The sequence below is a fragment of the Oenococcus oeni DSM 20252 = AWRIB129 genome (genome assembly GCF_000372485.1).
GTDB classification, from domain to species: Bacteria; Bacillota; Bacilli; order Lactobacillales; family Lactobacillaceae; genus Oenococcus; species Oenococcus oeni.
The window spans coordinates 1-43547 of the sequence record NZ_AQVA01000013.1; the positions used below are offsets into that span (position 1 = coordinate 1).

General features: G+C 37.7%; 44 protein-coding genes and 3 pseudogenes. 12 read left to right on the plus strand and 35 right to left on the minus strand.

Features of this window, described 5'->3' with window-relative positions; translation table 11 throughout:
* Positions 1 to 267, minus strand: a 267-nt coding sequence (locus tag A3G9_RS0108275) for a DUF4422 domain-containing protein (protein ID WP_002821178.1), incomplete at its 3' end; no start/stop codon positions are given.
* Complete coding sequence (locus tag A3G9_RS0108280; protein WP_002821177.1) at positions 267 to 896, minus strand: sugar transferase; 630 nt, start codon at positions 894 to 896, stop codon at positions 267 to 269. The genes A3G9_RS0108280 and A3G9_RS0108275, both read right to left, overlap by 1 nt.
* Before the next feature lie 106 nt (positions 897 to 1002).
* On the opposite strand from A3G9_RS0108280, the gene A3G9_RS0108285 reads away from it, so the two are divergent.
* Complete coding sequence (locus tag A3G9_RS0108285) at positions 1003 to 1503, plus strand: GtrA family protein (protein WP_002821442.1); 501 nt, start codon at positions 1003 to 1005, stop codon at positions 1501 to 1503.
* Here the strand turns inward: A3G9_RS0108285 and metG are convergent, their stop codons facing one another.
* A complete protein-coding gene (gene metG, locus A3G9_RS0108290) occupies positions 1504 to 3531 on the minus strand; it encodes a methionine--tRNA ligase (RefSeq protein ID WP_002821441.1) in 2028 nt (675 codons plus the stop codon).
* Between the two features lie 73 nt (positions 3532 to 3604).
* Between metG and A3G9_RS0108295 the strand changes: the two genes are divergently transcribed.
* Complete coding sequence (locus tag A3G9_RS0108295; protein WP_002821439.1) at positions 3605 to 4975, plus strand: amino acid permease; 1371 nt, start codon at positions 3605 to 3607, stop codon at positions 4973 to 4975.
* 97 nt (positions 4976 to 5072) lie between these two features.
* Positions 5073 to 5732, plus strand: a complete 660-nt coding sequence (locus tag A3G9_RS0108300) for an HD domain-containing protein (RefSeq protein ID WP_002819608.1) — start codon at positions 5073 to 5075, stop codon at positions 5730 to 5732.
* 92 nt (positions 5733 to 5824) lie between these two features.
* Here A3G9_RS0108300 and A3G9_RS0108305 read toward each other — a convergent pair whose 3' ends face one another.
* The 4 genes from A3G9_RS0108305 to A3G9_RS0108315 form a co-directional block, all read right to left on the minus strand.
* Positions 5825 to 6739 (minus strand): restriction endonuclease, encoded by a 915-nt coding sequence (locus A3G9_RS0108305; protein ID WP_002819609.1) that lies wholly within the window; start codon positions 6737 to 6739, stop codon positions 5825 to 5827.
* 143 nt (positions 6740 to 6882) lie between these two features.
* Positions 6883 to 7128 carry a histidine phosphatase family protein gene (locus A3G9_RS1000000110665; protein WP_257611091.1) on the minus strand — a complete coding sequence of 82 codons (246 nt, stop codon included), beginning with the start codon at positions 7126 to 7128 and terminating at the stop codon, positions 6883 to 6885.
* Between the two features lie 31 nt (positions 7129 to 7159).
* Entirely contained in the window at positions 7160 to 7453 is a 294-nt protein-coding gene (locus A3G9_RS1000000110670; protein WP_268741702.1) for a histidine phosphatase family protein, read from the minus strand.
* Positions 7454 to 7553: 100 nt separating this feature from the next.
* Entirely contained in the window at positions 7554 to 8018 is a 465-nt protein-coding gene (locus A3G9_RS0108315) for an HXXEE domain-containing protein (RefSeq protein WP_002819612.1), read from the minus strand.
* A gap of 483 nt (positions 8019 to 8501) precedes the next feature.
* On the opposite strand from A3G9_RS0108315, the gene A3G9_RS1000000110260 reads away from it, so the two are divergent.
* From A3G9_RS1000000110260 to A3G9_RS1000000110780, 3 genes are all read left to right on the plus strand, one after another.
* Positions 8502 to 8750, plus strand: coding sequence for an alpha/beta fold hydrolase (locus A3G9_RS1000000110260; RefSeq protein WP_018025296.1), 249 nt, complete (start codon positions 8502 to 8504; stop codon positions 8748 to 8750).
* A 6-nt stretch (positions 8751 to 8756) separates the two neighbouring features.
* Positions 8757 to 9272, plus strand: coding sequence for an alpha/beta fold hydrolase (locus A3G9_RS01000000109655; protein ID WP_018025297.1), 516 nt, complete (start codon positions 8757 to 8759; stop codon positions 9270 to 9272).
* Positions 9273 to 9347: 75 nt separating this feature from the next.
* A complete protein-coding gene (locus A3G9_RS1000000110780; RefSeq protein ID WP_002819615.1) occupies positions 9348 to 9467 on the plus strand; it encodes a hypothetical protein in 120 nt (39 codons plus the stop codon).
* 26 nt (positions 9468 to 9493) lie between these two features.
* Here the strand turns inward: A3G9_RS1000000110780 and epsC are convergent, their stop codons facing one another.
* The 4 genes from epsC to A3G9_RS1000000110010 all read right to left on the minus strand — a co-directional run bounded on the left by epsC (position 9494) and on the right by A3G9_RS1000000110010 (position 13045).
* Positions 9494 to 9991: a serine O-acetyltransferase EpsC gene (gene epsC, locus A3G9_RS0108325; protein ID WP_002821438.1), complete on the minus strand. Its 498-nt coding sequence runs from the start codon at positions 9989 to 9991 to the stop codon at positions 9494 to 9496.
* Positions 9992 to 10010: 19 nt separating this feature from the next.
* A complete protein-coding gene (locus A3G9_RS0108330; protein WP_002821437.1) occupies positions 10011 to 11150 on the minus strand; it encodes a trans-sulfuration enzyme family protein in 1140 nt (379 codons plus the stop codon).
* 18 nt (positions 11151 to 11168) lie between these two features.
* On the minus strand, positions 11169 to 12080 hold the full coding sequence (locus tag A3G9_RS0108335) for a PLP-dependent cysteine synthase family protein (RefSeq protein ID WP_002821436.1): 912 nt from the start codon (positions 12078 to 12080) through the stop codon (positions 11169 to 11171).
* A gap of 662 nt (positions 12081 to 12742) precedes the next feature.
* Positions 12743 to 13045, minus strand: a complete 303-nt coding sequence (locus A3G9_RS1000000110010; protein WP_002816876.1) for a CHY zinc finger protein — start codon at positions 13043 to 13045, stop codon at positions 12743 to 12745.
* 450 nt (positions 13046 to 13495) lie between these two features.
* On the opposite strand from A3G9_RS1000000110010, the gene A3G9_RS1000000109755 reads away from it, so the two are divergent.
* Positions 13496 to 14299, plus strand: coding sequence for an alpha/beta fold hydrolase (locus A3G9_RS1000000109755; protein WP_002821435.1), 804 nt, complete (start codon positions 13496 to 13498; stop codon positions 14297 to 14299).
* Positions 14300 to 14519: 220 nt separating this feature from the next.
* On the opposite strand, the gene A3G9_RS0108355 is transcribed toward A3G9_RS1000000109755, so the two are convergent.
* On the minus strand, positions 14520 to 16163 hold the full coding sequence (locus A3G9_RS0108355; RefSeq protein ID WP_002816873.1) for an acetolactate synthase large subunit: 1644 nt from the start codon (positions 16161 to 16163) through the stop codon (positions 14520 to 14522).
* A 32-nt stretch (positions 16164 to 16195) separates the two neighbouring features.
* Positions 16196 to 17146 carry an AEC family transporter gene (locus A3G9_RS0108360; protein ID WP_002821434.1) on the minus strand — a complete coding sequence of 317 codons (951 nt, stop codon included), beginning with the start codon at positions 17144 to 17146 and terminating at the stop codon, positions 16196 to 16198.
* A 179-nt stretch (positions 17147 to 17325) separates the two neighbouring features.
* On the opposite strand from A3G9_RS0108360, the gene A3G9_RS0108365 reads away from it, so the two are divergent.
* Positions 17326 to 17754 carry a MarR family winged helix-turn-helix transcriptional regulator gene (locus A3G9_RS0108365; RefSeq protein ID WP_002819627.1) on the plus strand — a complete coding sequence of 143 codons (429 nt, stop codon included), beginning with the start codon at positions 17326 to 17328 and terminating at the stop codon, positions 17752 to 17754.
* 99 nt (positions 17755 to 17853) lie between these two features.
* Here the strand turns inward: A3G9_RS0108365 and A3G9_RS01000000109665 are convergent.
* Positions 17854 to 19241, minus strand: a pseudogene (locus A3G9_RS01000000109665) (sugar porter family MFS transporter).
* A gap of 250 nt (positions 19242 to 19491) precedes the next feature.
* Here A3G9_RS01000000109665 and A3G9_RS0108375 point away from each other — a divergent pair.
* Positions 19492 to 20061: an NAD(P)H-dependent oxidoreductase gene (locus tag A3G9_RS0108375; RefSeq protein ID WP_002816867.1), complete on the plus strand. Its 570-nt coding sequence runs from the start codon at positions 19492 to 19494 to the stop codon at positions 20059 to 20061.
* Between the two features lie 53 nt (positions 20062 to 20114).
* Here the strand turns inward: A3G9_RS0108375 and A3G9_RS0108380 are convergent, their stop codons facing one another.
* The 8 genes and pseudogenes from A3G9_RS0108380 to A3G9_RS0108420 form a co-directional block, all read right to left on the minus strand.
* On the minus strand, positions 20115 to 20906 hold the full coding sequence (locus tag A3G9_RS0108380) for an alpha/beta hydrolase family protein (RefSeq protein WP_002821432.1): 792 nt from the start codon (positions 20904 to 20906) through the stop codon (positions 20115 to 20117).
* Positions 20907 to 20996: 90 nt separating this feature from the next.
* On the minus strand, positions 20997 to 21695 hold the full coding sequence (locus A3G9_RS0108385) for a hypothetical protein (protein ID WP_002819630.1): 699 nt from the start codon (positions 21693 to 21695) through the stop codon (positions 20997 to 20999).
* Positions 21696 to 21792: 97 nt separating this feature from the next.
* Positions 21793 to 22155 carry a hypothetical protein gene (locus A3G9_RS1000000110590; protein ID WP_180365957.1) on the minus strand — a complete coding sequence of 121 codons (363 nt, stop codon included), beginning with the start codon at positions 22153 to 22155 and terminating at the stop codon, positions 21793 to 21795.
* Between the two features lie 221 nt (positions 22156 to 22376).
* A complete protein-coding gene (locus tag A3G9_RS0108395; RefSeq protein ID WP_002822749.1) occupies positions 22377 to 23414 on the minus strand; it encodes a HAMP domain-containing sensor histidine kinase in 1038 nt (345 codons plus the stop codon).
* 47 nt (positions 23415 to 23461) lie between these two features.
* Positions 23462 to 24135: pseudogene (locus A3G9_RS1000000110705) on the minus strand (response regulator transcription factor).
* Positions 24136 to 24201: 66 nt separating this feature from the next.
* Positions 24202 to 24432, minus strand: a complete 231-nt coding sequence (locus tag A3G9_RS0108405) for a hypothetical protein (RefSeq protein ID WP_002819634.1) — start codon at positions 24430 to 24432, stop codon at positions 24202 to 24204.
* A 403-nt stretch (positions 24433 to 24835) separates the two neighbouring features.
* Positions 24836 to 26152 carry a hypothetical protein gene (locus A3G9_RS0108415; protein WP_002821428.1) on the minus strand — a complete coding sequence of 439 codons (1317 nt, stop codon included), beginning with the start codon at positions 26150 to 26152 and terminating at the stop codon, positions 24836 to 24838.
* Positions 26153 to 26258: 106 nt separating this feature from the next.
* Complete coding sequence (locus tag A3G9_RS0108420) at positions 26259 to 26924, minus strand: MFS transporter (RefSeq protein ID WP_002821427.1); 666 nt, start codon at positions 26922 to 26924, stop codon at positions 26259 to 26261.
* A gap of 8 nt (positions 26925 to 26932) precedes the next feature.
* Between A3G9_RS0108420 and A3G9_RS0108425 the strand changes: the two genes are divergently transcribed.
* Together A3G9_RS0108425 and A3G9_RS0108430 are read left to right on the plus strand one after the other, a co-directional pair.
* On the plus strand, positions 26933 to 27400 hold the full coding sequence (locus A3G9_RS0108425; protein ID WP_002816852.1) for a helix-turn-helix domain-containing protein: 468 nt from the start codon (positions 26933 to 26935) through the stop codon (positions 27398 to 27400).
* Between the two features lie 12 nt (positions 27401 to 27412).
* Positions 27413 to 27844: an Rgg family transcriptional regulator gene (locus A3G9_RS0108430; protein WP_226490010.1), complete on the plus strand. Its 432-nt coding sequence runs from the start codon at positions 27413 to 27415 to the stop codon at positions 27842 to 27844.
* Positions 27845 to 27903: 59 nt separating this feature from the next.
* Here the strand turns inward: A3G9_RS0108430 and gtfA are convergent.
* The 10 genes and pseudogenes from gtfA to A3G9_RS0108485 all read right to left on the minus strand — a co-directional run bounded on the left by gtfA (position 27904) and on the right by A3G9_RS0108485 (position 40117).
* Positions 27904 to 29372 (minus strand): annotated as a pseudogene (gtfA, locus tag A3G9_RS01000000109675) (sucrose phosphorylase).
* 81 nt (positions 29373 to 29453) lie between these two features.
* Positions 29454 to 30467, minus strand: coding sequence for a zinc-dependent alcohol dehydrogenase family protein (locus tag A3G9_RS0108440; RefSeq protein ID WP_002819645.1), 1014 nt, complete (start codon positions 30465 to 30467; stop codon positions 29454 to 29456).
* Positions 30468 to 30755: 288 nt separating this feature from the next.
* The gene (locus A3G9_RS0108445) at positions 30756 to 32945 is read right to left on the minus strand and encodes an alpha-galactosidase (protein WP_002821426.1); all 2190 of its coding nucleotides are present in this window, start codon (positions 32943 to 32945) and stop codon (positions 30756 to 30758) included.
* 88 nt (positions 32946 to 33033) lie between these two features.
* Positions 33034 to 33996, minus strand: coding sequence for an aldo/keto reductase (locus A3G9_RS0108450; protein WP_002819651.1), 963 nt, complete (start codon positions 33994 to 33996; stop codon positions 33034 to 33036).
* An 82-nt stretch (positions 33997 to 34078) separates the two neighbouring features.
* A complete protein-coding gene (locus A3G9_RS0108455) occupies positions 34079 to 35509 on the minus strand; it encodes a C69 family dipeptidase (protein WP_002819653.1) in 1431 nt (476 codons plus the stop codon).
* 62 nt (positions 35510 to 35571) lie between these two features.
* Positions 35572 to 35814 (minus strand): type B 50S ribosomal protein L31, encoded by a 243-nt coding sequence (locus tag A3G9_RS0108460; protein ID WP_002819655.1) that lies wholly within the window; start codon positions 35812 to 35814, stop codon positions 35572 to 35574.
* Positions 35815 to 35914: 100 nt separating this feature from the next.
* Positions 35915 to 37201 (minus strand): UDP-N-acetylglucosamine 1-carboxyvinyltransferase, encoded by a 1287-nt coding sequence (locus A3G9_RS1000000110135; RefSeq protein ID WP_002819656.1) that lies wholly within the window; start codon positions 37199 to 37201, stop codon positions 35915 to 35917.
* A gap of 33 nt (positions 37202 to 37234) precedes the next feature.
* Positions 37235 to 38869, minus strand: coding sequence for a CTP synthase (locus A3G9_RS1000000110140; RefSeq protein ID WP_002821425.1), 1635 nt, complete (start codon positions 38867 to 38869; stop codon positions 37235 to 37237).
* Between the two features lie 193 nt (positions 38870 to 39062).
* Positions 39063 to 39650 (minus strand): DNA-directed RNA polymerase subunit delta, encoded by a 588-nt coding sequence (rpoE, locus tag A3G9_RS0108480; RefSeq protein WP_002817721.1) that lies wholly within the window; start codon positions 39648 to 39650, stop codon positions 39063 to 39065.
* Between the two features lie 26 nt (positions 39651 to 39676).
* Entirely contained in the window at positions 39677 to 40117 is a 441-nt protein-coding gene (locus A3G9_RS0108485) for a YwiB family protein (protein ID WP_002819658.1), read from the minus strand.
* Between the two features lie 42 nt (positions 40118 to 40159).
* Between A3G9_RS0108485 and A3G9_RS0108490 the strand changes: the two genes are divergently transcribed.
* Positions 40160 to 41452, plus strand: a complete 1293-nt coding sequence (locus A3G9_RS0108490) for an HD domain-containing protein (protein WP_002819659.1) — start codon at positions 40160 to 40162, stop codon at positions 41450 to 41452.
* A gap of 16 nt (positions 41453 to 41468) precedes the next feature.
* Here A3G9_RS0108490 and A3G9_RS0108495 read toward each other — a convergent pair whose 3' ends face one another.
* The 3 genes from A3G9_RS0108495 to A3G9_RS0108505 all read right to left on the minus strand — a co-directional run bounded on the left by A3G9_RS0108495 (position 41469) and on the right by A3G9_RS0108505 (position 43522).
* Positions 41469 to 41975: a universal stress protein gene (locus A3G9_RS0108495; RefSeq protein ID WP_002819661.1), complete on the minus strand. Its 507-nt coding sequence runs from the start codon at positions 41973 to 41975 to the stop codon at positions 41469 to 41471.
* 186 nt (positions 41976 to 42161) lie between these two features.
* Positions 42162 to 42845: a VIT1/CCC1 transporter family protein gene (locus A3G9_RS0108500; protein WP_002818298.1), complete on the minus strand. Its 684-nt coding sequence runs from the start codon at positions 42843 to 42845 to the stop codon at positions 42162 to 42164.
* Entirely contained in the window at positions 42842 to 43522 is a 681-nt protein-coding gene (locus tag A3G9_RS0108505; RefSeq protein WP_002818299.1) for a VIT1/CCC1 transporter family protein, read from the minus strand. Before A3G9_RS0108505 ends, A3G9_RS0108500 begins: the two co-directional genes overlap by 4 nt.
* Between the last annotated feature and the right edge of the window lie 25 nt (positions 43523 to 43547).

The window sequence follows — 43547 nt, forward strand, 5'->3', positions numbered from 1 at the left end:
TTTGTGGTTAAGCGAAAAATATCTTCGATAGTGGACAAGGCCGATTATGTCGGCATCGGAATTCTTCCAAGCCCAATAAAGAGCTGTTAATTCATTAAAAGAGGAATTTTTGTCGCTAATATTGTCACCGCTGTCATCGCCAATCCATCCAGCCGGTAAATCAAAAGGATTGCTTGATTTACTATGTCCAACCCAAATCGGCTGATATAAAGGGTCACTAGGCATCTGATAAAGTTTGTGAGATGCCACATATATTTTTGCTTGCATCAATATGCCCCCGCACGAGAAAAAATAGCCTTCATCGTCAAATAAACAATATACCAGTCATACCAAAAACCAATGTGTTCGACATACTCAAGGTCAATCTCGGCACGCTCGGGATATTTAATGTCGGAACGTCCGGTTGCCTGCCACAAACCCATCGCCCCGGGTAAAACGCTTAAAAATTTGTCAACATTCGAACCATAGTAGCGCAATTCCGGTTCGGTAACCGGGCGTGGACCAACAATCGACATCTGGCCGGCGAAAATATTAAAAAGCTGAGGCAACTCATCAAGGCTTGTCCGCCGTAAAATCCTACCAAACTTCGTGACCCGGGGATCCTCACCGGCCGGAAACTTGTAATCGTTTTTAACAAAAGTCTGATAGTCTTCCGGGTGACGCTTGAAATAAGTATCCGCATCAGCCCGCATCGAACGAAACTTGATCAGCTTGAAATGCTTATGGTTTTTTCCAACCCGGTCATGTAAATAGAAAATCGGCCCGTGCAGGTCATTTATTTTCTGCAAAATAATTAGAATTAAAAAAAGCCAGGACAATAAAACAATGCCAACTAAACTTCCGGCAATGTCTATCATTCTCTTAAAAGGTATGTAACGTTTTTGCGGTTCTGTCATTCTCTGTCTAATTATAACTAAATTTATTAATTCAACATTTATTCTAAATTACTTATTAACAAAAACCTAACCGGGAAGATTTGGGCTAAAATTAGAAAGTCTGATTATGAAAAATTTTTTTAATAAAAATTACGAAATTATTCTTTACCTGATTTTTGGTATTTTAACAACGGTTGTTTACTTTATAGCACGTTTTCTAACTCTTAATTTAAGCAAAAACGCTCTTCTGGCCGTCGCTGTCGCCCAGATATTGGCAATTCTTTTCGCCTTTATCACAAATAAGATCTGGGTCTTCAAAAAAGCCGAAAAGGCTCCTCTTTTGATTCAATTTTTAAAGTTCGTAGCGGCGCGATTATTTGTCTTTTTACTCGACTTCTTTATCACTTGGCTTTGCATCGAAAAATATGGTCGTTTCTTTATTAACTTCTTCGCTTTGAACCGTCTCAATTATCAATCCGGTATTACGACTTTCCCGATAATAAGCGGTTTTATCGGTTCGCCCACGCTTGCAAATACCTTCATTTGGTCAATGTTCGTTCAAATTGCCGCAATTATTTTGAACTACGTATTTTCTAAACTGTTTATTTTCGAAAACAAAAAGCAGTGATTAATTAATCGCTGCTCCAGCTTCGACTTCGTCAGGTAATTCGCTGACGATCACTTTTCCATCAGAATTTTCAGCGCAAAGAATCATCCCCTGACTGATTTCTCCAGCCATTTTTCTTGCCTTTAAATTCGCGACAATTGCAATCTTTTTCCCAACCAGAACTGAAGGATCCGGATACCACTCACGAATTCCGGAAAGAATTTGGCGACCGTCTTCGCTACCATCATCAATTTGCCACTTAATCAGTTTTTTTGAATTCTTAAGTATTTCTCCCGATTTAATTTTTCCGGCAATTAATCGAAGTTTAGCAAAATCATCGTAATTAATTTCCTCGACAGTTTCATTTTGTAGTTCTTCGCGGGCCTTTTCCTTGGCAGCTTCCATCCGAGCGCGGCCTTTGCCTTTGGTATCCTTTTGCACAAGACCGGAGATAAATTCAACCTCTTTTTTTACGTCGAGTCTTGGAAAAAGCGGTGTTGGATGCTCAACGACTTTTATGCCGCTAGGAATATCGGCAAAATTCAAATTAGAAATCGGCTCGACTTCCGGCAAACCAAGTTGATCGAAAATTTTCTTTGGCGCCTGGGTCAGCACCGGTTGCAATAAGGAACCAACAACCCGTAACGAGGCTGCTAAGTGAGCCATTGCATCATCAAGTTCCGCCCTTTGCTTATTTTTATCAAGTACCCAGGGCTCTGTCTCATCAATATATTTATTCGTACGCCGGATTAAGGTCCAAACTGCTTCCAAAGCATCGGCCGTGTGAACCTTTTCCATTTCATCCTTGAAGTTTTCAACGGCCTGAGAAGCAGTCTCTTCAAGTTCGCGATCTTCAGGAAGAAGCTTGTCAAGTTTTGGAATCTGACCGTTTTCATAACGATTGATCATCGAGATAGTTCGATTCAGTAAATTTCCGAGGTCATTGGCCAAATCGAAATTAACACGATTGACAAAATCCTCCGGAGAAAAGACGCCATCATTTCCAAAAGGCATGCTGCGTAGGAGATAATAACGGACGGCATCAAGACCATAACGGCTTTCCAATGTTTCCGGATAAACAACATTGCCTTTGGACTTGGACATTTTACCGTTTTTCATGACCAGCCAGCCGTGGCCCAATACTTCGCCCGGAAGCGGCAGTCCCAAAGCGTGGAGCATAATTGGCCAATAAATCGTATGAAAACGCACGATTTCTTTACCAACTAATTGAAGATTAGCCGGCCAAAACTTTTTGAACAACTCAGGTTGATGATCAAAATCACCTAATTCAGGGTCGTATCCAAGCGCGGTGATATAGTTGGACAAGGCATCAATCCAAACATAAATAACATGTTTCTCATCTCCAGGAACTGGTATTCCCCAATTAAAACTGGTTCTCGTAAGAGCCAAATCTTCCAGACCCGGCTTGATGAAATTAGAAATCATTTCATTCATCCGGCTTTCCGGCTGGAGAAATTCAGGATGGTCATGATAATACTGCAAAAGCCAATCAGAATATTTACTCATCTTAAAGAAGTAGGTCTCTTCTTTGACGAGTTGAACTTCATGACCGGATGGCGCTTTCCCGCCAATTACTTTGCCATCCTTATCACGATAGACTTCTGCCAATTGAGATTCGGTAAAATATTCTTCATCGGAAACCGAATACCAACCGGTGTAATTGCCCTTATAGATATCCCCTTCATCCATAAATTTCTTAAAAATATGCTGGACAACGCGTTCGTGGTATGCGTCAGTCGTTCTGATGAATTTATCGTAGGAAATATTCATTAATTTCCAAAGTTTTTTGATACTAACAGCCATTTCATCCAGATATTCCATTTCGGATTTACCGGCTGCTTCAGCTTTTTCCTGGATTTTCAAACCGTGTTCATCAGTACCGGTTAAAAAGAAAACATCTTCTCCCAAAGCGCGATGAAAACGGGCTACGGAATCTGCCAGAACGGTCGTATAAGTGTTTCCTAGTTGCAATTTCCCCGATGGATAATAAATCGGTGTTGTAATATAAAATCTATTTTTTTTCGTCATGACAAATGAGTCCCCTTCAAATACATATTTCCATTATATATATAAGCCAAAGATAGCTTAATATAAATACTAAATGAAAAAGTTAAACGATAGTAAAAATAACATGAAACAGGAATTATCAAACCGTCATATACAACTGATATCGATTGGTGGAACAATCGGAACCGGATTATTTTTAGGTGCTTCCCGATCAATCGCTTTTACCGGACCGTCGATCATGCTGGTTTATTTAGCCGCGGGAATTTTTATGTTTCTGCTGACAAGAGCGATGGGCGAAATGCTTTACATGGATCCAGACCAGCATACTTTTATAAACTTCATCAGCAAATACTTGGGAAAACCCTTTGGTTTTTTCTCTGGTTGGACTTATTGGCTCTCGATTATTTTTACAGGAATGGGCGAATTAACGGCAGTTGGTATTTATTTTCAATTCTGGTTTCCAAAAATGCCCATGTGGATAATTCAACTAATGTTTTTAGCCGCAATTATGTCAATTAATTTAATTACAGTCAAATTTTTCGGCGAAGCTGAATTTTGGTTTGCCATGATTAAAATATCCGCCATCATCGCTCTAATTTTGACAAGCATCTTCATGCTTGCTACGGATTTTAAAACCCCAATCGGGGCCGCCGGGCTGACAAATATTTCAAAAAACTTTCAACTCTTTCCAAACGGCTTTAAAAATTTCGTAATGGCTTTCCCAATGGTTTTCTTCGCTTATCAAGGAATTGAATTTGTTGGTATCACGACCAGCGAAACAAAAAATCCAAGGGCCGTTTTACCAAAAGCAATTAATCAGATCATTATTAGAATTCTAATTTTCTATATCGGTTCATTAATAGCGATCATGTTGATTTATCCTTGGCAGTCTTTGGACCCGAAACAGTCTCCTTTCGTTTGGATATTCAAGCTGTTGGGAATCAGTTGGGCCGCCGGCTTAATCAATTTCGTTGTTTTAACGGCAGCATCCAGCGCATTGAATTCCATCTTATACTCTTCCGGCCGACACCTTTATCAGCTGGCATCGGATTCATCCGGTAAATTCAATAAAAACTGTGCCGTCATTAGTAAGAACGGTGTGCCGGCACGTACCATTTGCCTATCGGCTTTAGCGGTTGCGGTTTCCCCGATTATCAACTCGATTCCAACAATTAAAGACGCTTTTTCTGTCATTGCCAGCGTCAGTTCGGGAGCTTACCTGTTAATTTATATTCTTACTTTATTTGCTCATAGAAAATACACCCAATCCAAGGACTATCTTGACAATGGTTTTCTGATGCCGAAACCAAAGTTTTTCGGTCCCTTAACAATTGCATTTATGGTTTTCATCCTGATATCAATGCTCTTTCAAAAAGAGACCTGTCCGGGAGTCGCCACGGCTTTAATTTGGCTTGTAGTTTTTGGAGGTTACTCTTTGGCAAAATATAAAAATGAAAACAGTTAATAAAAAATGACCCTTGTTTGAAATTTTCAAATGAAACTTTTTAATTAAATCTATAGAAAAAAGAAGTAAAAATTTTATTGCCAATTAAAATGAAATTATGAATCCAAACAGTGAAGAAACTGAAAAACTGAACAAAATTCATAATTTTATGTGTGGCATCTTAGACAGCGATCAATCCGGTCATGATAGTTCGCATATTGATCGCGTAATCGGTTTAACAAAGAAAATTCTTAAAAAAGAACCAACTGCCAACCAATTTATAGTCTTGGCAAGTGCGACTTTGCACGATACCTACGACGATAAATTATTTGTGGATCAACGAGAAGCTAAAAAGAAAGTTATTGATTTTTTAAATGCAATTGATGTCGATCCAAAACCGATTATTTATATTATCGACAACATGTCCTGGTCGGCGGAAACTTTTGGCCAAGCAAAAAAATTGGACATCAATGGGCAAATTGTCCAAGATGCTGACCGGCTCGAAGCAATCGGGGCAATCGCAGTTATCCGCGCTTTTAAGTATGCTTTTAAACACCAACAAATCGATTATGATCCAAAAATAAAGGCGCGAGTTTTAAAAAATAAGACCGATTATCGTAATGGGAAGCAAACAACAATTAATCATTTTTATGAAAAATTATTTAAAATTAAAAATTCTTTGAATACAGAAACAGCAAAGCAAATTGCCAAACGACGTGACGAATTTATGCATGAATTTGTTAAAGAATATATTGCCGAATATAATTTGGATGCCTAAGGAAAAAGACAGTTATTAATAATCTATTTGATTAAAAACACTTGAAAAATCTCCATTAAAATCTAATTCAGCTGATTTGATTAGGACTTTACTTATTCCTTTTCAAAGTAATAGTCATTTAGAGTAAAGGTTTGAACCGGTGTTATATGCAATTGATATTTTTGAACCAAGGAGGCCAGTTTGATTCCATCTATCAAGGTGACCGAATTGTTGCCAACTACTGCTTTCTCTTTCGCTTGATCGGTAAAATAGCTAGTAGTAATAAAAATGCCATATTCAGCATTGAAACTGTCCATAACGCCTTTAAACTTGTCTATTTCTGGTTCGCCAACCGATCCATTTGTAAATCTTTTCGCCTGGATTGCAACTCGGCTTGTCCTAAACTCATCTGATTGGAAATAACCAAAACCATCAATGCCGTGATCTCCAGAACGAATTATTCCTCGTTGATTGTCAATCCTAACTCCCATTTTAGAAATTAAGAGTCTAGAAAAACTTTCAAATTTTCCGGGACTGAATTTTTTTAGCTGGTCGATAAGTTCAGTTTTCCAATCCGAATCGCCAGAGTTTTCATCTATTTCAACTGCCTTGGTACTTGTGGAGTCGTCAATAATTGAATTAGCTTTTTTTCGAGCTTTTCTTAATTCTGATTTGTTCTTCCAATACTGATCAATTAATCTTTTTTCTTCAAGAGTTGGAAAAAACTTCTCATTGGAGATTCTTCCTTTTTCAGTTAAAATTATATCTTTTCCCCTTTCGGGTTTTTCGATATAGCCGGCAATAAACAAATTATTGACTCCAAAATTAAAATCAAATAAAAAAGGAACATATTGTTTGCCTGATCTGGAGATAACTGGATCAAAAACATCTTCATAACTAAATTCACTATCATTGTCATCAGCAATTGCCTGTTTAATATCGTCTCGAGAAGCGGAACCACCTAATGTTTTTAATTCTTTTAAAATTGCTCTCTCTGCTCCGCGCCTTTTATAAATGTGTTTTACCATTCTTTTTTATCCCCTTGGATCAATTCGATTGCTCATTATTGAATACCATTTTTAATTATAAAAATCTTTTATTTTTCTTGCCAAACTATAAATAATGGGTTTATCAATATTCTGATTATTTATTTTATAAAAATGAAAATCAATTATTTGGAAATGATCAATAACTCTTTTTGATCAATTATTTTGTTTTGCTCATTGAAATCTATTTTTAAAATATACGGCGTAAAATTTTGAATCCTGACAAAATCCAAATATCCGAAATTTGGATTAAAATAGTTCAGAATCGAGCTTAAAGCTGCCCCGTGAGTTGAAAACAGTATATTTTCATTTTTATGCTTAGATAATATTTCAAATAGAACCGCAATATTCCTCTGCTGAAGACTATTCATCGATTCACCGTTTTCTTCGTGAAAATCAAAATTATCCCAGCGTTTTTTTCAACAACTCCTGATAATTATCATTAACTTTCCCCCTGATTCTCTCCTTTAGACGAGGATCGGTATGTAGATCCAAATTCAACTGTTTGACCAGCGGAAGGATTGTCTCAATAGTTCTTTTGTAAGGGCTGGAAAGACAAAAATCAAAATGGACATTATTTAATTTGTTTAAAACTTTTAAAGAATCTCTCTTGCCCTCGGCCGTTAAAGGCATAGTCGCATCATCATCAAAAGAATAGTCAGGCAAGGCGTGGCGCACAAAATAAATACTAATCACAAATTTTCTCCTTCGGCATTTAGAGTTAATTATATTAAGTTAACAGAAATCAGTCACAAAAAAATTAGTTCCTAAAGTCGAGCAAATAAATAACGTTAATTTAAAAGTGAATCCATTTATGAATAGAGATTAGATTTACCACAATTATGATAACTACCAGTGGCATGAATGCAAAAACCTTGCCCCGGCTAACGTAATCGGCAGCTAACCAGATAAGCCAACTTGCTAATCCCAAGGAAACGATTCCTAAAAACAGTCCGGGAATATAACCCTTAAAAATGACCGCTTGTCCAATATGAAACAAAATATGTAAGTTATAAGCCAATATGACAGCAAAATAAAAATAGAGATTTTTCGTCCACCAGCAAAACAACATAATTATTAGTAACAAAATATATTCTTCTAAGACCATTAAAGTGAAGTTTTTCGCAGAAATTTCAGGAATCGTTTGAGCCAGCCGCTTATTCTTATTCGCTTTAACCTTAGCTACCCAACCCGGCATAAAAGCAGTCTCTTCCAATTCGTGTAGCATAAAGATTAAAGGAAATATAAAGTAAATATTCATGATCCCTTTCTGTATCCAGATTAGTAATTATATATCGAGAAGTTTTACATAGCTTTTAGGCCTGCCGTTCGCCATAAAACATAACTCAGCAATATCATATTAAAAATTTTAAGCAGCTATCCATCCTTAAAATACTATCGAAATCTCACTTACAGTTTAAGAATAACTTAATCATATTAGAGCTGATTTCATTTTGAGAGAAAATACTTTTCTATTCAGATTTTTTAAGGTAATTGATATTAATTCATTTAAAGAAAAGCAATTTTTGCTTTTATATATCTCATCAAAACCAATAAATTTTAAAATTCTAATGGATTAAAAATATAGATCGAAACTATATTTCTTTTAAATGAAAAATCCCAATACATAATTTTTCTTTTGAACAATCAGACAATTTATTTATATGCATTTTGGAAAAAAATTAGTTAAGTGCACGATTGATTTATTAAATAGTCTTTAAAACTATTTTTCAAAAGAAAAGAAATGGAAAAGAAATTAACGATATCCGACGGAACTAAAATAGCTTATGATATCAACGGAAAGGGCAAAACAATGCTGATGATTCACGGCGTTACCGATTGCAAAGAAAGTTACGACAGCGATCCGTCCTACTTAACAGAAAAATATCAGGTATATCGTTACGATCTGAGAGGACATGGAAATCACGACCATCCAAAAAAACAATTTGATTTAGAAGATCATATTAACGATGGCATCGAATTGATAAAATAATTAAAATTGAAGGATTTTGTTCTCTATGGTGGCTCATTAGGGAGTTATATAGTCCAAGGAACAGCCGTCAGAATACCGGAAAAAATCAACAAACTTATTTTGAATGTTTCTGCGGCCAAAAATCCGGACTCTGCCTTGGCAGAAACTGCTAAAAAGGACAGCATCCCCGAAAAAACTTCTGAAAGAAGAGAATACTGCATTAAACATTTAACTCATGATCCAAAAAATATTGCTTCGATAGAGAAGTCCGGACTTCAGAAGAATACACTTGACGCCGAGGACGAATACCGCGCCTTAAAATCAATCACAGCTTTTGATTTCCGCGATCAATTAAACAAAACAGACTGCCCGGCTCTGATTACCAGTGGAATTTACGATCCTGTTAACCCACCAGCAAAAGGCGAAATTCTTCATAAATTGATTAGAAACAACCAGTTTTCCAAATTCCCGTCCGACCATCCTTTGCGGCTGGAATGTGCAGACAAATACAAAGAAACGGTTCTGAATTTCCTACGTAAATAAAATAAAAGATACTAAAAAACGCATGTTTTCATTGATCAAACAGCGTTTTTTATTTTAAAAAGGATCGGCCTATGTTTGGGAGTCGCCATCGGAATTTTGCTAGGCGTTTTAATAAAACATCTGGATATCGGTATTGGACTGGGAATTTTAGTAGGGGTAGTTATAGGCCATATCAGTACTTTTAGAAATAATTGAAGACTATCAACGAAAGAGTCAAAAAATTAGTCGACTAATCTACCGGGATTACCGACGATCGTTCGATGGGCCGGCACGTTATTCAAAACGACGCTTCCAGCCCCGATTTTTGCGTACTTGCCAATTTTAACAGCTCCCAAAATTTGAGCGTTGGCACCAATAAAAACATTATCGGCAATGTGAGGATGACGCAAACCAGGTATTGGCCGCCGCGAGCCAAGAGTTACATTTTGTAAAATTGTAACCTGGTTACCAATTACAGCTGTTTCACCAATCACTACACCCAATCCATGATCGATAAAAAGGTTTTTGCCAATTACTGCGGCAGGATGAATTTCAACACCGGTTGCTTTTTTGCCCAAGTGAGAAATCAACATCGCGAGTAAACGATGTTTGTGCTGCCAAAAATAATGGGCAATCCGATAAAAACCGACGGCATGAAAGCCGGAATAGGTTAACAAAATTTCCCAAATACCAGGAGCAGCCGGATCGTGTTGCTGAATAAATTTAGCGGCAGTAAACATTTATCATTCCTTTCAAAAACTAAATCTTGCTGAATGACTGTTTTAAGTCGTCCAGTAAATCCTGACCATCTTCCAAACCAACCGATAGACGGATCAGCTCGTCTTTAATACCGTTCTTCAAACGAATATCTCGAGGAATCGAGGCATGTGTCATCAAGGCCGGAATTTCGATCAAACTTTCGACACCGCCCAAGCTTTCCGCTAAATCAATGATCCGCAGACTCTCAACAAATTTCTTCGGGTCCAAGCCTTTTTCCAGTTCAAAGGATATGATGCCGCCAAAACCACGCATTTGTCGTTTTGCAATTTCATATCCTTGAGAAACAGGATCACCAGGATAATATATCCGCGCGACCTTGTCATTGCGAGAAAAATAATCATAAATAAGCTGAGTATTTTTATGATGAATTTCCATTCTGGCAGCTAAAGTTTTAATCCCCCGCTGCAATAACCAACTATCATCAGGACCTAAAACACTACCAATCGAGTTTTGAAGAAAAGCTAATTTGTCGGCAACTTCAGGATCGTTGGTCACTGCCAGACCGGCCACAAGATCACTGTGCCCAGCCAAATATTTCGTTGCGCTATGAACAACAATATCCGCTCCCAAAACCAACGGATTTTGATTATAAGGGGTCGCAAAGGTATTATCGACAATTGTGTGAAGTTGGTAGTGTTTTGAAATCTCGGCAATTTTTTTAATATCGGTGATTCTCAATAAGGGATTGGTCGGCGTTTCCAAATAAATTGCCCGGGTATTTTTTTGTATGGCATTTTCAACCGCGGACAGATCTCGGGTATCAACAACAGTAAATTCCAAACCGAAGCGTTTTAACACCTGATCTATCAAACGGAAAGTACCTCCGTAAACATCATCGCCAACAACAATGTGATCACCGGAAGAGAACAATGAAAAAACCGCATGAATCGCCGCCGAACCGGAGGCAAAAGCAAAACCGGCTTTCCCTTCTTCTAAATCGGCAATCAATTTTTCCAAAGCCGCACGGGTTGGATTTCCACTGCGCCCGTATTCCCACTTTGCATTTCCAGCGACCTTGTTTTGATGAAAAGTCGAAGAACGATAGATAGGGATTGAAACTGCCCCGGTTGATGAATCTTCGCTAATACCGCCATGAATAAGTTTTGTATTGAATTTCATTTAATTCACCTCAATTTTTTAGTCGTAGATACCTTTACTTAAATAACGTTCGCTTGAATCCGGAAAAACAGTCACAATCGTTGAATCGGACGGCAACTCCTTTGCCAGCTGTAAACTTGCTGCTAAAGCAGCGCCACTTGAACCGCCGGCGAACAGGCCGACGTGCGCAGCCAACCATTTAACATATTCAAAAGCCTGATCGTCACTGATTGTTTTAACCTGGTCCACACGAATCTGATCGAAGAAAGGCGGAACAAATTCAACGCCGATTCCCTCGATTCGGTGGGGATGTTCTGGTCCCCCGTTTAGAATTGAACCTTCCGGTTCGACAGTCACGGCCTGCATTTTCGGATAATGTTCCTGCAGGAATTTTGTTGTGCCGACAAAGGTACCACCGCTTCCGGAACCGGCAACAAAAGCATCGATTTTCTGCCCGGACAAATCCTGCAAAATTTCCGGACCCAGGGTTCGATAGTAGATATCGGGGTTGGCTGGATTTTGAAACTGTAATGGAACATAAGAATTTTTGATTGTCTTTGCCAAGGATTGGGCTTTGGCAATCGCCCCTTTGATCCCATCATCAGCCGGTGTATTGATCACTTCAGCCCCTAAGGCCCGCATCAAGGTTTGCTTTTCAAAACTGAATTTTTCTGGCACAATCAATTTGACCGGCAAGTGATATTGTTGGGCTGCCAAAGCAAGACCGATCCCGGTGTTTCCGGCGGTTGGTTCGATAATTGTTGTGCCTTCTTTGACGGCGCCGATCTTCCGTCCATAAGCGATCAAAGCAATTCCCAGTCGGTCCTTGATACTACCGCCGGGATTGAACATTTCCAATTTGGCATAAATTCGACTACGGTTTGGAACGTCGATATTCAGGCGCAGTAGTGGGGTCTTGCCGATTAGCTGGTAAAGATTATTAATTAACATTTTTTATACTCCTTGTGAAATAAAAGCAAATAAAAAGACGCGAATTTCGAATTGAGAATTTGCGTCTTACGGACTGATTTTCTGATTTTAAATTGGTCTAGAGAAATTTTTTAAGATCGGTTTTTAGACACAACAACCAGTGAATCGCGTAAGACGCGGTTCACAGCAGCAACTATTCAGATATGCAGGTGCCAAAACCATTAAAAAACTCCTTATTCCATATTTTTTATCTATTTGCCAGTAATCTTATCCAAAATTCGCCTATCTGTCAATCGTCGTTAATTAACTACCAAAGAAAATTGTCAGAAAAAACATAAATTATAAATAAAATCAGTCTTTTAAATTTGAATAATACGATCAAAATACCGGTCATATTGATTAGAGTGAGTGACCATGATGACAATACAACCTTTTTTAGCAAAAGAACTTAAAATATCCATTACTTGTTCGTCATTTTTTCCGTCCAACGATCCGGTTGGTTAGTCAGCTAAAATTATGCTAATCTTTTTCAACAGCAGCCTCGCTAAAGCAACCCGCCTTGCTGACCACCGCTGAGTTCATAAACAGGCATCTGATAATAATCTTGATTCAAATCAACTTTAATCAGTGCCTTAATTGATTCGATCTTTTTCCTCTGAAAATCGATGGAATGGTTATGTAATTTAAGAAAAATATATTGAATAATGTTTTTTACAGTTTGGATTAAAAGCGTGCCCACAGTATGGACATTTCCCGCTTGTATACTCGTCGAAGTTCATTTTATGTCGACAAACACCACATAATACTGGTGAATCATTTTTATCACTGGCCAAAAAATGATGATTTTCGCTCGCGTCATGGCATAAATAGCAAGCATAATACTCGCCACACTGAGCACGTTTTAAACAGGCAACATCGTTCTCTTCGTGATAATGAACGCAACGTCCCTGGTTATCTATATCGATTCCGTTAATTAATGCCAACAACTCTACCTCGTAATTATTTAAATTCTCAACTTTAACAAAAAATCTGTTGCATTAAAAGGTCCAAAGAGTTTCTCGAATCAGTTAAAGACAAATTAATGTGAATTCCTATGGAAAATTATAATGTATTCATTTTTTAGATTTTTTTCAAAAAATACTATCTATTTATTCATCTTTCCAAAAACACTAATTCAATTGAAAGTTCCCCAAATATCGATATTTATGATAAAAGAAAAGATAAAAAGAGGAATCCAGACGGAATTTGAATTAAATAAAACAGTGGCAACGCAAATTAAGTCGAAAGCGGCAACGATTGAGAACATTTCATATCCTCTTCTTTTTTCATATACATGAGAAGTTGTCACCTGCTGAATAGAGCATATGACGAAGCTAAAGAACAAAACCAACTTAAGCGGATGCATTAAAATAGATAATTAATAATGAATAAAAATTATGTCAAAACTTCTCGCGGCGTCTTTACTTGTTTTTTCCAGTGAAGAAATTAAACAAAATAAACCAACGCTTGTTTTCTTCGCTGCCATGGGCATTAATAGTGCTTATTTAGACTTTTACAATTTATTTACTTTCTTAGATGAAAGTAAATATAATCTGATCAGTGTCGATATGCTTGGGTCTGGTTTTAGTAGCGACCCTGTCTACCATCAGCGTACATTGGAGAATTATTCAAAGGAAGTTTCGGAACTATTAGCTAAAGTAGGCGGTTCTAAACTATTTATCGTATCGCATAGCTTTAGCGCAGTTTACCTGCTCAATATTCTTCATCAAAAACAAAAAGACTTTCAAGTATCGGGCTTGATTGGAATTGATCCAACTGCTCCAAAAATAATGTTGCACGACACAGATCAACTGAACATTAGTCTCAACGAGGCCAAACAAAGCCAAAAATCCAATCAAGGAATGGATACAGATATTAATCCATGGCTTCCCGACCCCTTAGCTAAGCAGGCCAAAAAGATTTATCAAAAAAAATCAGGTAATTTCTTTGAAATCGATGAATTAAAAGAAGCCGTTAGAACACTGAAAAAAACTCAAGACATGAAGATTGGAACCGAGTTACCAACATTGTCAATTCTATCAGCCCTGAATTATCCCGATTATATTAAATGGGGTAATCCATATTTCAATGAAAACAACGCTTCAATTCAGCTTGTTTTAAATGGTCACCATTTTTTGCAGTGGCTTCATCCACAATTAATTGCCGGTTTTATCAGCTTTTTTGTTGATAACCTAATTTGATACTAATAGTAATATCCAACAAAAAAAGACCTGTTTTAAACAGGTCTTTTTCATAATTAGTTTTTGGTTTTCCTTTGCCGAATGCTTTTTTGAACTCTCATGGACTGTTACCAAGTAAAAGAAAACTCTTTGAACAGAGAAATCGAAGGGTTTATAGAATATAAGCATAAAATGTACTGATACACTTTATGCTTTTGGAAATGATGACATTTGGCCTAAGTCAAAGTGACACAGTAACTTTTCCCAGTTTATTGATAAGTTTCATATTCTCTCTATAATCGACTGGACATATAAGAACGTTAACCTGATTGTCGTTTTTCAGATAATTTTGAAGTTTGTTTTTTAAGTCGTTTCTGCTGCTGACAATATGAGCATTGGCACCGAATGATTCGACGTATTCGACGAAATCAGGATTATCAAAATCAACCTCGGAATGATGACCCATTTCCATATCCATCTTCCATTTAATTAGTCCATATGATTTGTCGACCCAAAGAAGAATCGTAATCGGAATATGATATCTGACAGCAGTCTCTAACTCTTGAGAATTCATCATAAAACTGCCGTCACCCATCACTGACAAAATATGATGATCTGGTTTTGCAAGTTTCGCTCCAATAGCCCCCGGCAAAGACCAGGACATCGTTGAAAGTCCGTTATCAATCAAACAGGTATTAGGAGCATAGGTTGGATATAAACGAGCCATCCACATCTTAAGAGCACCGGTATCAACTAAAACAATTCCCTTATCATCAACCGATTCCCTTGTCGCACTGATAATTTGTTGAGGAGTAAGAGGCACTTTGCTTTCAACTTTTCCAGACGCAATCTCCGCTTCAACTTCTTCTCTGATATCAGCCTTAGTCTCCGACGACTTAAAATCGTTCAAACAGTCGGACAAAGCCCTGATACTTTTGTCGATATCAGAAATAATATTTACTTTTACAGGATAATGTTCATCACTATCCTCGCTGAAAGTACTCATATGAATAATAGTCTTGTTGGCTTTTGGATTGATGCGGACAGGATTGAATTCAGAAAGTTCATAACCGATTGACAAAATTAGATCAGCTTGATCGAAAGCGAAGTTCCCATAGTCATGTGCCATAAAACCAATTACACCGAGTGCATATTTAGAGCGATCGTCAACCGACCCTTTACCCATAAAAGTAGTGGCTACCGGTAAATGAGTCTTTTCAATAAAAGCATTCAGTTCCTTCTCGGCATGATTCCTAACAATACCCATCCCGGCCATCACAACTGGATGCTTGGCGTTTTTTATAAGTCGAGCAGCTTTTTCAATTAACTTTGGATTGGGTTCGTTACTCTCCTTAGGCATTGAAAATGTACTGATTTGAGAACCAGTTTCCTGCTCTTCAACATCTTGAGGGACACCGATGTAAACTGGTCCTGGTCGGCCATTAACGGATTTATCATAGGCCTTTCCAATTATCTCGGAAGTTGTTTTCGCTTCGTATATGTGGGTTGACCATTTGGTTATCGGTTGAAACATTGCTTTTAAATCAATAACTTGATGGGATTCCTTATAAATTCTGTCCAGACCGCCTTGAGCCGTAATAGCGATCATCGGGGTTGAATTGGTTTGAGAATCCGCCACTCCTAAAAGCAGGTTTATCGCTCCTGGACCCAAAGTAGCGGCGGCAACACCGGGTTTTCCGGTTAGTCTTCCATAAACACCCGCCATAAAAGAAGCGCCTTGTTCGTGACGAACTAGAATAAATTTAATTTTGTCGGATTGGTTGATTGCATCGACTAGATGAATATTTTCTTCGCCTGGAATTCCAAAAACATATTTAACATCACGGTCTTCTAATACCTTAACAATTTGATGAGCTGTATCCATTTTATCTCCTTTGTCTTAAATAATTAAAAAAATTAAATTTTCAGGAAAACGATTATTAATCCCATTGAAAATATAGAAATAATATTGCTTAAGAACAGTGTCGAAGCCATTTCCTGTTCAGCGACTTTATATTGGTTAGCAAAAATAGTTGAAATGGCAGCTACCGTAATCCCCATGGTCATGGTTGTCATATTAATCACCGATCTATCTACTTTAAAGAACATCATGACCAAAAAAATAACCAGCGGAACAAAGACTGTACGACTTAAAGTGTTCATCCATACGGCTAAATTTAGCTTGGGTTTTTTAACATACAAGATTATTCCAATTGAAAACAGAGCCATTCCACCAGTTGCTCCACCTAAAACAGAAAAGTTCTTTTGCCAAATCGGAGACAGTGTTATTCCGAACAAAGATAGAATCAAAGCAAAAATCGGTGCCCAAACAACCGGTTTTTTAAAAGCACTAATGATATCAAGACCAAGGTTGTTAATTTTTCTGTTTTTATTACTGGCAGATAATTCATAACTATCGGTCGACAAAAGAATAACCGTTAAGGGAACTTGAACAACATTCATAATTAAGCTTCCGATGGCTACTATCAAAGAAGTTTCTGTCGGAAATAAAAAACCTAACAAAGTCGGACCGACAAAAGGAATTGCCGGACCTGATATAGTTAGTGATCTTAAAGCCGACAAAGAGGTACTGTTTTTCAAAATAAATTTGCAAATCGAGAAAACAATCAAATACCCTCCGACCATGCCAATAAAAATCCAGATCGCAACTGGAATATTTTCAAAAATTACTTTCCTTCCGGTAGCTAAAATTCCACCAAAAAGACTCATTGGCAAACTGTAGGACATAATTAATTTATTCAGGATCTTGGAATGACTTTCTCCAAAATCCTTTCTTGCCCCGGAAAAATATCCCAAACACAAAGTAACTATGATTGGCAATAAAGCGCTAATTAAAACTAAAATCATACAAAACTCCAAACTTTTTGCATGCAGGATTAATTAAAATTTTCTTGACATGTTTACTTTTAAACGTTGATTTTTAAACGTTTACTTTTAAACAATAACATTAACAAAGAAAATGTCAAATTATTTTGCAATCTGCAAAGTTGATACAATTAAAGGGAGAGGAACTGCTATCAAAAATTATGAGAGAAGAGACATTTCCAGGTGACATAGCACAATACTTTTCCGTAATACACCGTGCTTTCTTAAAAGACACAAAGGGCGAATATGCAAAATACGATTTAAATCCGACCAATGCCTACATTTTGCTTTATCTGTTTTTTAATAAAAACAGCAGTCAATCAGAATTAGCTCAAAAATTGGTGATTAATAAGGGCCAAATAACCAGGGAAACAACCAAACTCCTTTCCTTGAATTTCATAAGTAAAGAGATCTCGTCAAAGAATCGGACGACGAACGTAATTGCTATATCCAGCGATGGAAAAAAAGTAATAAAAAAGATTATCGACATCAGAAATCAATGGTGGGAAGAAAAATTAAAATTAAGCGGCGTAAAAACCAATTCCGAATTCTTGGATTCTCTTAAGAAACTTGAATCTATATTGAATTGATTCTTCAGTCTGAAAAAATAAAGGAAAATAAAAAAGGTTTCAACTATTTTAGTTGAAACCTTTTTTATAATTCTAAAAACATTTGAACTCTCTCAAACTTTAATTACTCTCTTGGGACATTAAATCATTTTTACGATAAGCCCGTTGAATCTCTTTAGCGTTCAATACAAAGATCGAAAGCAAGGCACTAACACCGTTGCTGGCGGCGAAAATGAAGAAGACAACCGCTGTACCGACCGCCGATATAAGCAAAGGATATATCAGGCTGATAATAAAATTAGTTATCCAGGTAGTAGCCGTTGCTATAGACATAAAACGTGCTTTGATTTTTCCGGGAAACATTTCCGACATTATTAACCAAGTAACCGGACTGACAATTCCCTGATGGCTTGCCAAGAATAGAGCAAGAAAAATCAAGACCAAGGCATTCGTAATTGTCTGCGTAAATAAAGATAAACGCAAAACAAGTCCCAATAAAGCCAGAAAAAGAATGTTGCCGAACAAGCCAATCAAAAGCATCCGATGGTGATCAAAACGGGCAATTAATCTTGTACCAAAAATGCTGGCTACAAAAGACACCAAACCGATCAGAATATTGGCATATAGAGATCCGCTTTGTCCCATGCCGACTTTTTCCATCAAAATAGTACCGTAGTACATTACTGTATTAACTCCGGATATTTGTTGAATCAAGGCAATCAAAATTCCAGAAATCAGCAGATAAACCAGACTCGGTTTTTTTAGGATGCTCTTCCAAGAGATGTCATCATCTTTTTTACTTTTTGTTTTTGATTCCTGTTCGATACCGTCAAAAGTGCTTTTTTCAAATCCCAGTTTGGAAAAAAGTTTACGAGCTTTTTTAAATCTTTTTTTAAGCAAGAGCCAGTGTGGGCTTCCAACAATATGGAAAGAATTAATCCACAAAATAATTGCCGGAATACTTGCCGAAACAATCATAATTCTCCAAATAGGATTCCAATTTCCCCCAATGTTGCCAAGAAAAGCATTCATGCAAAAAGCAGACAATTGGCCAAGAACAATGAATATCGCATTTTTATTGACATTAATCGTTCTGACCGGTTCAGGAGAAATCTCAGCCAAATACATAGGAGATAGACTTGAGGCCGCCCCGACAGATAAGCCAAGAGCAAAACGGAAAAATGACATAAATAAGAAATTCATTGAAAGAGCACATAGAATCGTTGAACTTGTAAATAAAGCAGCAATCCAACGCAGAGTCTGTTTTCTTCCAAATTTATCAGCAATTCTTCCACAGCCAAGAGCTCCAAAGAAGGCTCCCAGTACCAATGAACTGGAAACAACTCCCTGCAGTCCCGGAGTTAGATTAAGCTGATCGGGTTTACTCATAAAAGCCAAGGCTCCGTTGATTACGCCGGTGTCATAGCCAAAAAGAAAACCCCAATAGAAATGATATAAGTACTATATTTTAAAAAGCTATTATTGAATTTAGATTTTTTTGGCTCCAATAACTTTATCCTTTCTTGTATCTCGGAAATTAAGTAACGAAGCAAAGCCCGTCAAACGATAATACAATCACCATTCTATTCTTGTTGGCTCGGAAAACAAAATTGGAAGCAGACGAAATCCATGAAACGATAGTCAACTAAATCAATTTATAGCTTAATATTATATATTCATGGTCCTTAAATTCTTTTGGCCTTGCTATAATGTTTTCTATAAGAGCCTGCAATTTAAGTTTTATCAGCCGGGGGTTTTATGAGGATCACAATCATCTATTCCTATCCAAATAAGGAGGGTTTCAACGCCGGAATTTTAAAACAGGTCAAGAATAATTTATCCACAAAACATCAAGTAACAATCATTGACCTGTATGCCGAGAATTTTGATCCGGTATTGCATTTTGATCATTTGCACCAACGACGCTTTCTAAAAGATGATCCTGATCTGGCTGATTATCGTCAAAAAATCACTGACAGCGATCTGTTAATATTCATCTTTCCGATTTGGTGGTCGGGAATGCCGGCTATTTTAAAAGGTTTTATCGATCGAACATTCTCTAAAGGCTACGCTTATTCATATAAAGGTTTGTTACCTACTGGTCATTTAAAAGGAAAAAAGGCTTGGATAATTACCACGAACGATACTCCTTCATTCTACGTTCACCTGGTTCAAAAGGATTATGGAAAAGTTCTTAGTAAACAAGTCTTGAAGATGTGCGGTATTAAAACAATCAAGCGATCAACCGCCTACTATTTACGCGGCTCTTCATTAAAAAGACGTCAATCCTTTCTTCGTAAAATTGGACTTTATAGCCAAAGAATATAAAAATAATCATGTAAGTGGACTTCTACAAAATTGTTATTTATTGTATTTCTCATTTATGAGTTAATTATATTTTTTAATGAATCAGCAGTTGAAAGCCAAATTGACGAAAAGGGGTCGATCAAATCAAAATGATCTGATCTTGAATCCGATATTAAGCCGACATCATCAGCTAGTCTGATTGCCTTTTTGTAGTAACCAAGAGTTAAATCAAGCGGAACCTCTTGGTCACTTCCCCCATGAACTAGAATTTGCCGGACATGCAGCGGCAATAATTCATAAGGCGAAGCCAAATGATATCGGTCAGATGCCTCTTCCGGCGTACCACCGAGAAAAGAAGAAACATTATTGCTTGTTTTTCCTTTGCTTTCTATTCTCCACATTTCTTCCAGATTCGAAACTCCAGCCAGACTAATTATGGCTTTAATAGAAGTATGCAAAACATTTCCCATTTGATCCGCTTGTTTTGTGTTCCAACGGGATGCCAACCAAAGAGCCAAATGTCCTCCTGCCGAATGTCCCAAGATAACCACACGAGATAAATCAAGTGGAAAATCCTCTTTAAGAAAAGCCAAGTAATTAACCGCGTCAATAACATCGCTGAATGTCCCCGGCCATCCTCCACCATTTTCACCAATACGACGATATTCAACGTTCCAAGTCGCGTAACCGCGCCGAACTAAATCTTCGTCAAGCGGCACAATTTCTTCAAGACCATATTCAGCCTTCCAAAAGCCACCATGAATTGTAACAACCACTGGGCAATTAGTGGTATTCCTTGGCATTCGAAAAATACCAAACTGTGATTGTTTTTTTCCATATAAAAATTTGCTTTGAAAAAAATCCATTCAAACGATCCTCTCTTTATTGATCAAAATTATCAACCAGTCGATTTATTTGTATGATAGTCCACTATATCGACAATAGATAAACATAAATCAAATCTGTTTGTATTTAAGCGATTTAAAGATAATAAAGAAACCTACAAATATTAAACAAATTCCGATCCCGATACCAAATAAGCCAGTGGCAGAAGTTGCACTCGAAGAACGTTCCATCGATAAAAGAGAATATTGGGTGAAGACAATAGCAACCAAACCATCGGCGATGTTTAGAGACTTTAAAAACAGAATGATCGGACTTTTAAAATTTCTCGACTTGACCCAACCGACAACCGAAGAGATTATTTTCGTGAAACCCATTAGGGCAATTAGCAATACAAGACTTTGATTGTACTTTTGTTCCTGACCATAAAAAAGCATATAACAGGAAAAAGCCGTAAAGGTCATTCCTAGAAGACTGTATAAAGCGCCTCCTTCTCTAAGACAATTATTTTCGATAACTAATCTTTCGCTTCTTGATAAATCCGATTTTCGAACTTTAGTATATTTATGTAAAAAATAAACTCGTATTGCAAATAAAACCATGTAATAACTACCAAATATTAAAAACCAAAGAGAGAAAAAAATTAGACCAATAATCAATTTAAAAACAGCAAAAATAAAATTAGTTATAGTTGACAAAGCATTATATAAAACTACTCGATCTGGTTTATTTTCAACGTGCTTTTGCAAATGCAAACTATTTATAATTGATTTTAAATAATTCATTACTTTACCTTTTCGATTTATTTTCATAAACTTGTTCACATCAATTTATTTATCAAAAAATTCCAAAGATCAATAAATTAGTTCTTTATTCCCCTTATCTATGTATATTAAAATTAATTTAATTTTATAAAGTTAAAAGCTTGTGCGCTTGTTCGCAGGTATCGTAAAGCAGGTCGTATAGTTTATTAATTTGCGGAGATAATTCTTGTGAACGACGAGTCTTGATATTTGTATAAACCCAGTAAGGGAGAATCCAACCGATTAATCCCGGTATCCCTAAAACGAAAGATAAAAAAATATTATAATGGAAAAGCATTACAGAAGCAGCTAAAAAGACTGAACCGAGGAAACCAATCGTTAAGGCTGTTGCCGATGCCCGAACTGTTTTTTCCCGCTCAAGTTTATCAACCTGACTTAGCTGAGCCTCAAATTTTCTTTGAAGCCTGGTTAATTCCTGCTTATTTGCAATATGTCTGTTACGCTTCAATTTAATAATCATCTTGCTATTAACGGGTTGTGCTTTTTCGGCCGATATTATCTGCCAACCAAAATTGGGATAATTATCCAGATATAAATCAACTAGCTTATTATTGATATTAATCTCTCGATATTCATAACCGATGAAATCCGGGTTTTCTTTTTTTAATATTGGGCATGGTGATTCTGTCCTTTCTTGGAATTTTAAATTGGAATTTATAAATAAAATCGTTAATCCGGATCGTTTTTTTGATCGGTAGGCAGCCAAACGGAAAACGTCGTTCCTAAATTGACTTTACTTTGTACGCTGATTGTTCCGTTTGAAAGTGAAATTATCTTTTTGGCCATTGCTAACCCCAAACCGTTCCCACTATTGGAATGCGATGTTTCTCCCTGATAAAACTGTTCGAAAACATGATCAATAACCGAGCTTTCCATACCAATCCCCGAATCAACGACTGAAATAAGAACGCCCTGATCCTGTTTTTTCTGTATAAGAGAAACCTTGCCCTTTTCAGGCGTGAACTTAATTGCATTATTTAACAAATTATTCCAGACAATCGCCAACATATCTTCATCAGCCAAAATCGGACAATGATCCAATAGATCGGCTTGAAAATCAATTTCTTTTTTCTCCCAATTTGGCTCCAACTGCAGAGCACAATCAGCTAATTGTCGGCTTAAATCAAAATAAGAAAGTTTGGTCGGCATATTTTGATTCTCTAATTTATTTAAACGAAGAATATTAGTCACCAAAGACGCCAGATTGTTGGTTGCTTCAACAATAGCCCTCAAATATTTTTGTCGTTCCTTTACAGATAAGGAATCATCATTAAGGCTATTAGCGTAGCCTTGAATAACCGCTAAAGGAGCTTTAAACTCATGAGAAACATTGCTGATAAAATTACTTTTCAATGTTTCGGTCGATCCAAGTTCAGAGACCATCAGGTTGAAATCTTCGAATAAAATATCTAAATAATCGTAATGCTCAGCATCGTGAATCGCTGGCAAGTAAACTGAAAAATCACCATTTGCGACTTGATTAGCAGCCTGGCTCAACTGCTTAATTGGTTTATCGAAGTCGCGATATCTTCGAAATGCAGCAAAAGCCGAGAAAATCGCAGAAAAGATGACCCAATAAAGCAAATACCATCCGGTGTAACCACTGATTAAAACATCTTGCCAATTTTGAGCATTAGAAGCATACAGAATACCGGGAATCCCGCCAATAATACTGAATAATAATAGCGTGAGAATATAATTACGCAAAGAAAAGTAAGATGATTTATTTTTTTTCCTCGTACCATGTCTTGTTTTCATGATCGAATAACAGTTTTATACCCTAAACCGTGAATTGTCTTAATTTCAAAAGCATTCGTTGATTTGAACTTTTCCCTCAACTTCGTGATATAGACATCTACGGCTCGAAGACTGGCATTACTTTCGGTATCCCAAAAATCATCTAATAATTCAGCCCTTGAAAAGGCTCGTCCGGCGAAAGAAAGCATTTTAAACAAGATATTAAATTCTCTAACAGTCAAAGGTATAGGAACACCATTTATGCTGGCAGAAATTTCTTCAGACTTAAGTAATAAATTTCCAATCTCTATTTTCTGATTTTGCGAAATATTGGCTCTTCTCAAAACAGCACTGATTCTTAATTTCAATTCATCCAGATCAATCGGTTTAACCAAATAATCATCAATACCTACTCTGAAACCAGCTTTTTTGTCTTGATATCATCGCGGGCAGTGACAAAGAGAATTGAAATATTCTCGTTAAGCTGCCTAACAGTCTTGGCGAATTCAACACCGTCAATTCCCGGCATCATAACATCAGTGACAATTAAATCAAAGAGATTATTATACAAAGCATCGTAGGCTTTTTGAGCATCAGCACAACTGATTACTTCAAAACCGTTCGAAGCAAGATACCGGCTGACTAATGAATTAAAATTTTCATCATCTTCAACTACCAGGATTTTGACCATTCGTGCCTCCGCAGAATCGAAAAACCATTCAATATGATCATAACAAATCAAATAGTTTCAAAGATTTTAATTACCTGCTCGAAGCTTTTTGAAATAGTTTTTACCGAAATAAAATCCATAGATAGAAACTAAAGGCAAGACGATAGAACCAGCTAATACCGGTAAGATAGAAATCCCCCAAACTGTAAGTCCCCAACTAAGTAACTGGTTGGCAGCGACAGCCCCCAAAGCACCAAAAGTCGAAGTTGTGACAAGTAATGCCCTGCTATGACGATCAGCTATGGTTAAAACCCCCAACCAGTGAACGCTCCTAATAAGATTCCGATAATAATAATCATTTTAATAATTTCCTTTCTGTTTTTTGATTAATTAAATATTTTCCACGCCACTGTGAGTAAAGCAACAACGATTACAATTGCGATTGTTCCTGCGACCATTTTGATAACTCCCTTTTAAATTAAATAGAATTTTTTTGATAGTGATAATGATTCCAAAGAGCGACAGCCAAGATGCCTAAGCCGCCGGTCATAATAACAGTGATGATCGAGATTAATATTTTCATACTTGCCTCCTTTTAATAATTCTTGTAAATATCTTTTGAACATCTATAGAATAGGGAAACTTTGTTTACGAAATGTTTTAAAAATGTTTATGAAATGTTAATTGACAAAAATCAATCACCTTAAGCTTCTTTAATAAATTAGCTTTGTTTTAAAGCATCGTAGGGCGTTTCAAATTCAATCGGGTCTTTAACAAAAAAGCCGATGTTTCTTTGCTTTAATTCTTCAATAAATGATTCCAAATAAATTTTGTCGGCAAAACTTTGAATAAAATCAAGCGACAGAGTTTCATTAACAGCCGACATTTGAATTGTTAAACCTTTCGAACCACTGATATAAGAATGAATGTCGTCAATAAAAGATTCATAAGCACCAAGCTTGAACTGTCCAATATAGCTCAAAACAAAAGTATCTAGAATCAAATCGTCGTAGAAGGAAAGCATTTTTTGTTTGTCTAAAAATCCTTTTCGCTTGTCAAGTTGATCGGATAAAGCCGTCATCCGGCTAATAGAGTCTCTTAGCTGTTGTTTCTGTTTGCTTTGTCTAATCGTATTTCGATAATTCTCAACCTGATCAAGAAAAGGAATTTCATCAGGATGTCGACTGTAAGCTAATTCAATACTGCCGACACAGTTACGAAAAGTATTTTGGCAACTGCTTCCGGCACGGTCATCCCTGGCCAGGTTGCAAATTATTTCTTTTTCATTTGGATGAACATTCTCGATTACCTTGGACATTAGCAAAGCAACAGTGATCGAAGGCGTTGCATGCTTTGATCGTGCCCACCCGACAAAAGAATCTTGATCAATATTTAATTCGTATCTGGTGCTTTTATAGAGATGTTTATCAGTTGTCAATTCCGGAAGCCTAAAGGCATCATGCTTAAATACAGGTAATGTATCGGTTGCTTTTTCCTCCGAAACAAAGGGTTCTTGTAATTCGCCAATTGACATATTTTCGGAAGCTAAACTCAAATCATCAATATCAATCGGTGGTTGATATTTTTTTAAGCAATAATAGTAAATTAGTTTTCTGACAAAAGGCATGATTCCCCGACCATCGCAAAGGGCATGATGATAAGCGACATAAATCTTTTTTTCATAAAAGGTAATATCAACTAAATGATAATTTGTTTCCAAACCTCCGAGTGGTCTCAATCGAAGAGTCTCGACGACCTTCATCGGCAGAAAATTTGCACTAAGATAAAAATCGCCATCAACTTGGATAAATTTGCTGGTTAGATAAGGGTATCTAGACAGTGATCGAAGAAGCGCCTTTTCCAATAAATCAGCGTCGACTAAATCATGCATCGACAATTCCATAATCATACTTTCGTTGCCGTTTTTACGGTATAAAAATGATTGTCCTGAACGAATTTTTTCTAAATGAGGTAATTGTTCTAAATATATCCTGCCGTTTTTCGATTTAAAAATATCTTTGTAAGTTTCGATTTCCATTTTTATTGATTGCTCCTTTGATATTTATGGAGCAAAGTATATCCAGCAAATGTTTATAAAAAGTTGTCGAATAGTTAATAAAATGTTAATCGTACCAAGAATTATTTTAAAGTCCATCAATTGTTTCCAATTTAATCGCTTTAAGACTCCAAAAGACACCGACAAACATAATGGCGAACACACATAAGAAACCAAAAGCTGCTCCTAAATGATCATTTGTAATACCAATTACTGTAGATATAAAAATTTCAATAAACTGAGCAATTCCGTTCCAGATGGAAGTCGACCTACCCATAAAACTTTTGTCGACTTCTTTCATTAGAACTGTATTAATTACGACCCTCAAAGCAGAATTGGAAAATCCTAATAAGAAAGTGCAAAGATACATAAGTAAAACAAAACGACCGATATACAAGAAAAACAAAACTAGACTAGCAAGAGCGAACAAATTTACAATAATTTTTTTATTCGGAAATATGAGGATTAACCAACTTGTAATTAAGCCTGCCAATAGACCACCAGCACCATAACTCATGTCTGCCAAACCGTAAACAACACTATTGGACTTTAAAACTGTCGAAATATAATCCGGTGAAGAAACATTAAACATCTGTGTGACAATCAAAGGCAGAATAGAAATAATACCGATACTCAAAATCAGTTTATGATGCCAAACATACATCAAACCAAACCTAAAACCAAGCGAACTATCCGACACTTTTCGAACAACGATTTTATCTTTTTTGATGCCGATAATTAATAAGGAGGCCAATAAAAAAGTTGCATATAGTTCGCAGGAGAGATCATGACAGATATGGCCAAACCTTCAAAGAATTGAGAATCGCCAAAGGAGTCAGTTTATCAAACGCTGCTAAAAACGTCGTTTCAAAATCATTTTTATCACGCTTTGAAAGGGATCAAAGCAATATTGTCTTCGATAAATTATATCGCCTGTTGCTGAACATCAATTTTTCGGTCGAAGAATTCGTCTATATAAATAATCAAAGAAACAATCGCTATCAACCTTTTCATTACGAGGATACGAAGGATTATGTCGACCAGCAAATCATTGAAAACTCAAATAAATTAGGCAAATATTATTATCAAAGATGGATAAATAACCAAATTGAATATGATTATGTAAATTTTCTAAAAGAAAAATCAATCATGGAGAAGCACCATATTGCTAAAGTTTCCCAAAAAGAAAAACAGTTTCTCTATAATTATCTTTTCGCAAAAGAAACTTGAACACACTATGAAATCAGACTATATATGAGCATCATCAATTTATTCTCTCCCATGCAATCCTTTTATCTAACACAGCAAATGTTGAAGAATGGTTCGGAAACAATTGATGTAAATTGGAATCACCAGGCGGATTTTCTATATATCATTTTGAGTACTGCCCTAATCATGGCCTTTCAAGGTAAAATTCCCGAATTGGCTCAATTGATCAAACAGGCGGGAAACTCGATTCATAACGAACAATATCTTTACGAAAAAACAGAATTGCATTTTATTAAGGGTTTACTGGATTATTTAAAAGGAGACCGAATAGTTGCAAAACAAAGCATAAAAGAAAGCATTGATGTTTTTCAGGTCCTGAACTCTCCAAAACTTGTCGATTTATATAATCGCCGTTGGCAAGAATTTTTAAACAGGCAAAAAATAGATAATAAAAAATTCCGATGATGCCGCTTTTTAAACGCCATCATCGGAATTTTTTTAAGGACTAAAGAAAATCAAACCTTTTAGATATCCTTTGTATCAGTCTGATCTTCAATTAAAATAATTTGATCATTTTCCTTTATAGTAAAGGTTTTTAGAGCCACATTAGCGGTTAATTCCGCGGTGTCTTGGCCATTGGTTGAAGTTCGAATAATTTTGATTTCATTTTTGTCGGTTGCGCTGACTTGAATATCTCCTTGAAGATCAAAAGCGGCACTGCGATTGCGCCAAGCCAACAATTTCAGTAGGCAGGCAACAATTGGTCTCTGCACTTCATTGGCAACTTCTTCTTCACTGTAATAATGACGATTTATATTGCGTCCTTCCTTGGTCTTTTCCAACAAATCCAAATCGTTTTCACCAGCCAGCAGGCCTACGTAATAGATTTGTGGAATTCCCGGGGCAAAAATTTGTATTGCACGGGCAAGCAAATAGGCTTTGTCATCATTGCCAAGAGCTGAATAATAGGTCGAGTTAATCTGGTAAATATCCAAATTATTATAGGCCGCAGATGAATAAGTCCGTTTGACGTTCGCACCAACTTTATACAGTTCACTGGAAGTATAGTCGATTTCCTCATCAGTTAAAATATCGCGAGCATCAACAACCCCGATTCCATCATGAGTATCAAGAGTCGTAAACTGTTTTTTTGGTGACATTTTCAACCATTTGGCCAATTGCTTGGGATTTCCAGAATAAAGAGTGTACAAAATTACCAGAGGTAAAACAAAATCATAGGTAAAGTAACCATACTCATTTATTTTGGCCGGGATTGTGTAATGTTCATAAATTTCCGGTAAAATTTCAGCATGTAGGGGTTCGAGAATCTTCCGAACTGATTCCAGTAAATCCCAAATTTCCGGTTCAATAAAGAAGTCATTAGTATCAATCTTTTTAATTGCATAAGCAAAGGCATCCAGGCGAATCAAATCCGCACCGTGCTTAACCATTGACTGTAAAGTATCTTTAAAAAATTCCTGAGCAACTTTGGACTTCACGTTAATATCGATCTGCTCATCGCCAAAAGTATTCCAAAGATGTTCTTGACTGCCGTCTGCAAAAGTAATCCCCTGAATCGGCGCCTTATCTTTTCTTTTGTAAATTAAATCGATATCGGCCTTCGTCGGGCGTCCTTTCGGCCAGAACTTTTCCCAACGAATAAAAAAGTCCTTGTAGCTGGAAGCATCCTTTTTTCCTTGAAATCTTGATACATAATCGATTCACGGGAAATGTGATTAATCATGAAATCAAACATTAAATAATACTTTTTTCCAAGTTCCTCGACATCCTCCCAATCACCGAAATCCGGATTGACACGAGTGTAATCCGAGGGCGCAAAACCACGATCTCCGGTTGACGGAAAAAAAGGCAGCAGATGAACTCCACCAATCGCGTCTCCAATATATTTATCTAAAATGTATTGTAATTCCTTGATATTCTTACCCATCGAATCCGAATAGGTGATCAGCATTGCTTTATTTTTAACCGGCATATTTTCTCCTTTTTAAAAGTTTTGAAAGGCCATAAAAGTATTATAAAGGAGTAACAATTACCCTTGTGAAACAAGTTGATCTCAGAAGGCGGCTTCAATATTCAAAACAGCTTTGTTGGTTCTAATCTTCCCTGAAAGGTAGTCGTTCATTTTGGCAGCTTTTAATTCCATGCTGACCAATTCGGAAGGGTCAATCTTGCCGGCGGCGATCATTGCAATAGCCGCTTTAAAAGTATAGGGATTAATAAACGATCCCTGAACCGTCAGTTGTTTTTGGAAGATTTCATAAGAAGAAACAGAAAACTTTTGTTCGGGTTTTCCAACACCGAACATTAACACTTGTCCACCATGAGCAGCGGCTTTAACTGCCTGTTCTTGAACATCGGCTGATCCGACCGCTTCAACGACAACATCATAATCCTTGTCAAAATCATTTGAACGAGCATCGACAACCTCGTCGGCACCAACAACCTTTTTAAGAAAATCAACGTGCTTTTCATCATCAAGATGACGAGTTGAAATAGTGACTTTGGAAACGCCGTAAGCTTTAAGCGTCTTAACAAACAATTGACCGGTAAAACCATCACCCAAAACAATTGCTTCTTGGAAAGGCTTGATAGCTAACAAGTCGACCCCATGGACAACACAGCTCAAAGGCTCTGTTAACGCAGCCTGTTTGAAGCTGACATTATCAGGCAGTTTATAAGCTACTTCTTCTGGGACAGCCACGTATTCTTCCAATCCGCCATTGCGAGTAACACCAACGGCAGATAAATTAGTACATAATTCAGGACGGTTCGTACGGCAAAAATCGCACTTATGACAATAAATATTCGGATCGATTGCAACGCGATCACCAACTTCAAAATTGGTAACGGATTCACCGATTTCAACAACCGTTCCCGAATCCTCGTGTCCCAAAACAATTGGCGGCACTGCATCCGCCGAACCAGGAAGTCCCTGATACAATGCTTTATCGGTTCCGCAAACGCCAACATAAGCGACCTTAATTAAAACTTCATTATTTTTGGGAGTTGGTTTTTCCAAATTCTCAACCTCCAAATGATTCATCTTATCTAAAACTAATGCATTCATATTTCTATATTCCCCTTTATTAATCAGCATTCCTATTGGATCTTATTAAACCTTTATCAAATAATTGGAAAGTCGCCGAATATCATTTAGGATACTTCACTTCGAAAACTATTTGATTAAAATCAAGATACTTTTAAAAGACGAGCAATCACAAAATTAGAAAATGATAATTCAACCACTTCTTTATTTTAAATTAAATTATTCACAAGTCAATAAGGGAATTTACGAACAAACAAAAAAGTTTCCCTTCTAAGAAACTTTTCGCATTTAATTAAATTATCGCCCGAATCAATTTTCAGCTTGAAAATAATCAACTCGACTGGTCCAATCGGCCAATTGAATCGGTGTATCATAAAGACCGATATTCATCAATTCATCACCGGCATACCTTTTTTTATCATCAGCCAGATAAATCTTATCAGGATCCAAAGCGGCCAATTTTGTCAAAGTAAATTCCGGTTGAGCTTGGGAAATTAGTTTATAACGATAAAGCAGCAACTCTTTTTTATCAGGTGAAACAAATTCCCAGGCTGTTTGGTTTCCATCAAAAGGCGATTTTAATCTGATAAAATCTCCGTACTGAATTAGTTGACGATGTTTTTTATAAAATTTAATTTGCGATTTAACGATTTCTTTTTCCTTATCGGACAAATCGGCTAAATTCAATTCATAGCCAAAGACAGCCGCCATCGCCACATCCCCGCGCATCTCAAAACTCGTTTGACGACCGGTCTGTTGATTCGGAGAAACAGAGACATGGGCTGTCATACTCGATACCGGATAAGACAAAGAACTACCGTATTGAATTTTCAAACGCGCCACGGCGTCGGTATTATCAGATGTCCAGGACTGAGGAAAATAATAAAGCATGCCGGCATCAAAACGACCGCCACCGCCAGAGCAACCCTCAAAAAGAATGTCTGGGTATCGGGAAGTAATCCGTTGAGCCAAATCATAAACACCCAGCACGTAACGGTGACTTACCTCGCCTTGACGATCAGCTGGTAATTCAGTTGAATATACTTCTGTTAAATGACGATTCATATCCCATTTGACATAATCTATATCAACATTATCAAGAATTTTGGTCATTTGATTAAAAATATTATCGACCACTTCTTTTCGAGAAAAATCCAATACATATTGCCCTCTCGAAGGCGTCATCCCTCGGCCAGGAACCTGCAAAGCATAATCAGGATGTTTTTTATATAATTCGGAATCTTCAGAAATCATTTCCGGTTCAAACCAAAGACCGAATTTCATTTTCCTGTCATGGACCTGTTGGCTCAAGGCCTTCAGTCCACCCCTTAGTTTTGTTGCATGTTCAAACCAATCGCCAAGACTTGAATTGTCATCATCCCGATGCCCGAACCAACCGTCGTCAAGGACAAACATTTCAATTCCCAAGGGCGCAGCGTTATCCAAAATTTTCTGAATTTTCTCGGTATCGAAATCAAAAAAAGTTGCTTCCCAATTGTTAATAACAATTGGCCGCTGAGCAAATTGATACTTTCCACGAGCAACGCGCTCACGGAGCAGACGATGATAAGTTTGAGACATTCCGTTTAAGCCGCTACTTGAATAAACAATCAGAGCTTCCGGTGTTTGAAAGGAGTCACCCGCTCTTAGCTTCCAATCAAAATCATACTGGTTAATGCCGGCAAGAACCCGTGTCTGGTCGATATAATCGCGTTCAAGCGTTTCTTGATGATTTCCGGAATAAACCAATTGAATGCCAATCGCTTCATCGTTAAATTCAGTTGTCGATGGATGAATCAAAGCAATAAAAGGATTCATATGATGGCTGGAGGTACCCCGACGACTTTCAAATTGAGTCAATCCATGGTGAAGCGTTTGCCGTTCGATTTGCCGTTCGCGGGCGTGAGCGCCTGGAAGGGAGATAACTTGAAAATCGCTTTTTGGAAAATCAATCTGCATACTGGCAATCTTTTCAATATGCAAAATATGTCGTCCTTTGTTAATTAATTTTGCGCTGCGGGCAATAATGGGTCGATCATTGTAGATGCTATAACTGAGTTCAACTTCGCATGCCAAGTTTTCATTCAATAGATTCACAATCAAAGTCTGAGCTTCGGAATCATCCTCGACATAAGCATGGGGAAGATTCTTCAATTCCGGTTTTCCGTCAATTATTTTATAAGATTGAAAACGAAAATCTGTTTGTCTTGCCCCGTTTTCATCGCGGATAATCACAGCTGGGGCTCGATAATCTCCGGTATTATTTCCCGACCATTCCTGCAACAAAGTATCTTTTGAATAAGTGCGATCTAAAGAACCAGGCAGATTGCCGGAAAAACTACGGTCAAAGCGGGGATTTAATCTTTCTCCAGAATAATGCCCAACTCTTTTACCAAAATAAAGATGGGCAAGCAGGTTTCCTTCTTCAACTGACATGAGATAAGAAATTTGATTATTGGATAAATGAAATACCTTTGTGTTTTCATCAAATGTGATCATCGTTTAATCCTTTTATTTTATAAACATATTTTATTCGTGAGAAAAAAGCATTTTCAATTTGGAAAATGCTTTGTCTCGACAAACTATATCAAGGAATTTTATAGCCGGCAGCCTGATAAAGGTCGTACCACTCTTGGTTGCTCAAATGAACATCATCAACTTCAGTCATTTGTTTGATATGCTCCGGCGAAGTACTTCCAAGAATTGTTTGAATATTTGCCGGATGTTTTAAAATCCAAGCAACAGCGACAGCACTTTTATTTGAATGATACTTGTCGGCCAAAGTCTGCAACTGATCATTTAGTTCTTTAAACTTAGGATTGTCGATAAAGACACCGGCAAACATCCCATATTGGAAAGGCGACCAGGCTTGAATCGTCATTTTGTGCAAACGCATATATGTCAAAATATCAAAAGTTCGAACATGGGTATCAGAGTCCGGACTGCCGTCGATATTCATTTGAATATTTTCAGAAATCATATTCGCATGCGTTAAAGCAAATTGTAATTGATTGACTTCTAAGCGCTGGCTAACGGCTTGTTGAACAAGTTCAATATCATAGGGAGTAAAGTTGGAAACCCCGAAATGCAAAACTTTCCCGGAAGCCTCAAGTTGACTGAAAGCATCGGCAATCTCTTCGGGCTCCATCAAAGTATCGGGACGGTGCAAAAGCAAAAAATCAATGTGATCAGTCTGCAAACGCTGCAATTCGATATCAACAGCCGAAAGCAAGTGTTCGCGTGAAAAATCATAACGAAGGCCGGTTAAGCCGTCACCATTAATCTGTCCATTTTTCAGGATAATGCCAATCTTTGTTTGTATATAAATTTTGTTTCGATCAATTCCGGCATCTTTTAAAGCTTGACCAAAAATTGTAGACGATTTTCCAGCCCCATAAATGTCGGCTGTATCATAATAATTAATTCCCGCGTCGAAAGCTGTAGAAACTGTTTTGGCAGCTTCTTGGGCATTTTTTCTATCTATTCTCATAACACCTAAAGCAATCTGACTTGCGTTCAAACCAGACTGCCCTAATTCGATTTGTTTCATATTTACCTCCTTTAGGCAACAAAAAAATCGAAGCAGATGCTCCGACTTAATTTTACTATGAATAAAGCAAGTAATTAAATTATTAATTATCGCTTCGAGCGAATTTATTGTTCATTAAATTGGAAACAGTGAAGAGAACCTGATCCAGGAGGTCTTCGGTTTCTTTTTTAATCTGATCGGTAATTTTTTTATTGGCTGCTTCTAAAGTAGCGGTTAATTCCTGGCCACTCTTACCGGCGGCCAACTTATCGGCGGACAGTAAATTTTTATGACCAAGAGCGATGGTTTTTTGTTGGTAACGTTCAAAATAAGCAACCACATCACGATAATGGGGATCGGCCAAAGCAGCGATGATTCGATTAATCCAGTAATAATTCTCAGAACTTACTCGATTTGTCGTATCTCTTAAATAACTTGGCGTGTCTTCGACATTTGTATAAAAAGGTACCAGCGTGTTGAAAGGCATTGAACCAAAGGCAATCCATTGAACAGCTTGATTACCCTTTGGCTTATTCGGTCGAATTTGCAAAACCGACAATTCACTCGTTCGGTTGATCCCAATGGGACGGAACATATGCTTCTCGGCCTCAGTCCCACTTGTACCATATGGATCGTAGACAGTATCTTGGTAATGACCGGACAAAACATATTTAATATCTTCGATCGTGACTTTTCTAAAGGGTTTTTGCGAAAACGGAATCGTATCACTCATGGGATCTTGTTCAACACTCGGCGTCAAAAACTTCTGCATAAACCAAGCACGGGGGGTATTGTAATGGTGATCTATATCAGCGTGCGAACCAAAAGTCAAACGACTGTTAACCTTACCGTCGAAGGACAAATTCAAATGATTGTCCCGAATAAAATCTTTTAAATCAGCAGAATAAACGAAGTTATCACTGTCGTCGAAATTGATCTCTTGAATTCCAAGCTGATTAGGAACAGTAACATAGGAATCATCCGGAACGCGTTGAGCAACCCAATGATGGCCACCAATTGTTTCTAAGAACCAGATCTCATCAGCGTCGGAAAAAGCAACACCGTTCTGTTCATAAGTCCCGAATTGTTCAAGCAGAGAACCAAGTCGCTTAACTCCTTCTTTAGCAGAATGAATATAAGGAAGAACGATTGTTAGAAAATCTTCCTCGCCGATTCCATCAGTAACCATTGGGTCAGCAGCCAAAACACGTTCATTTGTCGTGATTGTTTCAGTCGCGCTCATGGCTGCGTTTTCCGAATTAATTCCGGCTTCGCCCCAGATTCCTTCTGTTAAATCAGCATTTGGGACAGATGTATATCTAAGCGGGTTGTCTGGCAAATCGATTTCAACTTTTGAAATCTTGGAAACATAATGTTTCGGCTGTTCTTTCGGGCTAACGACAATAAACTTTTTTGCTTCAAAAGTGCCGTCGCCGGAATCTTCCGTCCTTGCAACGATTGTCGACCCGTCATAACTAGCCTTTTTACCTACCAAAATAGTTGTACACGATGTTTTTGAAAATTGATTCTTCATATTAATCTCCTTGTATATTTCAGCATATAAAAAAAGCCGCATAGCGACTTAAACTATCAGTACTAGTTAAGTCCATACTTTTTGTTGAACTTATCAACAGCACCATCGGCCTGATTGATTTTCTGCTTGCCAGTATAGAAAGGATGTGAATCCGAGGTAACTTCAACACGAACCATTGGATAAGTCTGGCCTTCGTATTCAACCTCGCCTTGAGCTTTAGCGGTTGAACCTGATAAGAATTTAGCACCAGTTGTTGAATCAACGAAAACAACCTGGCGATAATCTGGATGAATATCTGCTTTCATATTTTTCTCCTTAGTGCCCTTTAACCTGAAGTCAAAGAGTCAGTAGTAACTTTAATATAATAACAGCTCAAGCCAACCTTTTCAAGCCAGTTAAAAACTTTCAAGGCATCAAACTGGGTATGTCAACTCCTAAAACCGAGACCGAGGCTCCAAGTCCGGTTAATTTTTGTTGAATTTGTTCATAGCCTCTTAAAATATGTTCGGCATGATCAATAATAGTCTGTCCGTCAGCCATCAAGCCAGCAATCACCAAAGCAGCACCAGCGCGGATCTCGGCAGCTTGGACATCAGTCCCGACCAATCTTGGTGATTCGTTAACCTGAATAACGCCACCCTCCAAAGAAGAAATGTCGCCACCCATTCGACGCAGTTCAACAATATGACGAATCCGCTGAGGATAGATCGTGTCAACAATTGTCGAAACACCATCTGCTTTCATCAGTAGTGGACTAATCGGTTGCTGCAAATCGGTTGCAAATCCAGGAAAAGGAGCCGTTGTAATCGTCACAGGCTTTAAATGGCTGGTCGCCGGCACATAAATTTCATCTTCGGAGATTCGAAGATGGACACCCATTTCAATCAGCTTAGAAGTAAATGACTCCAAATGCTCCGGGATAACATTTTTGACTGTTACGCCATCTCCGATTGCCGCTGCTGCCGTGATATAAGTACCAGCTTCGATTCGATCGGGAATAATCGCATGAACAGCCGATGAACGTAAAACCGGAACTCCGGTAATTCGAATCGTATCAGTTCCGGCTCCACGAATATTTGCACCCATATTATTCAAAAAAGTCGCTAAATCAATAATTTCCGGTTCACGAGCAACATTTTCCAATATTGTCAAACCCTTAGCCCGAACAGAAGCCATAATTAAATTCATGGTTGCGCCGACAGAAACCTTATCAAAAAAAATCTCGGCGCCGTGAAGTCCTTCGGGGCCGGTTGTAATATAAATCGTATCATTTTCTTCGCGGACCATGGCACCGAGTGCCTTAAAGCCTTTAATATGCTGGTCGATCGGTCGTGGACCGATGTTGTCGCCACCAGGGAAAGTGACAGTTGCCTTGCCAAATTTTCCCAATAAGGCACCCATGAAATAATAGGATGCTCGCAAAGATTTTATTGCATCTTTTGGCAGAGGGGCGTCAACTATATGTGTCGGATCAATTTCTAAAAAGCCGTTTTCAAAATTAGAAGAAACATTCATTGATCGAAGAATTAACTGTAGATTCTTAACATCCAAAATTGCTGGAACCGTGTCGAAACGAACCGGGGTTTCTGCAAGAATTGAAGCCGGAATCAAAGCAACAGTAGAGTTCTTTGCTCCACCGATCGTAACTTCACCATGCAGGCGTTTTCCGCCATTGATTAAGATTTTGGTCATTACTCTTAATTCTAACTTATATTCCTTTAGATTTCAGTCTTTTAGCTTCTCCTCGTATGCAAGAGCCGCTTGAATAAAAGCGGCATAAAGTCCCTCTGGACGGTCGGGACGGCTTAAAAATTCCGGATGGTACTGAACAGCAATGAAGAAATCATTTTGAGGATATTCAATAATTTCTACCAGAGAGTTGTCCGGAGAAGTACCGGCGAAAACCATTCCTGCTTTTTCAAACTGTTCGCGATAATCGTTATTAAATTCATAACGGTGACGATGGCGCTCGGAAATTTCTGAAACGTTATTGTAAGCTTCGGCCGTCTTAGTGCCGGCTTTCAATATTGCCGGGTAGGAACCCAATCGCATCGTGCCACCGATTTTTGTGATTTTCTTTTGTGAATCCATTAATCCAACTACCGGATAAGGAGTATCAGGATTCATTTCTGTCGAATTGGCATTCGACATCCCGACAGCATCGCGGGCAAATTCGACAGAGGCCATCTGCATCCCCAGGCAAACACCAAAAAAGGGAATATTGTTTTCACGAGCATATTTAATCGCTGAAATCATACCTTCAATCCCACGCGGCCCGAAACCGCCTGGAACAATGACACCATCGATTCCTGCCAATTTTTCGGCAACATTATTATCTGTCAGCATCTCGGAATTAATACTTTTCAAAGTAATTTTGGAATCAACCGCATAACCGGCATGCTTTAAAGCTTCATGAACCGAAATATAAGCATCCGGCAAATCAGTATATTTCCCTACCAAAGCAATCTTAATTTCTTTAGATAAATGACGAATTCGGTCAACCAAAGCCCCCCATTGAGAAAGATTGGCTTTTGGTTGGCTACCAAGGCCTAATTTTTCCAAAACAACCTGATCCATGTTTTGGGCGGCTAAATTCAAAGGAACCGAATATAAAACATCCGAATCAATCGACTGAATGATTGCCTCGGTTGGGACATCGGTAAATTCAGAAAGTTTTTCTTTCATACTATCGGTAATCGCTTTTTCGGAACGAACAACAATCATGTCCGGCTGAATTCCCATTCCACGCAATTCATGAACGGAATGTTGGGTTGGTTTTGTTTTTAATTCACCGGCTGCCCGCAAAAAAGGTACGAGTGAAACGTGAATGTAAAAAGTATTGTCCGATCCAACTTCTTTTTTCATTTGCCGAATCGCTTCAATAAATGCCATCGATTCGATATCACCGATCGTTCCCCCAATTTCCGTAATAATTACATCGGCTTCGGATTCTTTTGCACCGCGAAAAATCTTGTCCTTGATGGCATCGGTCACATGAGGAATAACTTGCACTGTCCTACCCATATAGTCACCGGTTCGTTCACGATCAATTACCTCTTGATAAATCTTTCCCGAAGTAACATTAGAATACTTATTGGTATTAATATCCATGAAACGTTCATAATGGCCAAGATCAAGATCAGTTTCAACGCCATCCTGGGTCACAAAAGTTTCACCATGCTGATAAGGCGACATCGTACCTGGATCCGGATTCAAATAAGGATCGAATTTTTGAACGGTCACTGCCAGTCCCCGAGACTTGAGCAAACGGCCGAGACTTGCTGCAACAATGCCTTTTCCAAGCGAAGAAACAACCCCACCAGTCACAAAAATATATTTAGTTTGTTTCTTGTCTGTCATAAAATAAAAAAAACTCCCGACTTATTAGGTTAGGAGCTTGGCTCTATCGATTAGAGCGCCCTTATTCACATTACAGGTATGTTTGACAATCGTCAAGCTCTCTTTCTTGAAAATAAGAATTCAGAAAACGAAAGCTGAAAATGTCTTCCAATTTAAAAATCCCACTGAAATCAGTGGAATTAAAGATATCTGATTAAACCTCTTGGTCTCCATCACTCAAATCGTCAAGATCATTTTTATCTTTCAGGACATCAAGGCTTTCATCGTTTGTATTTAATTTAATTTCGCCTTCATCGCTATCGCTTCCAGCTGAAGAATCATTTGAATTTGAACTATCGGTATCGTCTTCGTCATCATCATCGCTATCGTCAGAGTCTTCGTCATCATCAGTATCGATCACATCGTCGTCATCATCATCGCTATCGTCGATACCAATCACATCGTCTTCGACTGCAGCAGCTTTCTTGCCGCGTTTCTTCTTTGGCTTTTCGTCTTCTTCATCGAGATCTTCATGAATCGACTCGTTAATTGAATCAATGGCAAACCAAGAACGCAAAGCCCATTCATTTTCACCCATGCTGATAAAAGATCCATCAGCATTTAAATCTGTATAAATCTGAACAATTGTTTGTTCGTCGAATTTTTCACCGCGAACCTTTTCAAGAGCAGCCAACAAATCAACGAATTTTGTCTGTTTGCGCTTTTCGTTTAATATCTCACGAGCTAATTCAATGTTGCTAAATTCCGCAATTTGTTCTTTTGTGTTATCTTTTAGTACCATCTATATTCCTTTTCCTGTCTAGGATGCTAATCTATCTTACTAACCGTTGGTGAAAATTGCAAGGTTAAATCGAATTTTCCTAAAGAATCCTTATCCTGAAACAATTCATACTCTATATGTAAGGAACCGGTCGCATCGACTTGATCGAAATCAACATTCTCCGTTTTAACAAGCATATCTATAATTCCCTGATCAGAGGCGTATTTTGATTCAGCCAGGTCGATTTTTTCATCATATACAAGTACCGTTCTACCGCCATGACCAAAATAGACAACTCGGGTTTTTTCTGGGGCAACTTCCAAGCGTATAAGATGATTTTCCATTTTATAAAGAATTGTATAAGAATGATCTTCGTTTAAAAGCAAGTCCCCTTGAACCGCTTGATTAACTGTCTGCTGTTCGCCGGCTTGATCAATTTTCGAAGCAATTTTGATATTAATAGCCGATTTAAAACTGTCTCTCATCATTAAAATTATACAGTTGTTCAATAATAGTCTAAAATTTAATTAATGACAACTCTTAATTCTGAAAAAGTCTTCCGAGATCCAATTCTTGGTTTTATTCATGTTGATGATTCGATTATTCTGGATTTAATTAATTCGCACGAGATGCAGCGTCTGCGTCGGATTAAACATCTTGGAGTAGCCAATTCAGTTTTTCACGGTGGGGAACAATCACGTTTCCAACATTCACTGGGTGTTTATGAAATATCTCGACGAATGATCCAAGCCCTTGACGACAACGAAAAATTTGCTAATGAAAGACACTGGGATCATGAAAATGATTTATTGGTTCAAGCTGCCGCTCTGCTTCACGATGTCGGCCATGGAGCTTATTCCCATACTTTCGAGCATTTGTTTGATACTGTCCACGAACAGTTCACTCAAAAAATTATTGTCGATCCGAGCACCGAAGTGAATGCTATTTTGAAAACTGTTTCAAATGATTTTCCAGAGCGAGTTGCAGCGGTAATTGGAAAAAGCTATCCGGATAAAAGAGTTGTTCAACTGATTAGTTCGCAACTGGATGCCGATCGAATGGATTATTTGTTAAGAGACGCTTATTATACCGGCGCGGAATACGGTCGATATGATATCGAAAGAATTCTTCGCTTAATGCGGCCGATTAAAGACGGTTTCGCTTTTGATATCGCCGGTGTCCATTCGATTGAGGATTATGTAATTTCCCGTTATCAAATGTATTTGCAGGTTTATTTCCACCCTGTCTCACGCGGAATGGAAGTCGTTTTGGAAAATCTTCTGATTCGGGCACAGGATATATTTGATAAAGATCCGGATAATCCTATTTTCTTCCCTATTATTAGACCGATTTTTGCTTTGAAAAACAAAATAGACATTCAAGACTACATTTCTTTGGATGATTCGGTTTTTAATACCGCCTTTAATATCTGGCAAAAAGTCGATGATAAAATTCTGGCCGATTTGTCCAAAAGATTCTTAGATCGTAAACCCCTCAAATCAATTGTTCTCAATGAGAAAACAAAAGACCTCATTCCAAGTCTTAGAAAGAAGATCAAAGATCGTGGATTCGATCCGAAATATTATACTGGTGAGAATGACGCAACCGATCTTCCTTATGAGAGTTATTCGCCAAAAACCGGCGAAGAGGGAATTAAATTTGTTTATCCCGATGGTCAACAGGTCGAACTTTCAAAATTGAGTCCATTGGTCGAAGCAATCAATGGAAAGGAATCAATCGACCGACGCTTCTTTTTCCCGAGAGAAATGCTTAGCAATCCGGAAATTAATCAACTTTACCTAAAATACAAAAAAACCTATTAAAATTACGAGTAAATAATTATTGTCGATTCAAGAAACCGATTTTTTCTTCATCTTCCGATATTTTTTTATCACGAATTATTGTCACTGATACAGGAGCGGTCTTTGCAATGTAACTCGCTTGAGAGCCTAAATGGCTTGACCATCCGGTTCTTGAATGTGCCCCAACAACGACCAAATCGATATCAGTATGTGGTAAAACATCTTTGACAACTGTTTCACCGGCATTGTCCCCTTGAGCGAACATTTTTTCTACTCGATCATTTTTTAAACCAAAATTTTTGGCTATCTGTTGGTAATCCATTAACGCTTTATCGATTCTATCTTGAAGCAGACTCATTTCATTAGCGTCCAAACGCGTTGTCACCGGCAGTTCATCCTCTTCAAGGACAGATAGGATTGTTAATTTTGCATGATCTTCCTTAGCTTGATGAATTGCAAAACTCAACGCAGATTGACCCTGAGGCGAGTCATCAACAGCGGCAAGAACATGTTTGAATTGTTTTGGCTTGAATTTGCTAACCATAAGTGCTCAACGTCCCCTTACAAATTAAGAAATACCAAATTTAATTTAAATCTGGTAATAACCCAAAGGCCATAAATCTGCTGAAACAAAAGCCCAGCATCATTAAAAACCGTGAAATTATTTATTATAGGTTGTTGAACCTATAATACTTCCCAAGTTAAATTATCGTATAAGCACTCCTGAGAATCAAAAAAGTTTTCCAATATAGTAGTGAATTGCAACAGTTATCAGTCCGATCACAATATTTCGAATAATTGCCGGCCGCAAATGAAACTCGCCAAGTTTGGCTGCCAAACTTCCAGTAAGAGCAACAGCAAAAGTCGTTGCAACGATTGTTCCGGCAAATTTGAGATGGCCCGGCAATAAAAGCATTGCCAGTAGTGGAAACAAACCACCCAAAGCAGCACTAATCAAAGAGCTAAAAGCCGCCCCCCATGGATTTACATACTCGCCGATTTTTAAAGTATATTTAGCGGAAACAAGCGACTCAATCTCATGTTTTTGAATCAATTCATCAGCAATAAAATATGCAGTTTCTCTGTTAACTCCCCAACTGATGTAGTTTCTAGCGATCGTTTTACGTGCATAATTTTTGTCACGATCAATTTTCCTTTGTTCAATTTTAATAACAGCTCTTTCGATCTCGCGTTGCGCAGAGACGGAGGCATATTCTCCAGCTGCCATCGAAAAAGCGCAGGATAACAAATCGGAAAAGCCTGCAACCAGAATTAAAAAATTATTACTCGTTGCTGCAGCCGTTGAAAATAGAACGCCGACAACCGTTAGAATCCCATCATTGGAACCAAGGACACCAGCTCTAATCTTGTTTAAACGCTGCTCTAAAGTCTGCTTGTTTTTGGAATTTTTCATTTATGCAGCAACCTTCCAATTAAGTATGTAGCTGTCATTGTAAATAAACCGGAAAGGACATTTCTAGTAATACCTTTTTTTCGGTCATTGTTGCCAATCCGAGCAGCCAGATATCCAGTAATTATCAAGGCAAGCAGTACCCCAAAATAGGTCGAAGCAACCTTATAAGAACGGTTAACCATTAAAATTGCCAACATTGGCAGGGTAGCACCAATCGGGAAACTAATAAAAGAAGCCAAAGCGGCATGATAAGGATTTATTTTATCGCTAATATTAAATCCGTGTTTAACGCGGACAGCTGTTTCAATCGGCTTGGTCTTCATCATTTCGCTGGCAGCCCTTTGAGCGAGTTCTTTTGAAATGTCGTCTTTAATTAAAAAATCTTTTACCAAAGAAATTTGTTGATTAAAAGATTCCTGATTAGCAATTTCTTCTTTTTCAATCGCAGCATTTTCGGCATCACGTTGCCCATGTACAGAGACATATTCTCCAGCTGCCATCGAAATCATGCCGGCAATTGTCCCGGAAAATCCGGCAACAAAAATTACCCAATTATCATTAGTACGACCCTGAGTCGCGGCAAAGACACCCAAAACAATCCCAGCTACTGAAATGATGCCATCATTTGCCCCCATCACACTCGCCCGGACAACATTTATCTTCTCAGCTAAATTCATATTTCTCTCCATATAAATAAAAATG

Bases quoted from the DNA above. Each gene is read 5' to 3' on its own strand.
- A3G9_RS0108440 (WP_002819645.1), bottom strand. From the start codon at position 30,467: ATGAATGCATTAGTTTTAGATAAGATGAATCATTTGGAGGTTGAGAAT.
- A3G9_RS0108415 (WP_002821428.1), bottom strand. From the start codon at position 26,152: ATGGAAATCGAAACTTACAAAGATATTTTTAAATCGAAAAACGGCAGG.
- A3G9_RS1000000110140 (WP_002821425.1), bottom strand. From the start codon at position 38,869: ATGACAGACAAGAAACAAACTAAATATATTTTTGTGACTGGTGGGGTT.
- A3G9_RS0108385 (WP_002819630.1), bottom strand. From the start codon at position 21,695: ATGAAAATAAATCGAAAAGGTAAAGTAATGAATTATTTAAAATCAATT.
- A3G9_RS0108460 (WP_002819655.1), bottom strand. From the start codon at position 35,814: ATGAAAGCAGATATTCATCCAGATTATCGCCAGGTTGTTTTCGTTGAT.
- A3G9_RS0108360 (WP_002821434.1), bottom strand. From the start codon at position 17,146: ATGATTTTAGTTTTAATTAGCGCTTTATTGCCAATCATAGTTACTTTG.
- A3G9_RS0108330 (WP_002821437.1), bottom strand. From the start codon at position 11,150: ATGAAATTCAATACAAAACTTATTCATGGCGGTATTAGCGAAGATTCA.
- A3G9_RS1000000109755 (WP_002821435.1), top strand. From the start codon at position 13,496: ATGTCAAAACTTCTCGCGGCGTCTTTACTTGTTTTTTCCAGTGAAGAA.
- A3G9_RS1000000110665 (WP_257611091.1), bottom strand. From the start codon at position 7,128: ATGAATAGTCTTCAGCAGAGGAATATTGCGGTTCTATTTGAAATATTA.
- A3G9_RS0108285 (WP_002821442.1), top strand. From the start codon at position 1,003: ATGAAAAATTTTTTTAATAAAAATTACGAAATTATTCTTTACCTGATT.
- A3G9_RS0108305 (WP_002819609.1), bottom strand. From the start codon at position 6,739: ATGGTAAAACACATTTATAAAAGGCGCGGAGCAGAGAGAGCAATTTTA.
- A3G9_RS0108495 (WP_002819661.1), bottom strand. From the start codon at position 41,975: ATGGTTAGCAAATTCAAGCCAAAACAATTCAAACATGTTCTTGCCGCT.
- A3G9_RS0108445 (WP_002821426.1), bottom strand. From the start codon at position 32,945: ATGATCACATTTGATGAAAACACAAAGGTATTTCATTTATCCAATAAT.
- A3G9_RS0108450 (WP_002819651.1), bottom strand. From the start codon at position 33,996: ATGAAACAAATCGAATTAGGGCAGTCTGGTTTGAACGCAAGTCAGATT.
- A3G9_RS0108280 (WP_002821177.1), bottom strand. From the start codon at position 896: ATGACAGAACCGCAAAAACGTTACATACCTTTTAAGAGAATGATAGAC.
- A3G9_RS1000000110135 (WP_002819656.1), bottom strand. From the start codon at position 37,201: ATGACCAAAATCTTAATCAATGGCGGAAAACGCCTGCATGGTGAAGTT.
- A3G9_RS0108455 (WP_002819653.1), bottom strand. From the start codon at position 35,509: ATGAAGAATCAATTTTCAAAAACATCGTGTACAACTATTTTGGTAGGT.
- A3G9_RS0108375 (WP_002816867.1), top strand. From the start codon at position 19,492: ATGAGGATCACAATCATCTATTCCTATCCAAATAAGGAGGGTTTCAAC.
- rpoE (WP_002817721.1), bottom strand. From the start codon at position 39,650: ATGGTACTAAAAGATAACACAAAAGAACAAATTGCGGAATTTAGCAAC.
- A3G9_RS0108295 (WP_002821439.1), top strand. From the start codon at position 3,605: ATGAAAAAGTTAAACGATAGTAAAAATAACATGAAACAGGAATTATCA.
- A3G9_RS0108500 (WP_002818298.1), bottom strand. From the start codon at position 42,845: ATGAAAAATTCCAAAAACAAGCAGACTTTAGAGCAGCGTTTAAACAAG.
- A3G9_RS0108335 (WP_002821436.1), bottom strand. From the start codon at position 12,080: ATGTTAATTAATAATCTTTACCAGCTAATCGGCAAGACCCCACTACTG.
- A3G9_RS0108365 (WP_002819627.1), top strand. From the start codon at position 17,326: ATGAGAGAAGAGACATTTCCAGGTGACATAGCACAATACTTTTCCGTA.
- A3G9_RS0108485 (WP_002819658.1), bottom strand. From the start codon at position 40,117: ATGATGAGAGACAGTTTTAAATCGGCTATTAATATCAAAATTGCTTCG.
- epsC (WP_002821438.1), bottom strand. From the start codon at position 9,991: ATGTTTACTGCCGCTAAATTTATTCAGCAACACGATCCGGCTGCTCCT.
- A3G9_RS0108505 (WP_002818299.1), bottom strand. From the start codon at position 43,522: ATGAATTTAGCTGAGAAGATAAATGTTGTCCGGGCGAGTGTGATGGGG.
- A3G9_RS0108355 (WP_002816873.1), bottom strand. From the start codon at position 16,163: ATGGATACAGCTCATCAAATTGTTAAGGTATTAGAAGACCGTGATGTT.
- A3G9_RS0108380 (WP_002821432.1), bottom strand. From the start codon at position 20,906: ATGGATTTTTTTCAAAGCAAATTTTTATATGGAAAAAAACAATCACAG.
- A3G9_RS0108490 (WP_002819659.1), top strand. From the start codon at position 40,160: ATGACAACTCTTAATTCTGAAAAAGTCTTCCGAGATCCAATTCTTGGT.
- A3G9_RS1000000110260 (WP_018025296.1), top strand. From the start codon at position 8,502: ATGGAAAAGAAATTAACGATATCCGACGGAACTAAAATAGCTTATGAT.
- metG (WP_002821441.1), bottom strand. From the start codon at position 3,531: ATGACGAAAAAAAATAGATTTTATATTACAACACCGATTTATTATCCA.
- A3G9_RS0108315 (WP_002819612.1), bottom strand. From the start codon at position 8,018: ATGAATATTTACTTTATATTTCCTTTAATCTTTATGCTACACGAATTG.
- A3G9_RS0108300 (WP_002819608.1), top strand. From the start codon at position 5,073: ATGAATCCAAACAGTGAAGAAACTGAAAAACTGAACAAAATTCATAAT.